This is a genomic window from Agarivorans sp. D1326 (genome assembly GCF_056958115.1).
Window position 1 is genome coordinate 1 of the sequence record NZ_JBTWEN010000013.1, and the last position, 57,671, is coordinate 57,671.

Annotated in this window: 51 protein-coding genes and 2 tRNA genes; 44 read left to right on the forward strand and 9 right to left on the reverse strand. The window is 44.0% G+C overall.

Annotated features, from left to right (window positions below):
- A partial coding sequence (locus tag ACYFDN_RS19260) for a transposase (protein WP_483512436.1) occupies positions 1-150 on the reverse strand: 150 nt, incomplete at its 3' end.
- Between the two features lie 369 nt (positions 151-519).
- On the opposite strand from ACYFDN_RS19260, the gene ACYFDN_RS19265 reads away from it, so the two are divergent.
- Entirely contained in the window at positions 520-957 is a 438-nt protein-coding gene (locus tag ACYFDN_RS19265; protein WP_483512381.1) for a hypothetical protein, read from the forward strand.
- Positions 958-1,320: 363 nt separating this feature from the next.
- Here the strand turns inward: ACYFDN_RS19265 and ACYFDN_RS19270 are convergent, their stop codons facing one another.
- The 3 genes from ACYFDN_RS19270 to ACYFDN_RS19280 all read right to left on the reverse strand — a co-directional run bounded on the left by ACYFDN_RS19270 (position 1,321) and on the right by ACYFDN_RS19280 (position 2,831).
- Entirely contained in the window at positions 1,321-1,701 is a 381-nt protein-coding gene (locus ACYFDN_RS19270; RefSeq protein ID WP_483512382.1) for an AAA family ATPase, read from the reverse strand.
- 207 nt (positions 1,702-1,908) lie between these two features.
- A complete protein-coding gene (locus tag ACYFDN_RS19275) occupies positions 1,909-2,064 on the reverse strand; it encodes a hypothetical protein (protein WP_483512383.1) in 156 nt (51 codons plus the stop codon).
- Positions 2,065-2,621: 557 nt separating this feature from the next.
- Positions 2,622-2,831, reverse strand: a complete 210-nt coding sequence (locus tag ACYFDN_RS19280; protein WP_483512384.1) for a hypothetical protein — start codon at positions 2,829-2,831, stop codon at positions 2,622-2,624.
- A gap of 374 nt (positions 2,832-3,205) precedes the next feature.
- On the opposite strand from ACYFDN_RS19280, the gene ACYFDN_RS19285 reads away from it, so the two are divergent.
- From ACYFDN_RS19285 to ACYFDN_RS19300, 4 genes are read left to right on the forward strand one after another with little or no spacing between them, the layout of a single operon-like run.
- Entirely contained in the window at positions 3,206-4,024 is an 819-nt protein-coding gene (locus tag ACYFDN_RS19285) for a TnsA endonuclease N-terminal domain-containing protein (protein WP_483512385.1), read from the forward strand.
- A complete protein-coding gene (locus tag ACYFDN_RS19290; RefSeq protein WP_483512386.1) occupies positions 4,021-6,030 on the forward strand; it encodes a transposase in 2,010 nt (669 codons plus the stop codon). The genes ACYFDN_RS19285 and ACYFDN_RS19290 overlap by 4 nt, the downstream gene beginning before the upstream one ends.
- 1 nt (position 6,031) lies before the next feature.
- Positions 6,032-7,021, forward strand: a complete 990-nt coding sequence (locus ACYFDN_RS19295) for a TniB family NTP-binding protein (protein WP_483512387.1) — start codon at positions 6,032-6,034, stop codon at positions 7,019-7,021.
- On the forward strand, positions 7,002-8,663 hold the full coding sequence (locus tag ACYFDN_RS19300) for a TniQ family protein (RefSeq protein WP_483512388.1): 1,662 nt from the start codon (positions 7,002-7,004) through the stop codon (positions 8,661-8,663). Before ACYFDN_RS19295 ends, ACYFDN_RS19300 begins: the two co-directional genes overlap by 20 nt.
- A 413-nt stretch (positions 8,664-9,076) precedes the next feature.
- On the opposite strand, the gene ACYFDN_RS19305 is transcribed toward ACYFDN_RS19300, so the two are convergent.
- Positions 9,077-10,303 carry a glycoside hydrolase family 53 protein gene (locus ACYFDN_RS19305; protein ID WP_483512389.1) on the reverse strand — a complete coding sequence of 409 codons (1,227 nt, stop codon included), beginning with the start codon at positions 10,301-10,303 and terminating at the stop codon, positions 9,077-9,079.
- Between the two features lie 392 nt (positions 10,304-10,695).
- Between ACYFDN_RS19305 and ACYFDN_RS19310 the strand changes: the two genes are divergently transcribed.
- The 7 genes from ACYFDN_RS19310 (at position 10,696) to ACYFDN_RS19340 (ending at position 18,125) form a co-directional block, all read left to right on the forward strand.
- Positions 10,696-11,766, forward strand: coding sequence for an extracellular solute-binding protein (locus tag ACYFDN_RS19310; protein WP_483512390.1), 1,071 nt, complete (start codon positions 10,696-10,698; stop codon positions 11,764-11,766).
- Between the two features lie 44 nt (positions 11,767-11,810).
- Positions 11,811-12,926: an ABC transporter ATP-binding protein gene (locus ACYFDN_RS19315; protein ID WP_483512391.1), complete on the forward strand. Its 1,116-nt coding sequence runs from the start codon at positions 11,811-11,813 to the stop codon at positions 12,924-12,926.
- Complete coding sequence (locus ACYFDN_RS19320) at positions 12,916-13,773, forward strand: ABC transporter permease (protein ID WP_483512392.1); 858 nt, start codon at positions 12,916-12,918, stop codon at positions 13,771-13,773. Before ACYFDN_RS19315 ends, ACYFDN_RS19320 begins: the two co-directional genes overlap by 11 nt.
- A 9-nt stretch (positions 13,774-13,782) precedes the next feature.
- Positions 13,783-14,637: an ABC transporter permease gene (locus ACYFDN_RS19325; RefSeq protein ID WP_483512393.1), complete on the forward strand. Its 855-nt coding sequence runs from the start codon at positions 13,783-13,785 to the stop codon at positions 14,635-14,637.
- Between the two features lie 155 nt (positions 14,638-14,792).
- Complete coding sequence (locus tag ACYFDN_RS19330; RefSeq protein ID WP_483512394.1) at positions 14,793-16,013, forward strand: multidrug effflux MFS transporter; 1,221 nt, start codon at positions 14,793-14,795, stop codon at positions 16,011-16,013.
- A 241-nt stretch (positions 16,014-16,254) separates the two neighbouring features.
- Complete coding sequence (locus ACYFDN_RS19335; protein WP_406609198.1) at positions 16,255-16,896, forward strand: 2OG-Fe dioxygenase family protein; 642 nt, start codon at positions 16,255-16,257, stop codon at positions 16,894-16,896.
- Positions 16,893-18,125, forward strand: a complete 1,233-nt coding sequence (locus tag ACYFDN_RS19340; RefSeq protein ID WP_483512395.1) for a cysteine desulfurase-like protein — start codon at positions 16,893-16,895, stop codon at positions 18,123-18,125. Before ACYFDN_RS19335 ends, ACYFDN_RS19340 begins: the two co-directional genes overlap by 4 nt.
- Before the next feature lie 8 nt (positions 18,126-18,133).
- On the opposite strand, the gene ACYFDN_RS19345 is transcribed toward ACYFDN_RS19340, so the two are convergent.
- Both ACYFDN_RS19345 and nadK read right to left on the reverse strand, forming a co-directional pair.
- Positions 18,134-18,838, reverse strand: a complete 705-nt coding sequence (locus tag ACYFDN_RS19345; RefSeq protein ID WP_016402405.1) for a flagellar brake domain-containing protein — start codon at positions 18,836-18,838, stop codon at positions 18,134-18,136.
- Between the two features lie 27 nt (positions 18,839-18,865).
- On the reverse strand, positions 18,866-19,747 hold the full coding sequence (nadK, locus tag ACYFDN_RS19350) for an NAD(+) kinase (RefSeq protein WP_483512437.1): 882 nt from the start codon (positions 19,745-19,747) through the stop codon (positions 18,866-18,868).
- Positions 19,748-19,900: 153 nt separating this feature from the next.
- Between nadK and grpE the strand changes: the two genes are divergently transcribed.
- From grpE to can, 3 genes are all read left to right on the forward strand, one after another.
- Positions 19,901-20,530, forward strand: a complete 630-nt coding sequence (gene grpE, locus ACYFDN_RS19355) for a nucleotide exchange factor GrpE (protein WP_338621906.1) — start codon at positions 19,901-19,903, stop codon at positions 20,528-20,530.
- A 171-nt stretch (positions 20,531-20,701) separates the two neighbouring features.
- Positions 20,702-20,959 (forward strand): DUF1289 domain-containing protein, encoded by a 258-nt coding sequence (locus ACYFDN_RS19360; protein ID WP_016402402.1) that lies wholly within the window; start codon positions 20,702-20,704, stop codon positions 20,957-20,959.
- An 86-nt stretch (positions 20,960-21,045) separates the two neighbouring features.
- Positions 21,046-21,648, forward strand: a complete 603-nt coding sequence (can, locus tag ACYFDN_RS19365) for a carbonate dehydratase (RefSeq protein ID WP_016402401.1) — start codon at positions 21,046-21,048, stop codon at positions 21,646-21,648.
- 63 nt (positions 21,649-21,711) lie between these two features.
- Here the strand turns inward: can and ACYFDN_RS19370 are convergent, their stop codons facing one another.
- Complete coding sequence (locus ACYFDN_RS19370; RefSeq protein WP_040307321.1) at positions 21,712-23,046, reverse strand: dicarboxylate/amino acid:cation symporter; 1,335 nt, start codon at positions 23,044-23,046, stop codon at positions 21,712-21,714.
- 294 nt (positions 23,047-23,340) lie between these two features.
- Between ACYFDN_RS19370 and dnaK the strand changes: the two genes are divergently transcribed.
- The 16 genes from dnaK (at position 23,341) to ACYFDN_RS19450 (ending at position 44,864) form a co-directional block, all read left to right on the forward strand.
- A complete protein-coding gene (gene dnaK, locus ACYFDN_RS19375; protein ID WP_016402399.1) occupies positions 23,341-25,257 on the forward strand; it encodes a molecular chaperone DnaK in 1,917 nt (638 codons plus the stop codon).
- Positions 25,258-25,372: 115 nt separating this feature from the next.
- The gene (dnaJ, locus tag ACYFDN_RS19380) at positions 25,373-26,515 is read left to right on the forward strand and encodes a molecular chaperone DnaJ (protein WP_016402398.1); all 1,143 of its coding nucleotides are present in this window, start codon (positions 25,373-25,375) and stop codon (positions 26,513-26,515) included.
- Between the two features lie 133 nt (positions 26,516-26,648).
- The gene (cobU, locus tag ACYFDN_RS19385; RefSeq protein ID WP_483512396.1) at positions 26,649-27,188 is read left to right on the forward strand and encodes a bifunctional adenosylcobinamide kinase/adenosylcobinamide-phosphate guanylyltransferase; all 540 of its coding nucleotides are present in this window, start codon (positions 26,649-26,651) and stop codon (positions 27,186-27,188) included.
- A gap of 36 nt (positions 27,189-27,224) precedes the next feature.
- Positions 27,225-28,091, forward strand: a complete 867-nt coding sequence (locus ACYFDN_RS19390; protein ID WP_483512397.1) for a M48 family metallopeptidase — start codon at positions 27,225-27,227, stop codon at positions 28,089-28,091.
- On the forward strand, positions 28,072-28,560 hold the full coding sequence (locus ACYFDN_RS19395) for a GNAT family N-acetyltransferase (protein WP_483512398.1): 489 nt from the start codon (positions 28,072-28,074) through the stop codon (positions 28,558-28,560). Before ACYFDN_RS19390 ends, ACYFDN_RS19395 begins: the two co-directional genes overlap by 20 nt.
- A gap of 53 nt (positions 28,561-28,613) precedes the next feature.
- Positions 28,614-29,234, forward strand: a complete 621-nt coding sequence (gene bamJ / locus ACYFDN_RS19400; protein WP_016402394.1) for a BamJ family beta-barrel-assembly machinery protein — start codon at positions 28,614-28,616, stop codon at positions 29,232-29,234.
- Positions 29,235-29,477: 243 nt separating this feature from the next.
- Complete coding sequence (locus tag ACYFDN_RS19405; protein WP_016402393.1) at positions 29,478-30,863, forward strand: CmpA/NrtA family ABC transporter substrate-binding protein; 1,386 nt, start codon at positions 29,478-29,480, stop codon at positions 30,861-30,863.
- Positions 30,864-30,932: 69 nt separating this feature from the next.
- Positions 30,933-31,955, forward strand: coding sequence for an ABC transporter permease (locus ACYFDN_RS19410; RefSeq protein ID WP_016402392.1), 1,023 nt, complete (start codon positions 30,933-30,935; stop codon positions 31,953-31,955).
- Between the two features lie 15 nt (positions 31,956-31,970).
- Positions 31,971-32,810, forward strand: coding sequence for an ABC transporter ATP-binding protein (locus ACYFDN_RS19415; protein WP_152779759.1), 840 nt, complete (start codon positions 31,971-31,973; stop codon positions 32,808-32,810).
- A gap of 220 nt (positions 32,811-33,030) precedes the next feature.
- Positions 33,031-33,843 (forward strand): 4-hydroxy-tetrahydrodipicolinate reductase, encoded by an 813-nt coding sequence (gene dapB / locus ACYFDN_RS19420; RefSeq protein ID WP_483512399.1) that lies wholly within the window; start codon positions 33,031-33,033, stop codon positions 33,841-33,843.
- 350 nt (positions 33,844-34,193) lie between these two features.
- The gene (gene pulA, locus ACYFDN_RS19425) at positions 34,194-38,207 is read left to right on the forward strand and encodes a pullulanase-type alpha-1,6-glucosidase (RefSeq protein WP_483512400.1); all 4,014 of its coding nucleotides are present in this window, start codon (positions 34,194-34,196) and stop codon (positions 38,205-38,207) included.
- 317 nt (positions 38,208-38,524) lie between these two features.
- Entirely contained in the window at positions 38,525-39,667 is a 1,143-nt protein-coding gene (gene carA, locus ACYFDN_RS19430) for a glutamine-hydrolyzing carbamoyl-phosphate synthase small subunit (RefSeq protein WP_483512401.1), read from the forward strand.
- 19 nt (positions 39,668-39,686) lie between these two features.
- The gene (carB, locus tag ACYFDN_RS19435; RefSeq protein ID WP_016402387.1) at positions 39,687-42,905 is read left to right on the forward strand and encodes a carbamoyl-phosphate synthase large subunit; all 3,219 of its coding nucleotides are present in this window, start codon (positions 39,687-39,689) and stop codon (positions 42,903-42,905) included.
- 147 nt (positions 42,906-43,052) lie between these two features.
- A complete protein-coding gene (greA, locus tag ACYFDN_RS19440; RefSeq protein WP_040307331.1) occupies positions 43,053-43,529 on the forward strand; it encodes a transcription elongation factor GreA in 477 nt (158 codons plus the stop codon).
- A 58-nt stretch (positions 43,530-43,587) separates the two neighbouring features.
- Positions 43,588-44,193, forward strand: a complete 606-nt coding sequence (locus ACYFDN_RS19445; RefSeq protein WP_483512402.1) for an HAD family hydrolase — start codon at positions 43,588-43,590, stop codon at positions 44,191-44,193.
- A gap of 158 nt (positions 44,194-44,351) precedes the next feature.
- Positions 44,352-44,864, forward strand: coding sequence for a hypothetical protein (locus ACYFDN_RS19450; protein ID WP_483512403.1), 513 nt, complete (start codon positions 44,352-44,354; stop codon positions 44,862-44,864).
- A gap of 30 nt (positions 44,865-44,894) precedes the next feature.
- On the opposite strand, the gene yhbY is transcribed toward ACYFDN_RS19450, so the two are convergent.
- Entirely contained in the window at positions 44,895-45,191 is a 297-nt protein-coding gene (gene yhbY / locus ACYFDN_RS19455; RefSeq protein ID WP_163132304.1) for a ribosome assembly RNA-binding protein YhbY, read from the reverse strand.
- A gap of 114 nt (positions 45,192-45,305) precedes the next feature.
- On the opposite strand from yhbY, the gene rlmE reads away from it, so the two are divergent.
- From rlmE to rpsO, 13 genes are all read left to right on the forward strand, one after another.
- A complete protein-coding gene (rlmE, locus tag ACYFDN_RS19460; RefSeq protein ID WP_016402382.1) occupies positions 45,306-45,935 on the forward strand; it encodes a 23S rRNA (uridine(2552)-2'-O)-methyltransferase RlmE in 630 nt (209 codons plus the stop codon).
- A gap of 49 nt (positions 45,936-45,984) precedes the next feature.
- Positions 45,985-47,928 carry an ATP-dependent zinc metalloprotease FtsH gene (gene ftsH / locus ACYFDN_RS19465; RefSeq protein ID WP_152779749.1) on the forward strand — a complete coding sequence of 648 codons (1,944 nt, stop codon included), beginning with the start codon at positions 45,985-45,987 and terminating at the stop codon, positions 47,926-47,928.
- 62 nt (positions 47,929-47,990) lie between these two features.
- On the forward strand, positions 47,991-48,821 hold the full coding sequence (gene folP, locus ACYFDN_RS19470; protein WP_483512404.1) for a dihydropteroate synthase: 831 nt from the start codon (positions 47,991-47,993) through the stop codon (positions 48,819-48,821).
- Complete coding sequence (gene glmM, locus ACYFDN_RS19475; protein ID WP_040307319.1) at positions 48,821-50,158, forward strand: phosphoglucosamine mutase; 1,338 nt, start codon at positions 48,821-48,823, stop codon at positions 50,156-50,158. Before folP ends, glmM begins: the two co-directional genes overlap by 1 nt.
- A 159-nt stretch (positions 50,159-50,317) precedes the next feature.
- Positions 50,318-50,662, forward strand: a complete 345-nt coding sequence (secG, locus tag ACYFDN_RS19480) for a preprotein translocase subunit SecG (RefSeq protein ID WP_016402378.1) — start codon at positions 50,318-50,320, stop codon at positions 50,660-50,662.
- 5 nt (positions 50,663-50,667) lie between these two features.
- Positions 50,668-50,753, forward strand: a tRNA-Leu gene (locus tag ACYFDN_RS19485).
- Between the two features lie 53 nt (positions 50,754-50,806).
- Positions 50,807-50,883 (forward strand) — tRNA-Met (locus ACYFDN_RS19490).
- Positions 50,884-51,027: 144 nt separating this feature from the next.
- Positions 51,028-51,486, forward strand: coding sequence for a ribosome maturation factor RimP (gene rimP / locus ACYFDN_RS19495; protein WP_016402377.1), 459 nt, complete (start codon positions 51,028-51,030; stop codon positions 51,484-51,486).
- Positions 51,487-51,498: 12 nt separating this feature from the next.
- Positions 51,499-52,995 (forward strand): transcription termination factor NusA, encoded by a 1,497-nt coding sequence (gene nusA / locus ACYFDN_RS19500; protein ID WP_406609183.1) that lies wholly within the window; start codon positions 51,499-51,501, stop codon positions 52,993-52,995.
- Positions 52,996-53,018: 23 nt separating this feature from the next.
- Complete coding sequence (gene infB, locus ACYFDN_RS19505) at positions 53,019-55,676, forward strand: translation initiation factor IF-2 (protein ID WP_016402375.1); 2,658 nt, start codon at positions 53,019-53,021, stop codon at positions 55,674-55,676.
- Between the two features lie 90 nt (positions 55,677-55,766).
- Positions 55,767-56,183, forward strand: a complete 417-nt coding sequence (gene rbfA / locus ACYFDN_RS19510) for a 30S ribosome-binding factor RbfA (protein WP_338621896.1) — start codon at positions 55,767-55,769, stop codon at positions 56,181-56,183.
- On the forward strand, positions 56,183-57,130 hold the full coding sequence (gene truB, locus ACYFDN_RS19515) for a tRNA pseudouridine(55) synthase TruB (RefSeq protein WP_483512405.1): 948 nt from the start codon (positions 56,183-56,185) through the stop codon (positions 57,128-57,130). Before rbfA ends, truB begins: the two co-directional genes overlap by 1 nt.
- A gap of 101 nt (positions 57,131-57,231) precedes the next feature.
- Positions 57,232-57,501 (forward strand): 30S ribosomal protein S15, encoded by a 270-nt coding sequence (gene rpsO, locus ACYFDN_RS19520; protein WP_016402372.1) that lies wholly within the window; start codon positions 57,232-57,234, stop codon positions 57,499-57,501.
- The last annotated feature ends 170 nt before the right edge of the window (positions 57,502-57,671 follow it).

The following is a 57,671-nucleotide window of genomic DNA, read 5'->3' on the forward strand; positions in this document are numbered from 1 at the left end:
CGGCTTTGCGTAGGTACGCATCCAGTTATACAAGGCTTTAGTGCTTATGCCTAAACGCTCAGCGACATCTGCAACGGGATAACCGTGAACAGTAATTTGATTAACAGCTTCTTGTTTGAACTCTGCTGAATAGCGTGTGCCTTTGGCCATGGTTTTACCTTTTATAGTGAAGTTACATTTTTACCATAAAAAGTGTCGGGTGTTCTCAGGCCTTACCAATCTGAAACCTTCCAAAAAGTATCAAAATATGTTGAACATCAAAATAGCGCCCCAAAGTGGATGTTTAAGGGCTCTCCTGAGCTTTTATCACATAAAGAAATTGAAGACTTAACTGAAAGTTTGGCCGCTTGTCAGTAAACTGTAGTGGCTGAGGGAGAAGGCTTAATGAGTATCAAGGCGCTTAAGGTGGACTGCAAACCTGTGGCGGTTTTGGTTCAAGTCGGTTAGTGTGATTGAGGTGGTTAATTTGGGTGTAGTGGTGTTTACAGCCACTTAGCTTATCGTTACAGGGCAATGACTTTGACACATCATATAATTACATTCGAAATTCAAACAGGGCCAGTTGAAGATGGAACTGAGAAGGATATTGCGATGTTTATCCTTAATGAATTTTCTGCGCTAGCTGAAAAGCATGGTTTTCGGGAAGGCTTCTCGATAGAGGCCTCATGGAAAAAAGGATGTGTTCTTGAGCATATTTCTCTCTTGGTTACAAATGCAGATGCAGTCGTAACTGGTGTAACCGCTGCGGGCACTTATGTAGCACTAAAAGACTATAAGTCTCTTAGACAAAGTATTCTTTTGCTGCTGAATGATGTAAGAACTATAACGTATAAAACTAAGAAATTAACTTTTAAAGTCATCCGTGCTGTAATTTCAGAGAAACGAAAACCTCCGCTTCATGAGCGAATTGAGCCAACAATCAAACGAGATGATAATCCAAACCTTAAAAGCCTTTAATAAGCCGCAGCAATCGCTCCTGTTGGTCGCAGGGACAACCCAAACGCTATTGGCTTGAATTGAATACAAAACCGTGGCCAATTTAACTTGACCACTACAATTCACTATGTCACTAAAATGGTAATCTTTAAAGCTAGGTGTATTTTGATACATTCCTAACATCTATCACTGTAGGAACTGATACTTACGAACTCTTGCAATCTCTGCACATGGTGAAAGCTTTTAAATATCAACATCGGACAAACTCGCTTAGCAATTCTATCAGCCCATACAATAACTCAGTTTTCTTATGGCATAGTCGATTTTGTCCTGCACCTAGTTTTTATTCGACACTCCTAGTTGGCTCAAGATAGTATTATTTTTTCACCCTTCGGTAATCGCACCGGCAAAACTTAATCGTCCGTACCATCCTGGCGAAAAGGTTATATGTTCGTCTAACCATGTGTTATCAGCACTAGCAAAAATCAGCGTGAATCCGGTAGCGTTTTTAAGCCACTGCTCCCACCAGGTCCATAATGCATCTGTAATGTCATCATGCTTACCCGCCAAAACTTCGATGTCGTCGATAAACAGTACGCAGTTTCCCTTTCGTACCAATTTGCAAGTTTCAGCGATAGCTTGCTCCCAATCGGTTAAATTCGGGGTAGGGATAGCAAACACCTCAGAGAGTTGGTTCGCTAAATCTAACAACTCATCAGCAAGCTTAAGGTTTCGTCCTCTACCCACAACTCTATATACCGGCACACCCAAATACTCAGAGATTGCCCGTATTAAGCAGTCCGAGTTGATACTTTGCTGCTTCCTTATAACGTTGACCTTTGGGCGCTCACCCGGCTTAGAGAGCTGTTTGTAAAGGCACTTAAGGCTGCTTGAATGTTGCAAAACAACTCCCGTTTAGGCCGTTACATTTGAACAAATAACCAATACTCGGAGTAGGTCGCGGGCAATTTCCTAACGACTTCTCCGCTTGAGCTTAAGCCCACGCCGTAAGAGTTTTTCTCTTAGGTTTTCTCGTGCTTGAGTCATCGATACGCCAGGGTTTACAAACTCATCACTGTCAAAAGGGTTGGGAATTACCCGACGCGCTACAAAGCGTCGCTTCTTCATACAGTTAGCGCCTATATCTGTGAAGTGACCACTGCTCCCGTCGAGGCTGTTCCTTCGTCTCCGTAACAAGTTACGCTTCACTCTCACTCAATTTCAGTCTCTAACAAAACGCGATGAGGCATGGGTAGAACGTCTCAGCTAAACACGTTATTGATTTTGATTCACTCACTGGTCACCTCCAAACTCTTTAGTTAATTCTAATTCACATCGATACAATTCGCATGCCATAAAAAACTGTTTTTTTTAATGTATTCAGTTAGTTTCGAAGTGATACTTACTATGTAGATGAATAGTATTTGATATACGATTTACTGTCTTAGGTTAAGTTATCAACTTAAAATATCTGTTTATTTTGGGGTATTGAAGACCCAAATTAAGCACGATAATCATCGGAGTGATGCTCCGCTAACTACGTCTTGATTTGCTTTTATCCTTGCAGTTCAGCGAGCCTAATCTAGCGGACTCTCTTTGGATCATTAACAAGGTCTTAGGCAATTGGCTATAGCAGGTCACTTCACTGGTATATTAGATCCGTAGTCAACCTATTATTGCTCGCTTTAGAATTCAGCACCCTCAGGCTCGTCATCTTCATCATTGAGCTTCTCATTCAAATCTATTTCAACACCGTCGATGAGCTTATCTACCGACTCTCGCATGTCTTGAGTAAGCGGTAATGAATATTTCAGTAAGTCTTGAAAGGCATCGTCATAGAGCGCTTCTGCGTCCTCGGGGGGCGGGTTTATCTTCCCCTTCGTATCTTTGGTCATCAGTTCTACTCCAATACCAGTTTTCAGAAAATTACAAAACACACACTATTCTGGGCAATTAGATGAAGGGGTGAGCAACCAACCTCTTGCCTATCGCTTCGCGGTGTTAGCTGTCCCTTTTCGCCGAACGAGTTTCGCTTTGAGGTTTTCTCTCGCTTGTGCGAATGAGACCCCAGGATTAACAAATCCAGGTTTTAGAAAAGGATTGGGGATAACCGCCGGGACATTTTCTTCTTCATATCGGTTCTGTAAATGCATGAATCTGAGAATATAGCGTAACGAGTCGTGCAATGAGTTTACGCCACGGACTAATCTTCGCTTATAGCAAAAAGTTCTAAAAAAACTTGATGCACTAGCTCTTCACTCCATGAAAAATGCCAAAAATCAAACTTCTTAATTTTCAGGTGTTTAGCAAAAAACACAAGCTCTGTACTGACATTTTATTAATTATTGCTAATAATAAGTTGTTGAAAAATAAAGAGTTATTAGCATTTGAATATGGTTATTTTGTAAGCTCTCGACTATCTTTCTTCGCTTACCCTCAACACTTAAGGAGAAAGAAGGTGAGCCTAAATAGAAAAATCGGAAAAGCGTCAATGATGAAAATCGCTCGCTTCGATTACAGCATAAAGACAGGAACCTTACAGTACATGGAGTCCATGCTCGAAAGCGATGTCTGCTTATTGCTGGACTTTGACGATGAGGTTGTCAGTTACACCACCCAACCTGACAGTTTCATGAACCACTCGAAGGAGGGAAACTGGCGTCAGTATACCCCTGACCTGCTGATTCAATACTCTCGGCATTTTGACCACGGAGAAGTTAAGCCCGAAGCGAAAACCTATTCGGATGAATTCCAGAAAAAGCATGCATTGCACGAAAGTATTGTGAAGGAACAAACTGGCACAGAGCTAAAGCTTTTCACTGAGCCAAAGGTTCACCCTGATCGCTTAGTCCAACTGCGTCAGCTCAAGGCTTTTCATCGCTATGAGGCGATACCGTCACTCAACAAACAAGTGGTGCAGTTCATTAAAGATAACGGTGGTCAGGTAGTGCTCTCTGAGATTGATCACATCTGTGTGGAGCACGAGGCTTGGGTTTCCTATCCCATGGTCATGCTTGCTCATCAAGTGATACGTAGCGTGTTTCCAGAGGTTATTAGACGTCACACTCTTGTGGAGGTGGCAGCATGAATCCGCAGACAGCTAAATCACCCTCTACCTATCAAGACCGCCCAACCCTGTTTGTCAAAGGCATGCTGTTAAGTTACGACAAGGAGGAGCACGTTGTTCGCACTGTTGAGCCGGATTATATGGTGCTGGAGAATACACTGACCCACGAGCCCAAGATGCTGAAGACGGATGTATGGTCTCTTGCTTATCACGAAGGCTTTCTGAAGGTTACCGAAAGAGAAAATACGGTTGCCATCCATCCTATTACTGATGCTGAAAAGTTAGCCGAAGCCGAGCGTTGGTTAGCCTACCTGAACGAGTTAGACATTTCTGGTTCACCGGGCTCGATGGAAACGAGGCTTAAGGTCATCGACAGTGTTTCTAGAAGAGTCCGTGACCCCAATCCGCCGCATGAGATGAAGCTCTATCGTATGCACAAAAAGTGGGGGCGAAAAGGTAAGAATATTTATGCCTTACTCAACACTAAGCTGACGCGCACTAAACCGGTCACCGAAGCTCAGTATGACTTTGCGATGGCCGTTATTGATGAACATTATCTGGTACCGCATGGCGGTAACCGTTCTGCACTATATCGCACATACAAAGAAGCTTTTTATCTGGATATTAACCAAGAAAAATATGAACTCTGCGGTAAACCCATGTCCAAAACCTCGTTGGACAACCTATTAGATGAGCTGGACCCCTTCCAGGTTTCGGTTGCCCAGAAAGGGCTCAAAGCTGCCCGCGCTCTATTCAGAGACAGCAACGAGAAAATCATCACCAAGCACCCAGGGCAACGCGTGGAAATCGATGCTGTTCACTTAAATTTAGGGGTGCTTTGTGATGAAACGGGAGAGTATTTGGGGCGTATTATTTTGTTCCTCGCTATCGATGTGCATACCAGGTACATCCTAGGATACTCGATTGTCTACGGCACTAAACCGGCAGAATCTGCCGAAGCCGCTATGAACTTATTGCGCCATGTGGTTTCGCCAAAATTAAAAGATGGCAACTTTAAAAACGACTGGCATACGATTGGAGTACCAGTAGCATTTCACTCTGATAATGGCGCAGGGTTTATATCAGAAACGGTGACTCACTTTTATGCTCTCCTTCATAGCAGTATCCATCGCGCCGAGTCCGGAAAATCACAGCGACGGCCATTTATCGAACGTTTCAATCGAACTATTCGTGAGCAATTGATGAAGCGAGTTCCGGGGTATTTAGGTAAGCGCGTTGATGCGAATAATTTCGATAAAACGGTAGAGGCAGCGGCAGTAATCACCTTGTCTGAGTTTATTCGATACTTGGAAGAATACATCGTCGATTACTACCACCAGAATTCACATAAAGGGTTAGATGGCCTCAGTCCTGCCCAAAAGCTGGCTCAGTGTAGGAACGATTGTTACCCAAGGCCCGCAGCGGATTTAGCGATGCTAGATAGCCTGGTTGGCGCGACTTATACGCGCACCATACAGGAAACGCAAGGAGTACAGATTGAAAACTTGTACTACAACTCGACTGAGTTGAAACACTTGCGGTTCAAGCTCATGCAGAAGCGCAATTCGACAAATAGCAAATCGAAAGACACCAAGTCGAGGAGTGACAAAGTAAAAGTCGAGGTCATATTTAACAAAAAGGACATTTCATCCGTCACTGTCATTGTGCCGGGCGAGATGGAGATGATGATTGTACCTCTGCGCGATAAAACAGTCGCTCCAGGAACCAGCCTTGAAGCCTATCGGGCGCAAAATCAAGCCGCCAAAAAAGGAGCGCAAAACGCTGAGACTAAGACTTATCCATCAAAACATGGTGAGCACGGTAAACCTAAGAAACGTAAGCCTTCGTCGTCTGCGCCGAAGTCTAAAGCGTTAGAGAGCGGCAGCTATTGCCCTCAAACAACGCTTGAGGAGGGGGTGAATCGCTTTGCGAGAGACAACTCTAAACTGACGTATGTGCAACCCAGCACTTCAGTGCTAGAGCCTCCTATCCCGGACTACTCCCGAGAATTGTCTGGAGGGCGATAGCATGGATGAGCATAACCATAACCAAGAGCTTGATGCCTTTTTGGCACGTACGATTTTTTACCCTAAGTTCAAGGTTGCTTACGACACGTTGACTCATATCTACAAATTTGGCGGTCGCGATGCTGAACTGGTGGTGTTGATAGGACCTGTCGGGGCGGGTAAGAGTCATATGATTGAGCAACTGATGCTCGATTACCCGATTAGGGACACCGATGAGCAAACGTTCAGACCTATCTTGTATGCTCGCATACCACCGGAGAACACTTACGCGGGCTTACTCGGAAATCTGCTTGAAGCAATGGGAGATCCTTTACCGTGGCGCGGCTTGGTTGTTGAGCGTCGTATGCGGCTTAAGCACTTAATCACTCAACAGCAAACTCGGATGATTACATTGGATGAGTCTCAGTCTGTCATTCCTCGTTCTGGAGCGGACGCTAAAACCGCAAACGTTAAACTGCTGCTTGAGCTGACGAATGATCTGAAAATCCCCATTTTGCTGGCTGGTAAGGAAGACTTATTGGCGCTGATGGCCGCAGACGATGCCATACGTTCTCGTACCCGCTGTAAGTTATCACTCAGTTATTTCTCGTGTATGACGAGAGCTGGAGCTTTCGACTTTGCCGACTATATCCAAGGCCTGATAGGGTTCTTTCCTCGTAAGGTGAAAGGGTTCAATTTTTTCAGTGTGCAAAATGATGGGAAACCAGTACTTAAGAAAGACATCAGTACTTTGATTCGGTTAATACTCGCCACTGATGGCTGCCCTCGTAGTATTAGGTTCTTGTTCAAAGCGGTTATTGAACGTACCACTTCGGATACAGTTGTAGAACTTAAGCACTTTGCGGACGCTTTCTACACAGCGAGCAACCTGGAAATACCGCTGAGCTTTAATCCGCTTCTTGATAGCGAGTCTAGCGAGTCTAGCGAGTCTATTGCTAAAGTTTCAGAAGAAGCAGAACGTCGGGGGTTGTATGACAGCGATGCCTTCTGAACTGCCGTTGCGCCCAAGACCAATGGCTAATGAGACACTGTTGGGCTATTTGTTGCGGGTCAGCCATACGAATGGCTACCGCCAGGTTCAAACAATGCGTGATTTGTTTGGCTTGGAAGGGATGCCACTCCCTAGTATCACCTGCGACAACCGGCATCTAGATAGAGTGGCGTCTAGCATGTCCAGACGTCTTCGTTTGTCCCCAGAAACGCTTGTAGTTCATTTTGAAAACGAGCTCGATGGGGCGTTCGACGATGGTCGAGTTATCAAAAGTATTGTGGTTAAGTCACCGAAGGTTTGCATAGCGTGCATTGCAGAAATCAAACCGATTCAAGCAAAGTGGCGTTTGACGCATGTGACTCATTGTGAGGAGCATTGCCAGCCGTTGGTGAGCTGCTGCCCCGAGTGCCAAACGCCATTAAAGTGGACTCCGCAAATATACTCCAAGTGTGAGAATTGCCAAGTGGAGTGGAGGGAGAACGAGTCTAAAGTGGATTCTCTGCCGCTGTATCAAGTGGCTGAGCAAGGGCTAAGTCTGGTCCAACAACAGCATTATCGTCGCCATCTTTATCGCATGGCAGGAATGGCAATGCGATTCTACGACTTTCAAGCAGCTGCATACGCAGTGTTTCCAGATGATGTTCAAAATGTTTCATCGCTATTCGAATTTAGCTACCGTTGCCTAGTCGATGAAAAGTTTCGTCTTAGACAGTTTCAAAGCCGTGTCGACTACTGGAAGAAAAAGGGTCTACTAGAGCATATCCCTCATAGCTTCTTTATTCATTTACATGCCAACTATATTGAGGAGCTGGGGTTTTTGCCTCGTCCTCTTATTTGGCCGGTGAAGCCTTTTCATGTGATGAGCTTTCAGTCTAAGCGGGTTTCAAATCCACATGCTCACCTTAATTTCCGTGATGTTGGCACTCATTTCCTTGTAGATCGCCGAACCTTAGCTGATTGTTTGAGTGTTGCAACTTCGGACGTGACTTCTATGGTGGAGGCTGGCCTGTTGAGCCCGAGCTATGACTCAACATCTTTGCGTTACTCTTGGTATGACGTGCGTGATATCGACCAGCTTCTTGCGCGTTTGATGGCATGTACGAAACCGATGAGTGCTTGCTATACCTCAGGGGAGCTAATAACTGTTTTCGAAGCGCAAATAGTCTTGCGCCGTTTTAACTGGTCAGTCGCAGATATTCTCGTATTGCTGATATCTAAGCAGTGCGATTCGTTCCTAAAGGCTAGCGAGTTAAATTTTTCGAATTTGGCGGTTAATCGTGAGCAGTTGTTCGATGCATTGAATAAAAGGCTGGGCAAACAAAATGACTACAATGAACATACACTGGCGAGAGACTTCTATGTTCCTCCTGAGGTACGAGAGCGTTTTTACGATTTTGTTCGGTCGGAAAAAGCGAAACTTCCAGAGGAGCAGAACAGTTTGCTGTTCTTCACCGATCACTATGTCGTGCTAAACCAATGGTGTCGACTTCGAAAACTATCTATTCCAAGCATTTTTCGCCATCTAATGAAGCAAGGTATCGTTACTGAGTTTTCAGAAATGGCTGGTCGAGGATTCTATGTTTTTAGAAAATCTGATCTGCTTGAGCGTTCTCTTTCTGAAGTAGTAAAAAACGACAGCTAACTGAAAAGCCCCATTCCTAACCTTCTCACGCAAGACTAATCTCGCTCTTGCGGGATGCCGAAATATCGGCATCATTTCCTTGCAAAAAAACTAGTCTTTTCTATGATTTACAGGACACCAGCTTCGCGGCTGGTTTTTGCTGTTTAGGGCTCGTTACACACGAATTGTGAAGGTGTGTTTTTCTGCTAGAAAAATGACACTCTAGCCTGGAAATCCTATTTCTAATGACAGGTTTAATTGGAAAATATGCCCAACCTTAATTGTATATTCACTCCCTAACTGACTGAAAAATAACAATTACATCTTTTCTGTAAATTTCACTTTTAGGTATGAACCTACACAAAGCTTAAATGTTGTACGGCATTACCTTGAAGAGGTACTGCGTATCATTTTCTTTGAACAGATTTGAACTCTTACTCTTGCTGTTTAAAAACCTCTAACGAGGGTAAGGCATTGCCTTCAAAATCAAACAAGGCTTGGTTTTCCCATGAGTTCCCTAGGCCCCATTGATCGCCGCTGTATTCCATGCCTGCGTTTGTCGACCAAGTGGCCCCTTGAATAGGTAGCCACGCGGGCTCCCAGTAGTAGATACCTAAGCCCATGTTATTTGGAAGCTCGTTAACTAACAACATTATGTCGACTAGAAATTGTGCCTGCCCATTTACGCTTATTTGATAGCCTTCTATTGGATTTGCACTCGAGTAACTATTGGCTAATGAGTCGCCATTTTCATGTGTGAAAGGGAAGGCTGTTTCAACAAGTAACACTGGCTTGTTATAACGAGCAATTAGATCTTCCATGTTGGTTCTTACGTGTTCTACCGGGCCATGCCACCACGGGTAGTAAGACATGCCTATAATGTCGAAGTCGACACCTTGCGCACTTATTTCATCAAACCACCACCGAAAGGTTTGGTTGTTACCTGCTTCTGCTAGGTGCAATATGATTTGAATTTCTTTGCCACTGTTGTTGTCATGTACCGCTTGAATTCCCGCTTGAATTCCCGCTTTAAGTAGTTGTGATAAGCGCTCAAACTCTTTGCCATCTTGTCCCCAGCTTTTTCCATCTGGCCAAAGCATTCCCCCATTTAGTTCGTTACCAATTTGCACCATGTCTGGCACTACACCTGCGGCTTGGTGAGCTTGCATTATCTCGGCAGTATAGTCGTATACTTTCTGTTTTAGGTTATCAAAGGTAAGGGTTTCCCAGCCTTGGGGTTTACTTTGTTTTTTAGGATCTGCCCAAAAATCGCTGTAGTGGATATCTAGCAGGAATGACATATCGTTTTGATGAGCACGTACGCCAAGCTCTATGGAGCGCGCAAGGTCATTGTTGCCACCCCCAAATGGTTCACCGTTACTAGAGCTAGGGTCAACCCATAATCTTGCCCGAATAGAATTTACGCCATGGTTTTTTAGGATGCTCACTAGATCTTGCTCGATACTGTTTTGGTAGTACTTTCCACCCAGCGCTTCAATCTCAGGCAGCATCGAGATATCCATTCCACGAATGAAATTATCTCTAAGCTCAGGAGCGGTGATGCTGGCATTGTTATCACTGCTTTTAGGTGGGTTCGCAGACTGGCAGCCGGCAACAATAAACACCATAAACAATAGCGCTGTCTTTATTCTAGAGTTCATTGTTTGCCTCGTTTTATGGCCAATTGTTTGGCGATTACCGTGGGTATTTGTGCTCTGTTTTGCAGCTAAATAAGTAAAACACAGAGGTTTGTTTGTGAAAGATGCATTGGAGCGGTTTAACATCAATATAGCTACTGTTTTTAAGTGAGATTGCGAGCTGGAAAAAACTTTTCACAAAAACTATTTGTTACCTCCAGGGCGCTATTTAATTTACCTTAATTTGCTGTGGTTAATTTTTTCTTTCAAGTTCTTTGCTGTTTAAAAATTTAGCGACTACGCTTTTGCTTGTCACATTAGTGTCATTAAATTGGTGCATGTTTATCAAATACTTGTTGTAAATAAGCCGCTTTTGTCGGTAAACCATTTAACCGTAGAACTACATGGAAGAGATTATGTTGAATAAACGTTTATCATTAAGTGCCTTGGCACTTAGCATGGGCGCAATGATAAGTGCGCAGGCCAATGCTGAAACTTTACGTTTGCTTACTTGGGGCGGCTATGCACCACAAGAAGTTATCGAAATGTTTGAGAAAGAAACCGGCATTGAAGTAAAAGTGACTAAATCAAACAACGAAGACATGATCTCTAAACTTCGCGCTACTGGCGGCTCTGGGTTTGATTTAGCTCAACCTAGCCAAGACCGAATCACCGGTGTTCAGCAGCAGTTTGGCATTTACCAGCCTATTGATTTAGCCCGTATTGAGCAGGCCCAAATTATTACCTCAATGTTAGATGCTACTAAAAAGAATACTGCTGTAGGTGAGCAAGTGTTTGGTGTTCCTCATGTGTGGGGAACCAGCGGCTTGGTAGTAAATGGTGAAATGGCAAAAGATGTGGCCGATTACACCGACCTATGTCAGCAGCAGTACCAGGGTAAAATTTCTTATCGCTTAAAGCGCCCAACCTTAATCGGTTTTGCTTTTGCATTGGGTGAAGATCCATTTGCTGCTTACGCTGATCCTGTTAAGTACCAAGAAATATTGAACAAAGTTGAAAAGACTCTGGTGGAATGTAAGCCTTTGGTTAAAACTTACTGGTCTGGCGGCGACGAGTTAATGAACTTAATGCGCTCTAATGAAGTAGTTGCCGCTATGGCTTGGGATGCTGGCGGTTGGAAGCTAAATCGCGATCAACAGAATATCCAGTTTGTAGCACCTAAATCTGGAGCTTTGGGTTGGATTGATACTTTTGCCATTCCTAAAAAATCTAAAGCAGTAGATGCTGCGTACAAGTGGATTAACTTTGTTATGCGCCCTGAAGTAGCAGCTAAAATTACCGAAGCTGCAGGTAACTTCACCGCCTCTAAAGGTTCAGATGCTTACGTAAACGAACTGGCGAAGTCGCAGTTTAATGCCAGCTTTAGTAGCGACGACATCGACAACATTAAGTGGTACCCCGCTGTTCCTGCTGGTTTAGAAGCAATGGAAGGCAAAGTACTGGATCGCGTACAAGCGGCCAACTAGTTTTATTGGGGCGCTCGCGCCCCTCTGCTTTATTTGGAAGTACTATGGCGGCAAACGCTAAATATGATCTTGAATGTAAACACCTCTCGAAGCATTTCTCAGAATTTACAGCAGTAGATAAGCTTAATTTCTCGGTTGAGGCTGGCTCGTTTTTCTCTATTTTAGGCCCTTCTGGCTGCGGTAAAACCACCTTATTAAGAATGTTGGCAGGCTTTGAATCACCCAGTGAAGGTGAGATTCAGATCCATCAAAAGCGGGTTAACGAGCTAGCGCCAAATAAGCGCCCAGTGAATATGGTGTTTCAGCACTTGGCTCTTTTTCCGAACATGAATGTGTCGGAGAACATTGCTTACGGCTTAAAGCGCCGTGGTATTAAAGCCAACGAGCGACAGCATAAGATTAAAGATGTGTTAGAGCGAGTGGGCTTAGATGGCAGTCAAAACAAGCAAATTACTCAGTTATCGGGTGGGCAAAAACAACGCATTGCGATTGCCCGCAGTTTAGTGCTGGAACCCCGATTATTGCTGCTTGATGAGCCCTTAGGCGCACTAGATTTAAAACTGCGTGAAAAAATGAAAGTTGAGCTAAAGCACTTGCAGCGCGAATTTGGCACAACCTTTATCTACATAACTCACGATCAATCTGAAGCCTTGGTGATGTCAGATAAGGTGGCGGTAATGAACAATGGCCGCTTTGAACAGGTAGCCAGTCCGCAGCAGCTGTATTATCAACCGAATACGGCGTTTGTGGCCAAATTCGTTGGCCAAACCAATGCGCATTCAGCAGTGGTGTGTGAACAACGACAAGGTGTTGCTTTACTTAAAACCGCTCGAGGTCGCCATCTGATTGTAGCGACTAGTATTGATCAAGCCGAAAAGTCGGTGGTGGATGTATTTGTACGGCCTGAAGCCATTGGAGTTTGTGAAGCGGGAAGGGAGGTTCAAGCCGATAACCAGTTTGATGTAGAAGTTGAAGAGTGCTTGTTTGATGGCGCAAGTTCCACCTTAGTGGTTAAAGATACTCACCATCAAGACAGTTACCGAGTGGCTCCAGGCGCCAGTTTTTCTTTGCAGCACATAGTTCCGGGCAGTAAGTTACGAATTTTTTGGGATGCTAAACAAGCAATTTGTATTAGCCAAGAGGTGAAGGGTGAAAGCTAAAGGGCTTGGGTTTTACTTATTACTGCTTCCTTTTGTGCTGTGGTTTGTTCTGCTGATTGTATTGCCACATTTGCAGATGCTAGAGCTGTCATTCATCAAACGGGATTATGTGGCAGGGGACAGCGTAGGTTGGTACCAATACCAACAGTTTTTGGGCGAACCGCTCTATTGGCGAACCTTATTACGTACAGTTTGGATGTCTTTGTTAGCCACGTTTATAACCTTGTTAGTTAGCTTTCCAGTGGCATTTTTCATTGCAAAAGTGGCTCAAGGTAAAGTTAAACGCTTGTTGTTGTTAAGTTGCTTGTTACCTTTCTGGGTAAGTGAGTTAGTGCGCACTTACGGTTGGATGATATTGCTACGTGAGTCTGGTGTGATTAGCCAAGGTTTAATAGCTCTGGGGTTAACCGAGCAACCGATAGAATTTTTGTACAACGATGTGAGCATGTTAGTGGGGTTGGTGTATACCTCAATGTTGTTCATGGTGGTGCCATTGGTCAGTACTTTAGAAGGCTTAGATCAAAGCTTAATAGAAGCGGGCTACGATTTGGGCGGCAATGGTTGGAACGTTACCACTTCTATTATTGTTCCTTATGCAATGCCTGGCATTGTATCGGGTTGCATCATGGTATTTATGTTGTGCTTGGGAAATTACCTTACACCGCGTTTATTGGGCGGAAAAGACAGCCTATGGTTTACCGAACAGATTTTCACTCAATTTATTACTCGTTTTAATTGGGAATTAGGCGCTGCCTTTGGGGTGATTTTATTGCTGGTTTCGTCTTTGGTTGTGGCGCTGGGTTTAAAGCTAAGTGGCCAATCATTCAGCCGTACTTTGGGACGCTAGGGGAGCCTTATGTTGCATCAATTACGTGGCCCTGCTAAATCCCTTTATCAGTTCTATATGGTGGGGTTCTTAGTCTTTTTGGCATTGCCATTAAGCATTGTAGCGGTGTTTGCATTTAATGATAGCTTGTTTGCGGCACTACCTTGGCAAGGCTTCACCTTGGATTGGTTTATTGGTCAAACCGAACCTAAGCTGGGCATTCTTTATGATGATGGTTTGTTATCTAGCATTGCGGTGAGTGCTTCGATAGCGTGTTTTGTTACCTTGTTTTCCTTACTGCTTGCCACTGCGAATGCGTGGCTGTTCATTCGTTTTGATTTCCCAGGGAAAAACTGGTTATACATTGGCTTATTGTTGCCTTTAGTGATACCGGGAGTGATTTTAGGGGTGGCGATTTTAGTCGCCAGTAGCAGCTTGGCGAACAGCATTGAGAACAGCTTTGCTTGGGAGTTAGAGTGGTTAAGACCGGGGTTTGTGTTGGTGGTGATTGGCCAAGTAGCGTTTATTACCACTATTGCTACCTTGGTGGTGTTAGCTCGCTTACGTAAGTTCGATTTTAGCTTGGAAGAGGCAGCGCTAAACCTAGGGGCTAATTCTTGGGTCGCTTTTGTTACCGTGGTATTGCCGTTTCTTAGCCCCGCTTTAATCGGAGCTGCTGTGGTTAGCTTTTTAATGTCTTTCGAAAACTTTAACACTACCTTAATGCTGGTGGGGTCCGACGCGCCGCTGACTATCGCTATGTATGACCGTTTACGCGAAGGGTCAACACCAGTGCTCAATGCTGTGTCATTGTTATTGATGCTTGGCTCTGCTTTTATTGCTTTGGTATCGATGTTATTTGATAGCAAAAGTAAACAGGATTAAGTTCTTAGTGTTTAATAAATAACAACGTTTTGTTGTAGCTTATGCACTTAAGTTGACGATAAAAGTTAAAAATTAGCTGCGCTGTTATTGTTTATCGCTATTGCGATTTGAGCGTGATATAACCAACAGCTCACTGTTGTACTAGGGAGTAGTTGGTGAAACACAGCAGTACCCACTCTAAAGCCTTTATTATCTTACTTGCAGGTATGATGTCGTTGGTAGCATTGTCGGTGGATGCAATGCTACCGGCCCTGGTAGCCATTGCCGAAGATTTCGAACTGGCTAATCCCGCGCATGCCCAATGGACCATAACATCACTGTTTATAGGCCTTTCGATTGGCCAACTTGTTTATGGGCCATGGTCAGATGCGGTTGGCCGAAAACCTCCTATCTATGTTGGTTACCTATTGTTTATTGTGGGTAGCATTATCTGTGTATTGTCTAGCTCGTTTGCTTGGCTTATCGCCGGGCGAGTACTGCAAGGTATGGGCGCAGCTGCGCCAAGAATTATTACCATGGCCTTAGTGCGTGACAAGTTAAAAGGCGCTGAAATGGCGCGCATTATGTCTGTGGTGTTTTCGGTATTCATTGTAGTGCCGATTTTGGCCCCCGCGGTGGGCCAAGTTATTTTAGGTTTGGCCCACTGGCGTTGGATCTTCGGCATGCTATTGCTAATGGCTATTGCTACTGGTCTTGGGTTTTGGCGAGGACAAGAAGAAACCTTAACCTTGGATAAACGTCGCCCTCTAACATTACAAAGCTTTGTAGAAGGGCTTAAGTATTTACTGCAAAAGCGCAGTGCGCTGGTTTACACCATTGTATCTGGTTTTATTTTTGGCGCTTTTATGGGTTACTTAAATAGCGCGCCATTATTGTTTATTCAACTCTACAATCAAGCCGACAACTTTGCGCTGCTGTTTGCTTTAGCGGCGATTGCAGTAGGTGTTGCATCGTTAGTGAATGGTCGTTTTGTACTTAAGTTAGGTATGCACTTAATGATTAAGGCTGCGTTGTGGGGCTTACTTGCCCTTACGAGCGTATTTTGTTTATTACTAATAGCTAGTAGCGGAGCGCCTCCTCTTTGGTGGTTAATGGCTTACTTGATCCCAGCATTTTTCTGCATTGGTATTTTGTTTGGTAATTTAAATTCTTTAGCCATGGAGCCTTTAGGAGCAATTGCAGGAATGGGCTCGGCGTTTGTCGCGAGTATTTCTACACTGGTGGCGATTCCCATTGGTAGCCTTATCGGCCTTAGCTTTAACCAAACCTGTTATCCAGTAGTTATTGGATTTGGATTAGTGGCAGCGAGTAGCTTATTGCTAATCAAGTGCTTCGATAATCCAGATATTGAAGACAAGCAATTATCGGCTTCTTAAAGCATAAAATATCGTTTTAAATCTACATTAAATCAGCGATTTAAGGAAAAACTGGAGAGTTTTTCTTTAATTCGCTGATTAGTTGTTACGGTTTGGTGTTTTAGCTAAGTGTTGGGAAGATGTATTGGTTTTAAATGTTGAATTTGTAGTTATTTGTGATTCTTAATACTGTTTGGTGTGGTGCTGGCAGCTGTTTATTATTAGTCTTGATGTTATCACTTTGTTAACCAGAGATTGGACCATGAACACTCACGCAGATTGTTTACTACAGCTAAACCATTTAAGCGGTGCCGCAGTGCACGATTTATCCTCTTCATTTGATAATCTTCCTCATACTAAGCATGCCGATGGGCAATACCGTTTACGTCGCTATTCTGTTGTTCGTATTAATGATGGAAAAGTGCAAGCTCTGCCAGGACGGAGCTTTGTGCAAAGTGAACAGGTGAATCACTTTCAAGGCGATGTTATTCGTCAGTTTGAGGATATTGAGCAGAGCATTATTGCTTCTAAAGGCATGTATGAAATGTGTGCCCTTTTCTTGGAAGCAAATAGCTTAAGTGAACAGCAAGAGATTGAAATTCATCAAATTAGAATTGCCGCACAGGCTTCCGATACACCAGTTGCCCCTGAAGGAGTGCATCAAGATGGATTTAGCCATATCGCCGTAGTGGGCATTCGTCGTCATAATATTGATGGTGGAGACTTCATGGTGTTTAAAGATAAACACCAAGCACCGATTATGACCTTGGCACTAGACAGCGGTGAGGTGGCCTTACTTGATGACAGTAAACTTTGGCACTATGCAAGGCCCATTCGTGCTCACCGCCCAAGTGAACCGGGCTTTATGGATGTATTTGTATTAACAGCAAAGGATGAAGCATGAGTTTTTCTGTTGAGGCTGCACGCAAGCTGTTTCCTGCCTTAAATGCTAGGGGCGACGATGAGCCCTTAATTTATCTGGATGGGCCAGGGGGGGCGCAACTGCCCGCTTCGGTGCTGCAAGCCATGAACGATTATTTTATAAAAGGTAATTCCAATCTTGGCGGCGCTTTTGCTAGTAGCAAGCATACTGAACAGGTTGTAGAAAAAGGAAGGCAGCAGGCTAAAACCTTATTGAATGCCGCTAGCGCTAATAACATTGTGTTTGATGCCAATATGACATCCTTAACCTTTAAGTTGAGTAGGGCCATAAGCCGAGACTGGCAAGCTAATGATGAAATACTGGTGACCGCACTTGATCACTATTCCAATGTGTCGAGCTGGCAACAGGCAGCTGCCGACAAAGGGGCTAAGGTGTATCAAGTGAGAATTGACCCGGCTAACTGTAATTTGGATTATGCGCACCTAGAGTCACTGATAAATACTAATACCCGCCTTATTGCGCTTACTTATGCCTCTAATACCAGCGGTAGCATTGTTGATTTACAAAGAGTTATCCATAAAGCGAAAAGCGTAGGTGCAATGGTTTATGTGGATGCGGTGCATTATGTGCCGCACCGTTTAGTGGATGTGCAACAACTGGGCTGCGACTTCTTGCTCTGTTCGGCTTATAAGTTTTTTGGCCCCCACCTGGGTATTGCTTATGTGGCCGACCCTTGGCTGGAACTGCTCAAACCTTATAAAGTTGAGCCTGCTACCAATATCGGCCCTGGTCGTTTTGAAACAGGAACCCAAAGCTTTGCGGCAATTGCAGGCATGAGTGCTGCAGTTGACTACTTGGCTGATTGGAACCCACAGCAAAATAAGCGAGCAGCGTTAACCGCCAGTTTTGAGCAGTTTGCCGCGCATGAAAAAGCTTTAAGCGAGCATTTTTTGAAGCGCTTGGCAGCCCACCCGCAAGCCACGCTTTATGGTGAGAGTAGCTTGCAGCGCAGCCATATGCGCACTGCAACGTTCTCGTTGCGCTGGCCAAATATTCAGCCGCAACAAATTGCCGCTATGTTGGGCGAGCATAATATTGCTACGTGGCATGGACATTTTTATGCGCAAGGCATGATGGAGCAATTAGGGTTAATGGATAAAGGCGGGGTGCTACGCGTAGGTTGTATGCATTACAATACTCATCAAGAAGTCGACCGCTTGTGGGACCTTTTAGATAGTTACTGTGCCTAGTAACCTTTTTATACGTCCAACGCTAGGTGAGCAAATAGCTCATCTAGGTCGGTAGCACCTTCAAACTTTATACCCACTGCAATATGGTTATGACCATCTCGGCTTTGGCTTTTAATATTGCCTTCGATTACTGTGTCATTCTCTGGTTTGCCAGGAATTCGAATGTACACAAACACACTATCCAGTAATAGTTTGCCATTGCTTTCTGGCCACGCCATTTTGAAGCGGCAACCACCGGCTGATAAATCGAGAATAATGCCGTCAAAGCTTAAATCGTTTTCAATTTGCTGGTCACTTACAGAGGAGCGGTGAGTAACGGTTGCTGGAATGCGCGTACTCGCGCGTTGCTGTTTGCGTAGGCTAAAACGCTCTACTTCAGATGGGTATTTAACAAACAATAAGTGCTTAGGGGATTTGATAATGTCGGTAATGATGCTGCGAAATGCAATACATTGACCGGCTTCTCCTTCAATGATTGAACGGATCACGCAAGCCATGCCTTCCACTAATACATCACCATGGCCTTGTTGAGCATATTTAGGCACAGCAAAGATAAGAAAGTTAGCGTCATCTAAACCAATAAGCTTACACTTAATCCGTACATTACCTACTTTTACGAACTGCACATCTAAAACGTCGCCAAAGCGCAGTTGTCGCATTATTTCTACAACTTCTTGGCGTTGGTTAACGCGAGGGCTTGGTGTAGCTGGCAAAATAAAACTTCCTTATTACATGTTTGCTTAAAACAGGCGGCTTCCCCAGCCAAGCTTAGTCCGTAATATCTTAAAGTAATCATAGCTTTTAGGATGAACTAGGCGCAACGGGTGATTTTGCTTACGAATAATAACCTCGTCCCCAGGCATTACCGGTAGTGATACATGACTATCACAGCTAATGTTCATATGGTCGCTATTGTCGTGAGACAGCTTGAGCTTAATTTCACTATCGCTGTCTACAACTATTGGCCGTGAACTAAGGGTGTGTGGAAACATCGGTACCAGTGCGATGGCATCCAAATTAGGGGTAAGAATTGGCCCGCCAGCAGATAAAGAGTAAGCAGTAGAGCCTGTTGGCGTGGTAACAATTAGGCCGTCGGCGCGCTGGCTAAGCATGAAATGGTCATCAATATACACTTCAAACTCTAACATTGTGGCTACTTTGTCGAGGTGAAGTACCACTTCGTTCACAGCACTATTGCGGCTTTTTACTGCATTATGGCGCAGCACTTTGGCTTCTAATAAGCAGCGTCTTTCGGTAATAAACTCACCTTGCAACACTTCCTTTAAAGGGTGTTCAAAGTTAAAAGGGTCTAGATCGGTTAAAAACCCAAGGTTGCCGCGGTTAACACCTAGCACTGCTATGTCGTAGCGCGACAATACTCGCGCGGCCCCCAACATATTGCCATCACCACCAACCACAATCGCTAAATCAGCTTGTTCGCCTACTTGGTTAATGCTAACCAGATTGAGCCCATCAATGCTGAGTTGTTGGCCGGTCTGCTCTTCTACCAATACGCTGTATGATTGTTCAATCAACCAATGGTAGAGCGCTGTTAAGGTATTATTGGCTCCCTCGTGGTGGGGTTTGCCAATTAAACCAATAGTGTTGAAGGTTTGAGTCATAACTTGTTGATTTAACATTGTGTTGCTAGTGATTATAACGTGTGGTTTTACTACTCAGCCAGTTTTATCGTGACTATCACTTGAAAGCGGCGGTTTGATCCCCATAATATGCAACAGATTTAAGTTATTTGTGAAGAATTACGGAGACCCTGCATGAGCAGTGAGCAAAACAAACCACAAGCCGAAGAAGTGGTAGCGGAAAACGAAGTAGAGCAACAGGTTGAAGCGATAGACGCTGAGCTTGAAAGTGAAGTGGAAGAAGAAGCTGCAGAGTCTGCTGGTGAAGAAATTAGCGTAGCTGAGCTACTTGAGCGTTTAGCAACTGCGGAACAAACCGTGGCTGACCAAAAAGACGGTGTTATTCGCGCAAAAGCAGAAGTAGACAACATTCGCCGCCGCTCTGCTCAAGAAGTAGAGAAAGCACGTAAGTTTGCTTTAGAAAAGTTTGCTAATGAACTGCTACCGGTTATCGACAACATGGAAATGGCTTTGCAACACGCTAACCGTGAAGACGAAGCCTTAACTTCGATGATTGAAGGTGTTGAGTTAACCCTTAAAACCTTGATTGATGCCGTGAAGAAATTTGGTATCGAAGTTGTTTCACCGCAGGATGAAACCTTTGATCCTGAGAAGCACCAAGCGATGGGCATGCAAGAAGTTGAAGGTGTAGCGCCAAACACTGTTGTTGCAGTACTACAGAAAGGCTACGAATTAAATGGCCGCTTATTGCGTCCAGCAATGGTTATGATTTCTAAAGCTGCCTCGGTAGACACTAGCGCATAGTCATTATTGTATAGAGAAAAAGGGCCTTTTGGCCCTTTTTTTATGGCTGAATTTCAGCGTGTTTTTGGATCGCGATTTGGCGAATTCTTTGACCTAAGTTGCTTGGCTATGCCATTGTAGAGGTATGAATAAAAATTATTCGTATTGCTCAAAAGGTAAGCGTTGCAGCAAATGGAACAGTTAGAGATTTTCGACATCCCCAATCCTTGTCGTGGCATTTGTCAAACAAATAGCCGCGGTTTGTGTATGGGCTGTTTCCGAAATCGCGATGAACGTTTTGCTTGGCAAACCTTAGAGCCTGCGCAGCAGCAGAACATATTACGGCTAACCAAGCAGCGCAGGATGCGTTTTATTCGTATGCAGCGTAAGAAGTTAGCCGAACAACAGCAGCAAAACTCGGTGCAAGATGAACTGCCATTTGGTGAGTAAATGCTGCGCTAAATAGTGGTAGTTATCTATCACATCGGGCAATATATGCCTCTAGTAGTAGGGAAGTGTTGTTAACTAGAGGTCGTATGAGTGATTTAAATCAGCTGATAAGTAATAATCGTAGCTGGGCTAAAAATATAAAAGAACAGAATCCAACCTTCTTCTGTGATTTGTCTGAACAGCAAAACCCTGAATTCTTGTGGATTGGTTGCAGTGACAGCCGAGTACCTGCCAACCAGATTGCTGGATTACCCCCAGGTGAAGTATTTGTTCATCGCAATATTGCTAATGTGGTAGTGCATACCGATTTAAACTGCTTGTCGGTTATTCAATATGCTGTAGATGTTCTCAAAGTTAAGCACATTATTGTTACCGGCCATTACGGTTGCGGCGGCGTGTTAGCGTCGATGGAAAACGAACAGTTTGGTTTGATTGATAACTGGCTACGCCATCTTAAAGATGTTTACCGTTACCATGAAGCGGAGCTGGATGCTATTGAAGACAAGAAGCAGCGTGCCGACCGTTTATGTGAGTTAAATGTGGTGGAGCAGGTTAAAAACGTATCGCAAACTTCTATCGTGCAAAATGCTTGGAGTAAAGGCCAAGACTTATCGGTACATGGTTGTATCTACTCTATTCAGAATGGCATTTTAAACAATCTAGATATCTCGATATCTGGCAACAGTTAGACTGTATTATTAATGATAAAAAACGCGGCCATGGCCGCGTTTTTTGTTGGTGTGTTTGTAAGCCTAGGCTTTTTCGGCAGAAGCCAAGCTGGTATCTGATTCACCGTGAGGAAGATGTACTTCTTCTTCAGATAAACCTGCTTGAGGATTATTGTAAGTCTCTACGTTTAAATCGCCTTCTGATTTAGCTACCGCAACAGTCACCATGCTATCACCAGTAATGTTTACTGCTGTGCGTACCATATCTAACAAGCGGTCTACACCAATAATCAGCGCAATGCCTTCTACCGGTAAACCAACCTGTTGCAATACCATTGCTAAGGTAATTAAACCAACACCGGGAACACCAGCAGTACCTACTGACGCAAGCGTTGCAGTAACAATAACCATTAAGAAATTGCCTGCGGTTAGGTCAATGCCGTACACCGTTGCAATAAAGATAGTGGCTACACCCTGCATAATTGAGGTGCCATCCATGTTGATGGTAGCGCCTAAAGGTACGGTGAACGAAGCAGTTGAGTTACGTACGCCTAGCTTATGAGTAGCTGTTTCCATAGTGACTGGAATAGTTGCATTTGAAGAGGCAGTACTAAAAGCAAATACAATAGCTTCACGCATTTTCTTAATGAAAATAAGCGGGTTTAAGCCAGTAAGTACTTTTAATAGTGAAGGGTAAACCAACAAGGCATGCAGCAGTAATACAACCAATACCACCATGAAGTAACTGAGTAAGCTAGCAATCGCGTCAAAACCAATTTCAAAGAACAACTTCGCTAATAACGCAAATACGCCGTAAGGGGCTAGGTTCATTAAAATAGTTACTAACTTCATGATTACTACATTGAAGTCTTCAAAGTGTTTACCAATGCGCTTGCCTGGCTCACCAGAAATGGCAATTGCGATACCAAATAACAATGCAAACACGATGATTTGCAACATGTTGCCTTGGGCCATCGAGGCAATAGGGTTATCGGGGAACATATCAATGATAACTTGGCTAATGCTTGGCGCTTCTTTCGCTACAAAGGCTGCTTCGGTAGTTAACTCTATGCCAGTACCTGGGCGAATAAGCAGTGCAACTGCCATGGCCAGTGAAATGGCTATCGCAGTAGTGGCCAAATAGAGTAGTACTGTTTTTCCGCCAAGGCGGCCTAAGCGAGCAGTGTCTTTCATTGAAGAAACACCACACACTAAAGAAACAAATACCAATGGAACCACTAACATCTTCAAGCTTGATACGAAAATCGAGCCAGTGATATTGAGGATGCCGTCAACGATGTAATCTTTGACTAAGATAGACTCAGCAAAAAAGGTTTGTAAGAACACCCCTAAGCCAATACCGGTAATCATACCTATTAGTATTTTATGAGTAAGACTCAGTTTTGAATCGTTTTTCATTTCCCTTCTCTCTGTATTTTATGCAGGATTTAACTCTGCATATAACCTAAAGTTGCGCGCATAGTATCACAGGTTATAAAAATAGCCATTTTTAGCACTGCTACGGGTAATTCTGTTGGTTTTATGAGCTAAATGTGTGATCGCTTGCTCAATACCTAAGCACTCTTGGATAATTTGCGAGAATAGGTTTTTAGTGAGTTTTTTTTATTTTTTCCCTTGAAAAGCAATTTGCCGCCCCCACTTAGTTCTCAACAACGAAATATTAGTTACAACCAGAATTTGGAGAACACCATCATGGGTAGAATTATTGGTATCGATTTAGGAACCACTAACTCTTGTGTTGCAGTACTAGACGGCGACACCCCTAAAGTAATTGAAAACGCAGAAGGCGATCGCACAACGCCTTCAATTATTGCGTTTACCGACGACGGCGAAACATTAGTAGGCCAACCTGCTAAGCGCCAAGCGGTTACTAACCCAAAGAACACTGTATTCGCTATTAAGCGTTTAATCGGCCGTCGTTTTACCGATGACGAAGTTCAACGCGATATCGAAATCATGCCTTTCAACATTGTTAATGCTGACAACGGTGATGCCTGGGTAGAAGCAAAAGGCGACAAAAAAGCGCCACCACAAATCTCTGCAGAAGTTTTGAAAAAAATGAAGAAAACTGCAGAAGACTACCTAGGTGAAGCGGTAACTGAAGCAGTTATTACTGTTCCTGCTTACTTCAACGATTCACAACGTCAAGCAACTAAAGACGCTGGTCGTATTGCTGGTCTAGATGTTAAACGTATTATCAATGAGCCTACTGCTGCAGCATTTGCTTACGGCGTAAACAACGCTAAAGGCGACAACGTAGTTGCTGTTTACGACTTAGGTGGTGGTACATTCGATATCTCAATCATTGAGATTGACGAAGTTGATGGCGAGAAAACCTTCGAAGTATTAGCAACCAATGGTGATACTCACTTAGGTGGTGAAGACTTTGATAACCGCTTAATCAACTACTTAGTAGAAGAATTTAAGAAAGACCAAGGTTTCGACCTTAAGCAAGATCCACTGGCTATGCAGCGCTTAAAAGAAGCGGCAGAAAAAGCTAAGTGTGAGCTATCTTCAGCGCAACAAACAGATGTAAACCTACCTTACATCACAGCTGATGCTTCAGGTCCTAAGCACTTAAACATCAAAGTAACTCGCGCTAAGCTTGAGTCTTTGGTTGAAGAATTAGTTCAACGTTCACTAGAGCCATTACGTATTGCACTGCAAGACGCTGACCTTTCAGTTAGCGACATCAACGATGTAATTCTTGTTGGTGGTCAAACTCGTATGCCACTAGTACAAAGCGCTGTAACCGAGTTCTTTGGTAAAGAGCCACGTAAAGACGTTAACCCTGATGAAGCAGTTGCTATGGGGGCTGCTATTCAAGGTGCGGTATTGTCTGGCGACAAAACTGACGTACTACTACTAGACGTTACCCCACTATCTCTAGGTATTGAGACTATGGGCGGCGTAATGACGCGCGTTGTAGAAAAGAACACCACCATCCCAACTAAGGGTTCACAGGTATTCTCAACTGCCGACGATAACCAAAGTGCGGTAACCGTTCACGTAATTCAAGGTGAGCGTAAGCGTGCTGCAGACAACAAATCTTTAGGTCAATTCAACCTAGAAGGTATTCGTCCTGCACAGCGTGGCGTGCCACAAATTGAAGTAACCTTCGATTTGGATGCTGACGGTATTTTACATGTGTCTGCTAAAGACAAGGATACCGGTAAAGAGCAGAAAATTACCATTCAAGCTTCATCTGGTTTGTCGGATGACGAAATCAACAAGATGGTAAACGAAGCTGAAGCAAACGCTGAAGAAGATAAGAAGTTTGAAGAATTAGTTCAGGCTCGTAACCAAGCTGATGCACTTGTACACGGTACTCGTAAGCAAATTGAAGAAGCTGGTGAAGCACTTCCTGCTGAAGATAAAGAGAAAATCGAAGCTGCAGTTAGCGAGTTAGAAACCGCTAGCAAAGGCGAAGATAAAGCAGAAATTGAAGCGAAAACTCAAGCTTTAATCGAAGCGTCTCAAAAACTAATGGAAGTAGCACAGCAACAAGCTCAAGCGAATGCCGGTGAAGCTGATGCAGAGCAAGCTGCTCCTGCCCAAGACGACGTTGTTGATGCTGAGTTTGAAGAAGTGAAAGACGACAAAAAATAATTTGTCTAAACACTTTTAGTAAGTAAATAACGGGCGTTGTGTGAACAACGCCCGTGTGTCTATCAAAAGCCATTACTTTCAACTGGTTTAGTTGCGAGAAAGTAGAACACCCATTATGTCAAAACGCGATTATTACGAAGTTCTTGGTCTAGGCAAAGATGCCGGCGAGCGAGAAATTAAAAAAGCCTACAAACGTCTGGCGATGAAGTTTCACCCTGACCGTACTAAAGGCGATAAAGCTTCTGAGGAGAAATTCAAAGAAGTTAAAGAAGCCTACGAAGTACTGAGTGATGCTCAAAAGAAAGAAGCTTACGATCACTATGGTCACGCTGGGGTTGATCCAAACCGTGGCGCTGGTGGTTTTGGTGGCGGACATGGCGACTTTGGCGATGCGTTTGGCGACATCTTTGGTGATATTTTTGGTGGTGGACGCGGTGGCGGCGGTGGCCGTCGTCAGCCTCAACGTGGCTCGGATCTTCGCTACAACTTAGAGTTGAGCTTAGAGCAAGCGGTTAAAGGCGTTAAAAAAGAAATCCGCGTACCTACTTTAGTACACTGTGAGCAGTGTAATGGTAGTGGCGCTAAAAAAGGCTCAACACCAAAAACTTGTGGCACCTGTCATGGCCAAGGCCAAGTGCAGATGCGTCAAGGCTTCTTTGCTGTTCAGCAAGCCTGTCCTACCTGTAAAGGTAAAGGTTCAATTATTTCGGATCCTTGCCATAAGTGTCATGGCGAAGGTCGTTACGAGCGCTCTAAAACACTATCAGTTAGCATCCCTGCTGGCGTTGATACTGGTGACCGCGTTCGTTTATCGGGTGAAGGTGAAGCAGGCGAGAGCGGTGCTCCAGCCGGTGATTTATATGTACAAGTACATGTTAAAGAACACCCAATCTTCCAACGTGAAGAAAACAACCTTTACTGCGAAGTGCCAATTAGCTTTACCTTAGCCGCTTTAGGTGGCGAGATTGAAGTACCAACCTTAGATGGTCGAGTTAATCTAAAAGTACCTAACGAAACGCAAACTGGTCGTATGTTCAGAATGCGTGGTAAAGGGGTTAAATCGGTACGTGGTGGCCCAATTGGCGACCTAATCTGCAAAGTAATTGTCGAAACGCCGGTTAAGCTAAACGAAACGCAAAAACAGCTACTTAAAGACTTTGAAGAAAGTTGTGGTGGCTCTGCGAGCAGCAAGCACAAACCTAAAGCTGAAGGCTTTTTCGACGGTGTTAAGAAGTTCTTTGATGACTTAACCAGTTAATCAAAAAACTTAAAGAAAAGCGGCTATTAGCCGCTTTTTTTATGCTTATTGCTCACTCATATTGTCTCATTACCAACGTTCCAAGCAGCCCTTTGACTATGTTATTCTTTGTTAAAAATCATTAGGTAGCATGATGATAAGTCTTGTTTTAGGTGGTATTAGAAGCGGTAAAAGCGCTTGGGCTGAACAGCAGTTTAAAGGTAACAGTGAGCTTAAGCCTGTTTATATTGCTACTGCGAAGGCGAGTGATGAAGAAATGAGCCAACGGATTGCTCATCACCGCTCTTTGCGTAAAGCTTCTTTTAAGACTCATGAATTGGATTATTCTAAAGAAGTGTTAAGCCTAGTAGTGCTCAGATACGCCGCTAAAAAGCAGCCAATATTGGTAGAATGCATGTCTACTTGGTTAGGGTGGTGGCTATGCACCAATAAATCTGTAGACCAGCAGTTACTCGATATTCAACAGCAGTCTGCCGCATTACTGGCAAGCTTGGATGAACTGGATAGTGATGTCGTTATCGTGAGTAACGAAGTAGGTTTGGGCTTGGTATCAGACAACGCCTTGGGGCGTAGGTTTGCTGATGAACTTGGGCGACTAAACCAAGCCTTAGCGGCAAAAGCCGATAAAGTTGTATTTGTTAGTGCTGGCTTACCGCTAGTATTAAAGGAGTGATTGCCGATATAGGCAGTAATGAAATGGAATGCATGAATGAATAAGATCTTAAAAAACGCCATTATTGTTAGCTCAATTGCAGCTTTGCTTAGCTGCTCTGCTTCTCCTACTGGGCGCAAACGGGTGTTACTTTATGATGACTCAAAAATGAGTGCCTTAGGCGCTCAGTCTTTTGAAGAAATCAAAAAACAAGAAAAGATTTATACCGACAAAGCCACTAATGATTATGTTGCTTGTGTTTCAAACGCGGTTACTGCAGAAATCCCTGGTCACTACGGTGATGAAGACTGGGAAGTAGTAGTATTTGATTCTGACCAAGTCAACGCGTTTGCCTTACCCGGTGCACATGTGGGCGTATATACCGGTCTAATCAAGGTGGCCGAAACTCCAGATCAGTTGGCAACGGTTATAGGCCATGAGATAGCACACGTATTGGCTGAGCATAGCAACGAGCGCTTATCACAAAATCAAATTGCTGGAATAGGCACCGCAGTAGCGGCAGTGGCGATTGGCGTAAGTGATGATGTAAAGCATAAGGGCGCCGCTATGGCTGCACTTGGTTTAGGAGTTCAATACGGTGTGTTATTGCCCTATGGTCGTACCCAAGAAAGCGAAGCAGATTTAATGGGCTTAGACTTAATGGCCAGTGCCGGTTTTGATCCTCGTGCAAGTGTTGCTCTTTGGCAAAATATGGCTAAAGCGGGTGGTGGTTCAGTACCAGAGTTTTTGTCAACTCACCCTTCAAATCAAACGCGTATCTCTGATTTAGAAGAGCGGATGCCACGTGCCATTCAACTAGAAAAGCAAGCCATTGCACAGGGTAAATCACCGCAGTGTATTCGCCCCGCGAGTTTTGATGCTAAAGAGACCTCTAAAGAGTCCGATGTCGATAAAACTAGCTAGCCTTAGTGATGCCGAAGACATCTGCCGGGTTCAGCGACGAAGCTGGCAGCATGTCTACTCTCAGCAACTCATTTCCGATATGTTCCAAGCCCTACCATTTGAACTGCATCAGCAACTGTGGTTGCAACGTCTTAGCAGTGAAGAAAACCAAATTTGGGTATTAAAAACGACTGGCATACAGGGCTTTTTAATGCTGGAAAAGCAAACGCCAGAGATTGAATTAGCGGCACTGTATTTACAGCCAGATATCATTGGCCAAGGCTGGGGCAGAGCTCTATTGGAACAAGCTTGTCAGAGCACTGCGCAGAAGGATGTGTACTGCTGGGTGATGCAAGATAACCCACGTGCAGAGGGCTTTTATCGCCATATGGGCTTTAAATTTACTGGTGAGCAACGCCAAGTAGAATTTGCCAGCAGTTACTTTGTTCAAAAAAAGGCGCATTTAGCCGCAGACCAACGGTTTTTCTAGTGACTTTGTGGTAACCTTTTGGCTCTTTTTAACGATCAGAATTAAGAGTTCAAATGAGCGATAAATATCAAGGCGCAGCAGCGCAAGCAAGTTACGGCTACGGCCTTCAAATTGGTGAGCAAATTGAGCGTGCAGCATTCGACGGCTTAGAAGTGAATGCAATGCTTGACGGTATTCGTGACGTAATGCAAGGCGCGCAACCACAGCTTGATGAAGCAGTTATTAGTGCGGCTTTCCAAGAAATTACTAAAGAAATTGAAGCAAAAAAAGCTGAGCAACATAAAGAAGCTATGGCTGAAGGCGAAAACTTCTTAGCTGATAACGGCAAACGCCCAGAAATCAATAAAACCGAATCTGGTCTTCAATACGAAGTATTAGTTGAAGGTGAAGGCGAATCGCCAAGTGCTAGCAGCAAAGTACAAGTTCACTATGAAGGTACCTTAATTTCTGGTGAAGTATTCGATAGCTCTGTACAGCGTGGTCAACCTGCAGAATTCCCAGTAAATGGCGTAATTAAAGGCTGGACTGAAGCGCTACAACGCATGAAAGTGGGCGACAAGTGGAAGCTATATATTCCTCAAGAGCTTGCTTATGGCTCTCAAGGTGCGGGTGCAGCAATTCCACCTTTTGCTGCCCTAGTATTTGAAGTTGAGTTACTAGCTATTCTTGGTTAATAGAAAACTCAATTAAAAGAAGCCGGCTTTAAGCCGGTTTTTTTATGCGCCAATATTGTGCGTGCCTGTTCTAAGTTAGTGAATTTTATGAAAAAACACGAATACTCCTTTAGGGGTAATAGTGTTTGTAAGTTAATGATTTTTGGTGTTAAAAAAATGTGATCTAGATCTTGGCACATCCTTAGCTACTCCCTAAGTGTTATCACAAATTAGTTACTTCCAAATGGGTATTAGGAGCAGGGAATGCAGAAATCAGCACCATTAAGCTTACAAAAAATCATTAAGACGACCATCGCCGCTGCAGTGGTATCAGCCAGTTTTATTGGCTTTAGTCACGCAGAAGTGGGAGAGCCAGAGAAGGAAGATCTTAAGTTTGGTTTTATTAAACTTACCGACATGGCTCCACTTGCAGTGGCGTATGAAAAAGGCTACTTCGAAGACGAAGGATTGTATGTTCAGTTAGAAGCACAAGCTAACTGGAAAGTATTATTGGACCGCGTTATTACCGGTGAGCTAGATGGCGCTCACATGTTGGCTGGCCAACCTCTAGGGGCAACCATTGGCTTTGGTACTAAGGCCGACATTATCACGGCGTTTAGCATGGACTTAAACGGTAACGCTATTACCGTATCAAACGACATCTGGGCACAGATGAAACCGCACGTGCCACATAAAGATGGCAAGCCTGTTCACCCAATTAAAGCCGATGCGCTTAAGCCGGTAGTTGATAGTTACATCGATCAAGGTAAGCCATTTAACATGGGTATGGTATTCCCAGTGTCTACGCATAACTACGAGTTACGTTACTGGTTAGCTGCTGGCGGTATTCACCCTGGTTACTACGCGCCGCACAAAGGCGATACTTCAGGCAAAATTGATGCTGATGCGCTGTTGTCTGTAACGCCACCTCCGCAAATGCCATCAACCATGGAAGCAGGTACTATCTACGGTTACTGTGTGGGTGAACCTTGGAACCAACAAGCAGTATTTAAAGGCATTGGTGTTCCAGTTGTTACCGACTATGAGATTTGGAAAAACAACCCAGAGAAAGTATTTGGTGTAAGTAAAGGTTGGGCTGATGAATATCCAAATACTCACATTCGCGTAGTGAAAGCGATGATTCGTGCAGCCAAGTGGTTGGATGAAGAGAACAACAAAAACCGCCCAGAAGCCGTTAAGATTCTTTCTAAAAGCCAATATGTTGGTGCCGATTACGACGTAATTGCCAACAGTATGACGGGTACCTTTGAATACGAAAAAGGCGATAAGCGCGAAGTGCCAGACTTTAACGTGTTCTTCCGTTACAACGCGACTTACCCTTATTACAGTGATGCAATTTGGTACCTAACGCAGATGCGTCGCTGGGGACAAATTTCTGACAACAAACCAGACTCTTGGTACATGGATATCGCTAAGAAAGTATATCGCCCAGACATTTACGCAATTGCCGCTAAAGAGTTAATTGCTGATGGTGTGATTGATGCTAGCGAGTTTCCTGATTTTGCTACCGAGAGTGGCTTTAAACCGCCACAAAAACACTTCATTGATAACATTGTTTACGATGGTTCAAAACCCAATGCGTATCTTGATAAGTTTTCGATTGGCCTGAAAAAAGACGACAAGATCTAAGCCGAATCGTTATTGAGAGCAGCCGGGCTTAAGGGCCCGGCATCGAGATTTGCAAAAGGAGTTGTAGAGATGAAAGACAAGTTAATTCACTCTTTAGAAACTGTAGGATTAAGCCCTATGGTACCAGTGGTTCGCTTGGCCAGCGGTGAAAACCCAAAACAGCAATGCACCGAAATATTTGAACGAATAGGGCTGCCGATTTTGGCCATTGCTTTGTTCTTGTTGTTGTGGAGTGTATCGGCGGCAAAAGTACAAACTAGCCTTGGTACCTTGCCTGGCCCAGCCCAAGTTTGGGAGCAATATCAAGGCTTAGTGGTTGAGCATAAAGAGGAGCGTGCCAAAGAAGAGGCCTTCTATGAACGCCAAGAGGCTCGCAATGCGAAGAAATTGGCTAAAAATCCTGATGCAAAAGTAAAAATACGACCTTACACCGGCAAAGAAACCTTCTTTGACCAGATACTAACCAGTTTATATACGGTGTTTACCGGCTTTATACTTGCCAGTTTAATTGCTATCCCAATTGGGGTTGCCTGTGGCTTGAATAAAAAACTCTATGGCGCGGTTAGTCCGATTATCCAGATTCTCAAACCGGTTTCGCCATTAGCGTGGTTACCAATAGTTACCATGGTAGTGAGTGCGGTTTATGTAAGCAGTGACCCAATGTTTTCTAAGTCATTCGTGACTTCGGCCATTACAGTAACCTTATGTTCGCTATGGCCAACACTAATTAACACCGCGACTGGCGTTGCATCTATTGATAAAGACTGGTTAAACGTTGGACGAGTGATTCAGCTACATTGGTCTAAGCAAGTGACCAAAATCGCCATTCCAGCTTCTCTGCCGATGATATTCACTGGCTTGCGTATTTCACTCGGTATCGGCTGGATGGTACTTATTGCAGCAGAAATGCTCGCGCAAAACCCTGGTCTAGGTAAGTTTGTGTGGGATGAATTCCAAAACGGTAGCTCTAACTCACTAGGCCGTATCATGGTGGCAGTAGTAGTGATTGGTTTAATTGGTTATGTACTTGACTGGTTAATGGTAAGCCTACAAAAAATCATTTCTCATTCAAGCCCAGAAAGCGCTCGATAGGATAAGGAAAACATTATGTCTCAGTATTTAGAAATCGATCACGTTAGCATTGATTTTCCAACTAAAAATGGTCCTTTCCGAGCGTTAAATGGGGTGGATCTTAAAATTGCAAAGGGTGAGTTTGTATCCTTAATTGGCCACTCCGGTTGTGGTAAATCTACGGTGTTAAACATTGTTGCGGGTTTATATAACGCAACAGAAGGTGGTGTTGTATTAGAAGGAAAAGAGGTATTTCAGCCTGGTCCAGACCGTGCAGTAGTATTTCAGAACCACTCATTACTGCCTTGGCTTACTGCTTACCAAAATGTTGAGTTAGCCGTAAAAGAAGTGTTTAAAGGACAAAAATCTAAGGCTGAAATGAAAGACTGGATTGAGCACAATCTAGAGCTTGTTCATATGAGCCACGCCTTGCATAAACGCCCTGATGAGATTTCGGGTGGTATGAAGCAGCGTGTAGGTATTGCTCGCGCATTAGCCATGCAACCAAAAGTACTGTTAATGGATGAACCGTTTGGCGCGCTAGATGCGCTAACTCGTGCTCATTTGCAGGATTCTTTAATGGAAATCCAACAAGAGTTAAACAACACGGTAATCATGATTACTCACGATGTAGATGAAGCGGTATTGTTGTCGGATAAAATTGTGATGATGACTAACGGGCCAGCGGCAACCATTGGTGAAGTGCTTGATGTTAAACTTGAGCGACCGCGTGATCGAGTTGCTCTCGCTGATGACCAAGAGTACAACCATTATCGCTCGCAAGTGCTTAAGTTTCTTTATGAGCGTCAACGTAACCCGGCACAAGCTACAGAGAAAGCTAAACCGAAATTGGTTAAATCAGGTGAAGCCGCGTAATTATTACTGTTTAAACCGCTGTTACTCAGTTTTTTCCTAACAACAAAGGCCACTACTTAAAGTTAGTGGCCTTTTTAGTGCGCGTGCTTCTCAATAGAACAAATAGGTTTTTAAGCACTTTAGGTTCATATTTAGGCTAAACCTCGTTTTATATAGCTTGCTTTGTTATAGTCGAGCCACAAATTAAGACGGGTGTGGCCGGTTTCAAAGGAGAATAAACATGTCGCAAGTTAGAGTGGCAATTGTTGGTTGTAACGGAAGAATGGGTAAGAATTTACTCGAAGCAGTAAATCAAAGTTCGGCCACAACCTTAGGTGCGGCAACAGAACGCCCTGGTTCAAGCTTAATCGGAGTTGATGCTGGTGAGCTAGCTGGTTTAGGCAAATTAGATATCGCCATTGTAGATAACATTGAGCAAGCAAAGGATGATATCGATGTAATCATTGATTTTACTGCACCTGTTGTTACTTTGGCTCATGTTGAGTGGGCACGTGCCAACAACAAGAAGATGGTTATTGGTACTACCGGCTTCAGTGATGAGCAAAAGAAGCAATTGAAAGATGCAGCTGAAGATATAGCTATTATGTTTGCGCCTAACATGAGTGTTGGCGTTAACCTAGTATTTAAGCTTTTGGAAGTCGCCGCTAAAGTGATGGGCGATTACACTGATATCGAGATTATTGAAGGCCACCATCGCCATAAAGTAGATGCTCCTTCAGGAACGGCCCTGGGTATGGGAGAAGCGATTGCCGATACACTGGGGCGTGATCTTAAAAAAGTAGCTGTATATGGCCGCGAAGGCATTACTGGCGAGCGTGATCGAGACACTATTGGCTTTGCTACTATTCGCGCCGGTGACTTAGTAGGTGAGCATACCGCTATGTTTGCTGATATTGGTGAACGCGTAGAGATCACGCATAAAGCCTCGAGCAGAATGACCTTTGCTAATGGCGCAGTACGTGCCGCATCTTGGTTACAAGATAAGCCTAATGGTTTATTCAACATGCGAGATGTACTCGATTTGAATGATTAAGAAATAAGCTTTATTTGTCTTCAATAGTGAACGTCGCTAAGCGGCGTTTTTTTATTCCCTAAATTTAATGGCAGTACTTTATCCTGAAAAAGATCTTGAAAACGTTATCAAGGTTTTCTTTGAAATCGTTTTCAAGAATTATGTTCTTTGAGCAGTCTCACAAAGCCTATAAAAAACACACTAATGTAATATTGTGTTACTCAAAGTAACGTTGCCGTCACAGTCCTTTTTGTCGCGAAATCCTACCTTATGTGCATCTCGTCCAACGGAAGGCGAGAGTAATTAAAACCCAAACATAAAAACAGTAATTTACTGAATATCGGTTCAGTAAAAGGAAAGGAAAGGCTGACATGGATATAAAAATTAATAAGCTAGCCAAGCTTACCATGCCCATTCTAGCGACAGCTTTGCTGGCTGCTTGTGGTAGCGACGACGACAATGGTAACGGTGGCGGCGGTGGTAACGTCATTGATGGACTGTACACTGCAGGCGAAAATGAAGTTGTAATTTATTATAAGCGAGATGAAGCTCATGAGCGTGTAGATGAGTCTGCCTATGAAGGCTGGGGCTTACACCTCTGGAATGGCGAAGGTTGTACTAGTACCGACCTAGAAGCTATGGGTATTGCCGATGGCGGTACTGATTGGGGATCACCTCATCCTGCAACTGGTATTAGTGAAACTTACGGCGCTTATTACGTATTAACCGTTGACCCTGATGCTTCTGACCCACATGAATGTATGAACTTCATTTTGCACAATGGTGACGATAAAGCCTTTGGTAGTGCAAACTCAAAAGTTGAATTAACTAAACTTGAAGATGATAAAGGTATTTTTGGTTTCCACGGTAGCAGCGAGCTATTTTACGCACCAATTGCTGAGCGCCCAGTCGCCATTGATGGCGCAAAAGCGCATTGGGTTGATGCCAACACCATTGCTTGGGAAGCTGCGGGCAATGCTACTCAGCTAGAACTTCGTTACGATCCTGAAAATGGCATTGCCATGGACCCAGAGACTAAAGAAGTTACCGGTGGTACTGCGGTTGCACTTTCTACTGGCAGCTTAACTGATGAAGCTAAAGCGCGTTTCCCACACTTATCTGGTTTGAGTGCAGCAGAAATTGAAGTTGATGATGCAACTTTAAAAGCAATTCTTAAAAGCCAAATTGTTGTAGTTGCCATGGACGCTGAAGGCGTTGCAACTGCAGCCACTCAAGTTCAAAAACCTGGTGTAATTGATAAAGTATTCGTAGAAGGTGAAGGTGGTGCACTAGCAGAAGAGCTAGGTGCTATTGTTAGCGGTGATGACGTAAGCTTTAAAGTTTGGGCTCCTACAGCGCAAAGCGTTAAATTGTACTTGTACAATGATGGCGAAGAAGGTTTAACTTCTGCCGGCTCATTTGATATGGAAGAAGCGGCAAACGGCGTTTGGTCTTCTGAGCAAACTGGTGCAGTGGGTAAATACTACCGCTACGAAGTGACTGTTTACCACCCAACCACAGAAACTGTTGAAACCCGTATGGTTACTGACCCATACTCTCTAGCGCTTTCAACTAACTCTCTTTACTCTTTAGTTGTTGACTTAGATGCCGATGAGCTTAAGCCTGCTGATTGGGATAGTTACGCACGCCCTGAAATGGCTGAAGATGTAGACCACGTTTTATACGAATCACATCTACGTGATTTCAGTGTTAGTGATACTCAAGGTACTGCAGCAAACAGTGGTAAATACCTTGCGTTAACAGAGCCAGAGCGTGAGTCGGTTACTCATCTGCAAGAGTTAAAAGATGCTGGTTTAACCACATTACACATTCTTCCTGCTTTTGATATAGCAACAGTAGATGAAGAAGGTGCTATTGATATTGACGCACCGCTATCTGACCTATGTGACAAAATTCAGAAAACTGATGATTACTGTGCAGATGCTTCAGGTACTATTGAAGCTAAATTAGCAAGCTTCGACCCGACTACAGGTGATGCTCAATCACTTATGAATGATCTGCGCGGTTTAGATAGCTTTAACTGGGGTTACGACCCATTCCATTACACTGTGCCAGAAGGCAGCTATGCCACTGACGCTGAAGGTACTACACGTATCTTAGAATTCCGTGAAATGGTTAAAGCTACACATGACATGGGTCTTAAGATTGTTATGGATGTTGTATACAACCATACCAATGCTTCAGGTGTGAATGATAAGTCGGTTCTAGACAAAATTGTCCCTGGATATTACCACCGCCGTGATGCAAATACCGGTGGGGTAGAAACCTCAACTTGTTGTGATAATACCGCAACAGAAAACCTTATGATGGGTAAACTAATGACTGATTCATTGGTTACTTGGGCGAAGGAATACAAAGTTGATGGTTTCCGTTTTGACTTAATGGGTCACCAACCAAAAGATTTAATGGTAGATTCATTGGCCGCTGTTCGTGAAATTGATGAAGATACCTTGTTCTACGGTGAAGGTTGGGACTTTGGTGAAGTAGCCAACAACGCGCGTTTTGAACAAGCCACGCAGTGGAACATGGCTGGTACAGAGATTGGTACCTTCTCAGACCGTTTACGTGACGCAGTTCGTGGTGGTAGCCCATTCGATAGTGGAGAAGGCATTCGTAAAACTCAAGGTTTTGGTAATGCTGATACACTAAATGAGTTAAACACTGATGCAGAGAAATACCGCACTGAAGCCCTTCATAACCAAGATTTGATTCGTGTTGGTATGGCGGGTAACTTGCAGAAGTTTGTATTACTTGATTCTCAAGGAAATACCAAACGCGGCCAAGATGTTAACTACAATGGTGCTAAAGCAGGCTATACCTTAAATCCATCAGAGAACATCTCTTATGTGTCCAAGCACGATAACCAAACTTTATGGGATAACAATGCCTATAAAGCTACTACGGGTACCACTGCTGCAGATCGCTCACGTATGCAAGTAGTGAGTTTGTCTACTGTTATGCTAGGCCAAGGTATTCCGTTCATTCACATGGGTTCAGAGTTACTTCGCTCAAAATCGATGCAACGTGATAGTTACGATTCTGGCGATTGGTTCAACCGTGTAAGATTTGATGGTTCAGACAATAACTGGAACGTTGGTCTACCACGTGAAGATAAAGATGGCGGTAACTGGGATTTAATCAAGACCATTATTGCTGACGAAACGGCTAAACCTACCCAAGCTGATATTAAGCTTGCTAAAGATCAGTTCTTAGAGTTGCTAACCATCCGCTCTAGCAGTGACTTGTTCCGTTTAACTACCGCTGAAGAAGTACAAGCACGTGTTGACTTCCGCAACGTTGGTGAAGACCAAGTACAGGGCTTAATTGTAATGTCTATCGACAACGGCACTGGTGCCGGGGCTGATTTAGACGAAAACAATGACGCGATTGTAGTTGTACTAAATGCGACTGATGCAGAACAAGAGTTTGAAGTAACTGGTGCAACTGGTTTTGAATTGCATGAAGTTCAACAAAACTCTGCGGACTCAGTTGTAATGGGCGCAACCTTTGCTGATGCAACCTTTACAGTTCCAGCACGTACAACAGCCGTATTTGTTCAGCCACGAGATGGTGCTCGCGGAACGGGTCTTCCTGTAGACACCTCTAACAAAGACTTAAGTGCTATCCCACCTCTAGGTGATACCCAAGTATTTGTTCGTGGCTTAGGCGGTGAATGGGGAGCTGTTTATGAGTTGGAATTCACTAAAGATGGCTTGTACGAGTATACAACTACGCTAGAAGCGGGTAGTTACGGCTTCAAAGTAGCGGATGCTGACTGGGGAGATGTTAACTACGGTGCTACTGAGGGTGAACTTACTTTAGGTACAGCAAAAGCCCTTGAGTACAATGCTGGTGATTTAAGCTTCGCGATTGACGCAAAATCAGTTGTGAAATTTGTCACGGATTTCTCCACTGTTGATGCTCCTACAGTTGTGGTAACTGCTGAAGAAGTAGCAAGTTGTGGTCTGCTAGAAGACAGTGCAGACGCAGGGCCTTTGGCCACTCAATTAGCGGTTCGCGGTAGTCACTCTGGTTGGGGTTGGGACGAAATGTACGCACTATCATACAAGGGTGAAAATACCTATCAGGTATCACTTGCCGCTGGTGCATACGAGTTCAAGCTGGCTTCCGATGCAGATAACTGGGATCCTCAAATGATTGCCTACTCAGATGGAGCTCGCGTAGAGAACCTTGTTATGAATGTTGACTACCAAGCGTGGGCACGTGTTGGCGATAGCGCCATTGGCGACCCTGGCAACAATAAGATTACTTTAGCTAGTGATAGTATTCTTACTCTTACTGTGAACGGTGAATTAACTGACAACGTAGACAACGGCACAATTAGTATTTGTGAAGTTGAATAATTAACAACTAAACCGTAATGTAAAAGCCAAGGCGTGTTGCCTTGGCTTTTTTATTTGGTCAAATTGCTTGATAGCAGCTAGGGTTGATACTCAAAAATGCTAGCTAATGCAACTTAGACAAAACATTCTATTTTGAGTCCTTTCTGCTTCAAAAAGACTATAAAGCTTATTTTTATAAGTTTGTATAAAAATTGATAGACCTTTCTCAATATCTCTTCTATAATCCGCGGAATTTGCCAAAATTTTATCGTATTGGGCTAAAGTTTACCCTTTAGTTCAACTTTGTCGTGTCGACAGTTCTTTGTTAGGAGGTTGCCTTGAGCAAATCAGCGCTGCTGGTATTAGAAGACGGTACCGTGTTCCGTGGAACCGCAATCGGAGCCAATGGTTCTGCCGTTGGAGAAGTTGTTTTTAATACTTCGATGACCGGATACCAAGAAATTTTAACTGACCCCTCATATGCTCGCCAAATTGTCACCCTCACTTACCCCCATATCGGAAACTACGGAACTACCCCAGAAGATGAAGAATCGAATGCTATCCACGCTTGTGGTCTAGTTATTCGTGATTTGCCTTTGGTGGCGAGTAACTTTCGAAGCCAACATAGCTTAAGTGAATATTTGGAAGCAAGAAACGTAGTAGGTATTGCGGACATAGACACCCGTAAGCTAACGCGTATTCTTCGTGAAAAAGGTGCGCAAGCGGGTTGTATTGTAGCGGGTGAAGATTTAGATGAAGCACAAGCTTTAGCTGAAGCGAAAGCCTTCCCCGGCCTAAAAGGGATGGATCTCGCCAAAGAAGTTACCACGGCTGATACTTACACTTGGGCACAGGGCTCTTGGGATCTTAAAGCTGGGCTTCCCGCCGATAGTGAAGATAGTAAATTTCACGTAGTTGCTTATGATTTTGGTGTTAAACGCAATATTTTGCGTATGTTAGTGGACCGTGGTTGTAAACTAACCGTAGTTCCGGCTAAAACATCAGCTGAAGAGGTACTTGCCTTAAACCCTGATGGCATCTTCTTATCTAATGGCCCTGGTGACCCAGAGCCATGTGATTATGCAATCGCAGCTACCAAAACCTTCCTTGAAACAGATATCCCAGTATTTGGTATTTGTTTAGGTCACCAAATTCTCGCTTTAGCCAGTGGTGCTAAAACAGTGAAAATGAAATTTGGCCATCACGGCGGTAACCATCCGGTTAAAGATATCAAACATGACCGCGTAATGATTACTGCGCAAAACCATGGTTTTGCAGTAGATGAAAAAACCTTGCCAGAAAATCTAACAATGACTCACTTCTCATTGTTCGATCAAAGCTTGCAAGGCATTCATCGCACAGATAAGCCAGCGTTTAGCTTCCAAGGTCACCCAGAAGCCAGCCCTGGTCCGCATGATGCAGCGCCATTGTTTGACCACTTCATTGAATTAATTGAGCAGCGCCTTAACGGCCAAGCGTAGGTAGAGAGCAGCAGAACTTATGCCAAAACGTAGTGATATAAAAAGTATTCTAATATTGGGTGCAGGCCCAATTGTTATCGGCCAGGCTTGTGAATTTGACTATTCTGGCGCTCAGGCTTGTAAAGCCTTGCGTGAAGAAGGTTACCGAGTCATCTTGGTTAACTCTAACCCCGCTACTATTATGACTGACCCTGAGATGGCTGATGCAACTTACATCGAGCCAATTCACTGGGAAGTGGTAGAGCGAATTATTGAAAAAGAACGCCCAGACGCAGTATTGCCAACCATGGGTGGCCAAACCGCATTGAACTGTGCGCTAGAGCTTGAAAGCAAAGGCGTGCTAGAGAAATACAATGTTGAAATGATTGGTGCGACTGCTGATGCGATTGATAAAGCAGAAGATCGTAATCGTTTCGACCAAGCGATGAAAAGCATTGGCTTAGCGTGTCCCAATGCGGGCATTGCTCACTCAATGGAAGAAGCCTACGGCGTATTAGAAGAAGTTGGTTTCCCATGTATTATCCGACCTTCTTTCACTATGGGCGGCACCGGTGGCGGTATTGCATATAACAAAGAAGAGTTTGATGAGATTTGTGCCCGCGGCCTAGATCTTTCGCCAACCAGTGAGCTGTTGATTGATGAAAGCTTAATCGGTTGGAAAGAGTACGAGATGGAAGTGGTACGTGATAAAAACGATAACTGTATTATCGTTTGTGCCATCGAAAACTTCGACCCAATGGGTGTGCACACTGGCGACTCAATCACTGTAGCACCAGCGCAAACTTTGTCAGATAAAGAATACCAATTGATGCGTAATGCATCGCTTGCAGTTCTGCGTGAGATTGGTGTTGAAACGGGTGGTTCTAACGTACAGTTTGGTATTTGTCCAAATACTGGCCGTATGGTTATCATCGAGATGAACCCTCGAGTATCTCGTTCTTCTGCGCTAGCGTCTAAAGCAACTGGTTTCCCAATTGCTAAAATTGCAGCTAAATTGGCTGTAGGTTTTACGCTTGATGAATTGCAAAATGACATTACTGGCGGCCAAACACCTGCTTCGTTTGAGCCTTCAATCGACTATGTTGTAACAAAAATCCCTCGCTTTAACTTCGAGAAATTTGCTGGTGCTAACGATCGCCTAACCACTCAAATGAAGTCGGTGGGTGAAGTTATGGCGATTGGTCGTAACCAACAAGAATCGCTACAAAAAGCCTTGCGTGGCTTAGAAGTTGGCGTTGATGGTTTTGACCCAATTGTTGACTTAAATGCATCTGACGCAATGGAAACCATTCGTCACGAACTACAAAATGTCGGTGCTGACCGTATTTGGTATATCGCTGATGCTTTCCGCGCTGGCATGTCTGTCGAAGATGTATTCTCTCTTACTAACATCGATCGTTGGTTCTTGGTTCAAATCGAAGACATTGTATTACTAGAAAATCAAGTAGCTAAAGAAGGTGTAGCCAGTTTAGATGAAGCAACACTGCGTAAGCTAAAGCGTAAAGGTTTCGCCGATGCTCGTTTAGCTAAATTAACCGGTGTATCGGATAAAGAGATCCGTAAGTTACGCCATCGCTTAGAAGTGCTGCCAGTTTACAAACGAGTGGATACTTGTGCTGCTGAATTTGCTACCGACACGGCTTACATGTATTCAACTTATGATGAAGAGTGTGAAGCTCAACCATCTGATAAGAAGAAAATCATGGTGTTGGGCGGCGGACCTAACCGTATTGGTCAAGGTATCGAGTTTGACTACTGTTGTGTACATGCTGCGCTAGCGATGCGTGAAGACGGTTACGAAACCATTATGGTTAACTGTAACCCAGAAACGGTTTCAACAGACTACGACACCTCAGACCGTTTGTACTTTGAACCAGTAACGCTTGAAGATGTACTAGAGATTGTGCGTGTAGAGCAGCCAACCGGTGTTATTGTTCAATATGGTGGCCAAACGCCACTTAAATTGGCGCGTGAATTAGAAGCGGCTGGTGTGCCAATTATTGGTACGTCTCCAGATGCGATTGACCGCGCTGAAGACCGCGAACGTTTCCAAGTTGCAGTTGATCGCTTGAAGCTCAAGCAACCAGAAAACGATACGGTTTCAACTACTGAAGAAGCTGTTATCTCTGCAGAGCGTATCGGTTATCCATTGGTTGTTCGTCCATCTTATGTGCTAGGTGGCCGAGCAATGGAAATTGTTTACGATGAGCAAGATTTACGTCGCTACTTTAAAGAGGCTGTAAGTGTGTCTAACGACTCACCTGTTCTTTTAGATAGCTTCCTAAATGATGCGGTTGAAATTGACATCGATGCAATCTGTGATGGCAAAGATGTGGTTATCGGCGGCATTATGGAGCACATCGAGCAAGCGGGCGTTCACTCTGGTGATTCGGCCTGTTCATTGCCTGCTTATACGCTAAGCCCACAAATTCAAGACCGTATGCGTGAGCAAGTTCGTGCGCTAGCATTAGAATTAGGTGTAATTGGTTTAATGAACACCCAGTTTGCGGTTAAAGATGACGAGATTTACTTAATTGAAGTAAATCCACGTGCTGCGCGTACTGTACCGTTTGTATCTAAGGCAACTGGCGTACCTATTGCTAAAGTAGCAGCACGTGTAATGGCTGGTATTTCTTTAGCCGAGCAGGGAATAACTAAAGAGATTATTCCACCGTTCTACTCAGTTAAAGAGGTGGTATTGCCGTTTAACAAATTCCATGGCGTAGACCCAATCTTAGGCCCAGAAATGCGCTCTACTGGTGAAGTGATGGGAGTAGGTGCTACGTTTGCAGAAGCCTACGCTAAGGCTGAATTAGGTATTGGTAACGATGGCCCTAAAGGTGGTCGAGTATTGCTTTCGGTTCGTAACTCAGACAAAAAACGAGTTGCAGAGCTGGCTGCTAAACTGCTTGAACTTGGCTACGAACTAGATGCTACTCACGGTACTGCAGTTGCTTTAGGTGAAGCTGGTATTAACCCTCGCTTGGTGAACAAGGTTCATGAAGGTCGCCCGCATATTCTTGACCGTTTGAAAAACGGTGAATACAGCTACGTGATTAACACTACCGAAGGTCGTCAATCTATTGAAGATTCTCGTCAATTACGTAGAGCTGCGTTAGCGCAAAAAGTTAATTACACGACTACGCTTAACGGTGCCTTTGCGACTTGCCAGGCTCATAATGCTGATGATCGCGGCACTGTGACTTCTGTTCAAGATTTGCATAAACGTATCAGCTAATTGGCGAATATCGTTATAAGCAGAGCGGTGAAGATCTTCACCGCAGCGTAAAATAGCGTTACACTGCAATTATTAGTACAAGTAAATTTGGCTGTCATCGACAGCCAAATTTTTTTCTGTTTTTCTAGTTTTGTTGAGTTATTAAGTATGAAACCAGTTCCTATGACGGTGCGTGGCGAAACGCAATTACGTGAAGAGTTAGAGCATTTAAAAACAGTGGTTCGTCCAAAAATTATTGACGATATCGCGGTAGCTCGTGAGCATGGCGATCTTAAAGAAAACGCTGAATACCACGCAGCACGAGAGCAGCAAGGTTTTTGTGAAGGGCGTATTCAAGATATTGAAGGCAAGTTAAGTAACGTTCAAGTTATTGATGTGACCAAAATGACCAACAACGGTAAGGTGATTTTCGGTTGTACAGTTACCTTGTTAAACCTTGATACAGATAAAGAGGTTACCTACGGCATTGTTGGTGATGATGAAGCTGATATTAAGCAGAATCGTATTTCGGTTAATTCGCCTATTGCCCGTGGACTTATTGGCAAAAATGTAGAAGACGAAGTCACCGTGGTTACACCAGGTGGTGAAGTTGAGTACGAAATTGTAGCGGTTGAATATATTTAGATTCAGAATTTGTTAAAAAACGCAGCGTTATGCTGCGTTTTTTTATTGGAGAAGCACCTTGTTAGCAATAGATTACGCGAAGTATGAAGCCTTCATTTTTGATATGGATGGCACCTTGGTTGACTCAATGCCAGCGCACCTAGCAGCTTGGGAAGACGCTTTAAACAAGCAAGGTTTACCTGTTCACATTAATTTTGTAGCTGAGCGCGGTGGTATGCCAACACTCAAAATAGCAGAGCAATATCAGCAACACTATCAAGTAAATATCGATGGCCCAAAGCTATTAAACGACAAACGCGCGGGGTTTGACGCTTTGTGGCATAAGGTTGAGAGGATACCTGCAAGCTGTGAAGTACTGGTTGAATTCGCAACCAGCAAAAAGCTGGGCTTAGGCACTGGCGCTGAGCGCGTTAACATGGACCGTATTACCAATAACCTTAAGCTTACTGACTATTTTCAGGCTATGGTGTGTGCTGAAGACGTGGCGGCGCACAAACCGGAACCGGACACTTTCCTGCAAGTAGCGCAGCGTTTAAACGTTGAGCCAAAGCGCTGTTTAGTGTTTGAGGACACTCCTTTTGGTATTCAAGCAGCGCACAATGCGGGAATGGATTGTGTAGTTGTTAAAAATTTCCAATTGGCTGAGTTTTTACCTTTGGCTTAACCTTGGTTTAAACGTCTGCTAAAAAGTTATTTAGTTTAGTTATTCTGTTGGCTTATTTTAGATATGCAGATGATTAATTGTGTGCGAAGTTGATGTTTGTTATAGTATAAAAGTTCACCATGGATTGGTTGTTTATTAACTGATTTAGAGGTGGCTTAATGTCTATGCAAGTAAACTCCAATTCGATGTATGCTTATTCTCCCGCTGCTACATCGACCTCAACTGCTATATCTAGTACCTCAAATAAGCCAAGTTATGGCGATATTGTTGATAAAATCTCCGATGAATATGATCAATTATCCCCAGAAGAGCAACGTAATGCGCGGCTATATGTTGGTGGAGAAGTTGAGAGCTATCAGCAAAAGCAACAAGCCGAAATAGATGCTAAACGTAACACTGTTGTTGGTGTTTCAGCCGTTAATCATCAGCAAAACTTATTAGATATTTACTATACCAGCTCTACGGGTAACGAAACCAAAAGCAGTGAAAGCAATCCAGTAAGCTATAAAGCGTTAGAGAGCATTAACAGTAATTTAGAGCAGCAAAAGCAAGTTAATCAGCAATTAGCGATTGCTGAGTTTTATGCCAAGTATGGTGGTAGTTCTGGTTCAGACCCTCAGCCGGAGCCTTATCAGCCGGAGCCTTATCAGCCAGTCTCAATTGCAGTTTAGTTATAAAAAAAGCGGCTAAAGCCGCTTTTTTTATTTGCGTGGTAATTCAATCTTTTTATCTTCACTAGGGCGATAGATAATCAATATATGGCCAATCACCTGAACCTTCACCGCTGAAACTTTATCTGCAATGGTATCGGCAATAAGCTGCTTCATTTCACGATCGTCGGTAGCAATTTTTACCTTAATCAATTCATGATGAGCAATGGCGACTTCTATCTCTGCCAAAATTCCTTCGGTCAATCCATTTGAGCCAAGCATTACCACTGGCTTTAAGTTATGAGCCAAGGATTTCAGGTGCTGTTTTTGTTTGTTGGTTAGTTGCATGAAACTTTCTGCTTACTCGGGGTTGAAAAAAGCACATTCTAGCGCCATCTAATCACTAATACTATTTTATAATCATGATACCGTGCGGTTTTGTAACTATAGTGGAAACTATTTGTGACCAATAAAAAACATACTGCCAGCTCTAAACGCTGGTTAACTGAACATTTTGATGACCACTATGTGCAAAAAGCCCAAAAGCTTGGCTTGCGTTCAAGAGCGGTATTTAAAATTGAAGAGATTCAAAATAAAGATAAGTTACTAAAACCGGGCATGACCGTAGTTGACCTTGGTGCTGCGCCCGGTGGTTGGTCTCAATACTGCGTCGAGCAAGTCGGTTTAGACGGCCATGTAATAGCTTGTGACATTTTACCTATGGACCCAATCGCTGGCGTGGATTTTCTTTGTGGTGATTTTCGCGAAGAAGAAGTGCTAAACGCTTTGCTCGAACGAGTGGGTGAGAAGAAAGTGGATGTTGTGTTGTCAGACATGGCGCCCAACATGAGTGGCAACAATAATGTTGACCAATCACGTGCAATGTATTTAGTTGAACTAGCATTAGATATGTGTCGTGAAGTGCTTGCGCCAAAAGGCAGCTTCGCAGTAAAGGTATTCCAAGGCGAAGGCTTTGATCAATATCTTCAGCAAGTACGTTCTATGTTTACCAGTGTGAAAACTCGTAAGCCAGATTCCTCAAGGGCTCGCTCTCGAGAAGTCTATATAGTGGCTAGTGGCTTTAAACTATAGTACGCTAGATAATAATTCTTATTTAAAAATAACCGGTGAGGTTTTCGTCTTGAGTGACATGGCAAAAAATCTGATTCTGTGGCTGGTAATAGCTGTGGTTTTGATGTCTGTATTCCAAAGCTTTAGCCCTGATTCAAGCAGTGGTCGGCAAATGGACTATTCCACCTTTGTAAAGGAAGTGAATCAAGAACAGATCCGCGAAGTGCGTATTAGTGGGCAAGATGTTAAAGGCATCAAGCGTACTGGTGAGCAATTTAGCACTATTATTCCCTTGCACGATAAAGACCTACTTAATGATCTTATCAACCACAATGTAAAGGTATTGGGTGAGCAACCAGAAGAGCAGGGGCTATTAACCTCTATCTTCATTTCTTGGTTCCCGATGCTATTGCTAATCGGTGTATGGATATTCTTCATGCGTCAAATGCAAGGCGGTGGCGGTAAAGGCGCTATGTCTTTTGGTAAGAGTAAAGCGCGCTTAATGAGCGAAGACCAAATTAAAACCACTTTTGCTGACGTAGCAGGTTGTGATGAAGCCAAAGAAGAAGTGGGTGAGCTAGTCGATTACTTACGTGATCCAACTAAGTTCCAAAAGCTTGGTGGTAAAATTCCTACTGGCGTATTAATGGTAGGTCCTCCAGGTACCGGTAAAACCTTACTTGCTAAAGCTATCGCTGGTGAAGCAAAAGTACCTTTCTTTACCATTTCTGGCTCAGACTTCGTAGAAATGTTCGTCGGTGTTGGTGCTTCACGTGTTCGTGACATGTTTGAGCAAGCTAAAAAGTCTGCTCCGTGTATCATTTTTATCGATGAAATTGATGCAGTAGGTCGCCAACGGGGTGCCGGTTTAGGTGGTGGGCACGATGAGCGTGAACAAACACTAAACCAAATGCTAGTTGAAATGGATGGTTTTGAAGGCAATGAAGGTATTATTGTTATTGCTGCAACTAACCGCCCAGACGTATTGGACCCTGCGTTATTGCGCCCTGGTCGTTTCGACCGCCAAGTAACGGTTGGCTTGCCAGATATTCGAGGCCGTGAGCAGATTCTAAAAGTGCACATGCGTAAAGTGCCTTTAGGAGATGGTGTAGATGCCGCGGTAATTGCTCGTGGTACACCTGGCTTCTCTGGTGCAGATTTAGCAAACCTCGTTAACGAAGCTGCATTGTTTGCCGCTCGCGGTAGCAAGCGTACTGTTTCGATGGAAGAATTTGAAAAAGCTAAAGACAAGATCATGATGGGTGCTGAGCGTAAATCGATGGTTATGACTGAAGCCGAAAAAGAGATGACTGCTTATCACGAAGCAGGCCATGCAATTGTTGGTCGCTTAGTACCAGAGCATGATCCTGTATATAAAGTGAGTATTATTCCGCGTGGTCGAGCTTTAGGTGTAACAATGTACTTGCCTGAGCAAGACAGAGTGAGCCATAGCAAACAGCATTTAGAAAGCATGATCTCTAGCTTATACGGTGGGCGCTTAGCTGAGCGTATTATCTACGGTGATGAGAAAGTATCGACCGGTGCTAGCAATGATATTGAACGAGCAACTGAAATTGCCCGTAAGATGGTTACTCAATGGGGTCTTTCAGAGTCTATGGGACCGCTGCTTTATGCTGATGAAGAAGGTGAAGTATTCTTAGGACGAAGTGCTGCTAAAACCAAGCATATGTCTGATGATACCGCAAAGGCCATCGACTTAGAGATTCGCTCAGTCATCGATCGCAACTATCAACGCGCTGAATCTTTGTTGACCGAAAACATGGATATTCTTCATACCATGAAAGATGCGTTGATGAAGTATGAAACCATTGATGCTCGACAGATAGACGATTTAATGGAGCGAAAAACTCCTCGTCCACCGGCTGATTGGGATGACTCAGACAAGCCAACACCACCTGAATCTAATGACAAAGGTGATGAAGCTAAAGCTGACGACGCAAAAACTGATGCACCTGAACCACCTAAAACCATAGGTGAAGATCCTGCTCAGTAAGGCTTAAATTAAGTTGTTAGCCCTGTAAGTCGCTTACAGGGCTTTTTTGTAAGTAAAGAAAAATGACTATTGCATTCAATATTGGTCCTCATCAATTCAAACGCCCGGTGATTATGGGCATTCTCAATGTTACGCCTGATTCCTTTTCCGATGGCGGCTCTTATATTTCTCAAGAGCAGGCACTAGCACGTGTAGAGCAAATGCTTAAAGAAGGTGCTGATATAATTGATGTGGGCGGAGAGTCTACGCGACCAGGCGCTGCGGATGTTTCGTTAACCGAGGAATTAAAACGAACCGTTGGTGTGATTAAGGCTATTAAGCAGCGTTTTGATTGCTTGGTTTCGATAGATACCAATAAAGCTATAGTTATGCAGCAAGCCGTTGAAGCGGGCGCTGATATCATTAACGATGTTTGCGCCTTAACTAATCCAGGGGCGCTAGAAGTTGCGGCTGATTCAGGGGTGCCGGTGTGCATTATGCATATGCAAGGAAAACCTAGAAGTATGCAAGTTAACCCTCAATACGATAATGTCGTGAGCGAAGTAATTACTTACTTAAAGCAACGAGTTGAGAGCTGTGTAGCGGCAGGCATTGTTGAATCGAATATAATAGTTGACCCAGGTTTCGGTTTTGGTAAAACTCTTGACCACAATTTTCAGCTGCTTGCTCAATTAAATGAGTTTAAGCAGCTCGGCTTGCCGATTTTGGCAGGCGTCTCCCGCAAGAGCATGTTCGGTAAGCTGCTGGGTAAATCTCCAGATAGCTTAATGGCAGCAAGTGTAGCTGGTGCTGTATTAGCTGCTCAACAGGGAGCACACATATTTCGTGTACATGACGTTCAAGAAACGGCTGATGCACTAAACGTTTATTCAAAAGTACAGATGAGTAAGTAATGACAAGACGATATTTTGGCACGGATGGTGTTCGCGGTAAGGTGGGTGAGTACCCAATTACCCCTGAATTCGCTTTAAAACTAGGATGGGCAGCCGGTAAGGTCTTGTCGAGCACGGGAACACGTAAGGTACTAATCGGTAAAGATACACGAATCTCTGGCTATATGCTGGAATCAGCCCTAGAAGCAGGCCTTTCCGCCGCGGGTGTTCAAGCAAGCTTTGTAGGCCCTATGCCTACACCAGCAGTTGCCTACCTAACTCGTACTTTTAGGGCAGAAGCGGGCATTGTGATTAGTGCTTCTCATAACCCATACTACGACAATGGCATTAAGTTTTTCTCAGCTAATGGCACTAAGTTACCCGATGAAGTGGAATTAGCGATTGAAGCTGAGTTGGATAATCCAATGACCTGTGTAGATTCGGCTGCGTTAGGTAAAGCTCGCCGTATTGAAGATGCAGCGGGCCGCTATATTGAGTTCTGTAAAAGTACTTTTCCGAATAAATACAACTTATCGGGCCTTAAGATTGTAGTGGATTGTGCACACGGTGCCACTTACCACATTGCACCAAAAGTATTTAGCGAGTTAGGTGCAGAAGTAGTTGCTATTGGTAACCAGCCTGACGGTCTAAATATCAATGAGAAATGTGGTGCTACCGATACCGGCTTATTAGCTGAAAAAGTTTTAGAGCACAAAGCAGATCTTGGTATCGCGCTCGATGGTGATGGTGATCGTGTCATGATGATCGATCAACATGGTGTACAAGTTGATGGTGACGAGATTCTCTATATTTTGGCCAAAGACGCTAAGTTAAGTAATCACTTAAGTGGTGGTGTTGTTGGCACATTAATGAGTAATTTGGCTCTAGAGCAAGCCTTTGCCGAAATGGATATTCCATTTAGCCGAGCTAAAGTTGGTGACCGCTACGTTATGGAGCAATTATCTGAGCGCGGCTGGACTTATGGCGGCGAAAACTCTGGTCACATTATTTGCTTGGGTCATACCACAACAGGTGATGGTATCGTTGCAGCACTGCAGGTTCTAGCTGCTATGTTGGCACAAAAACAGAGTTTGCGAGGTTTACTAAGTGACTTAACGCTTTATCCTCAATTACTGGTCAATGTGCGCTTTAAAGGTGATAGCGATCCATTAAGCAGTGACTTAGTGAAAAAAGCTCAAGCTAAAGCCGAGAATCAACTAGGTGACTCTGGCCGCGTATTGCTACGTAAATCAGGTACAGAGCCATTACTGCGCGTAATGGTTGAAGGGGCAGATTCTGCTCTAGTAGAACAATGCGCTAACGATATCGCTGATGCTGTAAGAGCTGCTTGCAACTAAAGCGAACAATAATTAAACGGTTGAACACAGAGTAGAAGTTTTTTGAGCTTGGCGCTTGTATTAGTAGCAGAGGTTCGCTAATATTCGCCCGCTTTGGTGACTTGTGTTTCACTAAATGACGGTCGGAATGAAGACCGACCCACACTTAGGTGAAAGAGAATGTACGAAATTTTATTAGTAGTTTATTTAGTTGTTGCACTGGCTTTGATTGGTCTAGTGTTAATTCAGCAAGGCAAGGGTGCTGATATGGGCGCATCTTTTGGCTCTGGCGCATCTAACACAGTATTTGGTTCTTCTGGTTCAAGTAACTTCTTAACTAGAGCAACCGCTATTTGTGCAACGTTGTTTATTGTAATCAGCTTGGTGTTAGGTAACCTTTCAGCCAAACAAACCCAACAAGTTGATGAATGGAGCGATTTGTCTCAGCCTGCTGCTGAACAAGTGCTTCAAGATGCTGATGTACCAGCATCACCAGCAAACCCTGGTAGCGACGTACCAAACTAATTTTAGCCGAGGTGGTGGAATTGGTAGACACGCTATCTTGAGGGGGTAGTGTCCTATGGACGTGCGGGTTCAAGTCCCGCTCTCGGCACCAATAGTTATTTTTGCATCCTGTCAGAGTGATTGATATAATCCTCGGCAATCGGACGCGGGATGGAGCAGTCTGGTAGCTCGTCGGGCTCATAACCCGAAGGTCGTCGGTTCAAATCCGGCTCCCGCAACCAACTATCAAATACTTAGGTAGTGATAGTGTTAAAGGCTCAGAAATTTTAAAGCCCCGCTTCATCGGGGCTTTTTGTTATTTTCTCGCCGCACCTTAGGTGCTAGAACTGGGCTTTACGCCCTTTTTTTGTTTCTGGAGGGGAACCTTGGCAACTGTAGAACAACGATTAACTGACATGCTTACTCCAGCGGTTGAAGCGCTGGGTTTTGAGCTTTTAGGTATCGAATATGTTAGTGCTGGCAAGCACTCTATCGTGCGTTTGTTTATTGACCACGAAAACGGCATTAATGTCGACAATTGCGCCGACGTAAGTCGACAAGCTAGCGCTATTTTGGATGTTGAAGATCCAATTAGCACTGAATACAACCTTGAGGTGTCATCTCCTGGTTTAGAACGCCCTCTTTTTAAAGCGGAACACTATCAACGTTTTATTGGTGAGATTGCTTTTCTACAGGTACGTATGCCTGTAAACAATCGCCGTAAATGGCAGGGTGAAATTATTGCTGTTGAAGACGACACTGTCGTTTTAGCAGTAGACAAAGAACAACATCGGATCGCGCTAGGTAATGTACAAAAAGCGCATCTGGTTCCCCAGTTTGACTAAAGAGGGTCAGGAATGAACAAAGAAGTCTTGTTGGTTGTTGATGCGGTATCGAACGAAAAAGCTCTACCGCGTGAAAAAATCTTTGAAGCTATGGAAATTGCTTTAGCAACGGCAACCAAGAAAAAGTATGAAGGCGATATTGAAGTTCGCGTTGATATCGATCGTAAAGACGGTAGTTTTGATACCTTCCGTCGCTGGATGGTTGTCGAAAATCAAGAAGCGATTGAAAATCCATACCGTGAAATTACTTTAGAAGCAGCCCAATACGAAGAGCCAGAAATTGAACTTGGTGATTATGTTGAAGAGCAAATTGAATCTGTAGTGTTTGACCGCATTACTACGCAAACTGCTAAGCAAGTTATCGTACAGAAAGTACGTGAAGCAGAGCGCGCTCAAGTTGTTGAACAATATTTTGACCAAGTGAATGAATTGGTAACAGGTGTTGTTAAAAAGGTAAGCCGTGAAAATATCATCGTTGACCTAGGTAACAATGCTGAAGCAGTTATTCACCGCGAAGAATCTCTTCCTCGTGAAGCTTTCCGCCCGGGTGACCGTGTTCGTGGTTTGCTGTACGAAGTGAAACCAGAAGCTCGTGGTGCTCAATTGTTTATGAGCCGTACTCGCCCAGAAATGCTGATCGAGTTGTTCCGAATCGAAGTGCCAGAAATTGCTGAAGAGATGATTGATCTTAAAGCTGCTGCTCGCGATCCAGGTTCACGTGCGAAAATTGCTGTGAAAAGTAATGACCGCCGCATCGATCCGGTTGGTGCTTGTGTTGGTATGCGCGGCGCGCGTGTTCAAGCCGTTTCAGGTGAACTTGATAACGAGCGTGTAGATATTGTGTTGTGGGACGATAACCCAGCTCAATTCGCGATTAACGCCATGGCTCCAGCTGAAGTTGCTTCAATCATCGTAGACGAAGATAGCCACTCAATGGATATCGCTGTTGAAGCTGACAACCTTGCCCAAGCTATTGGTCGTAATGGTCAAAACGTACGTCTAGCGTCTCAACTTACTGGTTGGGAACTAAATGTAATGACTGTTGAAGATGCAAACAATAAACACCAAGCTGAAGCTCAAAAAGCTATCGATACGTTTGTTCAATACCTAGATATTGATGAAGAGTTCTCAACCGTTCTTGCTGAAGAAGGTTTCACTTCTTTAGAAGAAATTGCTTACGTACCAGTAAGCGAACTACTCAGCATTGACGGCCTAGATGAAGATATCGTTAACGAGTTGCGTGAGCGTGCTAAAGCGGCACTAGTCACCGAAGCTCTAGCTAAAGAAGAGTCTTTAGATAACGCCGAGCCAAGTGAAGAGCTACTTGCTCTTGAAGGTATGGAACGTCACCTAGCGTTCGTACTGGCAAGTAAAGGCGTGATTAGCTTAGAAGATCTTGCAGAGCAAGGTATAGACGAGCTAGAAGATATTGAAGAGTTGTCGGAAGAGAAAGCCGGCGAACTGATTATGGCCGCCAGACAGATTTGCTGGTTTGGCGACGAAGAATAAGGTCGACGGAGGACAATAGCCCGATGACAGAAGTTTCAATTAAACAACTCGCGACCGACGTGGGAACAAACGAAGATAAATTAATTCAGCAATTTGCAGATGCTGGTATTAAAAAGTCTTTAACCGACAATGTTACTCAAGAAGAGAAAACTAAGCTTCTTGAGCATCTAAAATTACAGCATGGTGAAGAAAGCTCGCCAAGCCGCATGACTTTAAAGCGTACAACCAAGAGCACCCTAAGTGTGTCTGGTACTGGCGGTAAGTCTCGCGCAGTTCAAGTAGAAGTGCGTAAAAAGAAAACTTATGTTAAACGCAGCGCTGTAGAAGAACAAGCGAAGCAAGAAGCTGAAGAAAAAGCACGCCTAGAAGCAGAAGAAGCTGCACGTGTTGAAGCTGAAGCCGCTGCGAAGAAAGCCGCTGAAGATAAAGCTAAGCGTGAAGCAGAAGAGAAAGTTAAGCGCGAAGAAAAAGCGGCAGCTGCTGCAGCCGCTGCGGCTAAAGCTAAAGAAGCTGAAAAACAGTCTGACGCAGAGAAATCTCCTGAGCAATTAGCTGCAGAGAAAGAAGCTGCCGATATCTTGCGTAAGCAAGAAGAAGCTGCAATTGCTAAAGCTGAGGCCGAAGCTGAGAAAAAAGCAGAAGAAGCTAAGAAGCTAGCAGAAGAAAATGCCGCGCGTTGGGCCGAAGAAGAAAAAGCCCGTAAAAAGCGTGAAGAATCTGCCGATTACCACACAACTACATCTACTTATGCTCGTGCTGCAGAAGATGAGCAAGAGCAAAAAGCTGAAGCTCCTCGCCGCAAGAAGCGTAAAGCTAAGCAAAACGACGATAACAATAACAATCGTCGTGGTGGCCGCAAAGGTAATAAGCGTCAAGTTGCTACTCCAACTACTATGCAGCATGGCTTCAACAAGCCTGCGCAACCGGTTGAACGTGAAGTACGCATTGGCGAAACCATTTCAGTTGGTGAATTAGCTAGCAAAATGGCAATCAAAGCCACTGAAGTGATTAAAGCCATGATGAAGATGGGCGCAATGGCGACCATTAACCAAGTTATCGACCAAGAAACTGCAACGTTGGTTGCTGAAGAGCTTGGCCATAAGGTGGTTCTAGTTAAAGAAAACGCGCTTGAAGAACAAGTAATGCAAGAAGCGGAATCAACCGGTGAGCAAACAACTCGTGCACCAGTTGTAACTATTATGGGTCACGTTGACCATGGTAAAACCTCGCTACTAGATTACATTCGTCGCGCTAAAGTTGCTGATGGTGAAGCTGGCGGTATTACCCAGCACATTGGTGCTTACCATGTTGAAACTAACGACAACATGATCACTTTCTTAGATACTCCAGGACACGCTGCGTTTACCTCTATGCGTGCTCGTGGTGCTAAAGCAACCGATATTGTTGTATTGGTAGTGGCTGCTGATGATGGTGTAATGCCACAAACTATTGAAGCGATTCAGCACGCCCGTGCTGCTGAAGTGCCATTAGTTGTAGCGGTAAACAAAATCGATAAAGAAGCCGCCGACCCAGATCGCGTTAAAACTGAACTATCGCAACACGATGTTATTCCAGAAGACTGGGGCGGCGACGTGCAATTTGTTCACGTATCAGCGAAAAGCGGTGAAGGTATTGATGACTTATTAGAAGCGATTGTGCTTCAGTCTGATGTACTAGAGCTTACTGCTAGCCATGTTGGCGCAGCATCGGGTGTGGTAATTGAATCTCGTCTTGATAAAGGTCGCGGTCCAATTGCATCTATCTTGGTACAACACGGTCAGTTAGAAAAAGGCGACATCATTCTTTGTGGTCTTGAATACGGTCGTATTCGTGCCATGAAGGACGAAAACGGTAAAGACATCGAAACTGCCGGTCCTTCAATCCCTGTTGAGATTCTAGGTCTATCAGGTGTGCCACAAGCTGGTGACGAAGCTACTGTTGTTCGTGATGAGAAGAAAGCTCGTGAAGTTGCACTTTACCGTCAGGGTAAATTCCGTGATGTTAAATTAGCGCGTCAGCAAAAATCTAAACTTGAAAACATGTTTGCCAACATGGAAGAAGGTGAAGTTCAAGAGCTTAACATTGTACTTAAATCTGATGTACAAGGTTCACTTGAAGCGATTGCTGATTCTCTGTCTAAGCTTTCAACTGACGAAGTTAAAGTTAACATTATCGGCCGTGGTGTTGGTGGTATTACCGAAACTGATGCAACACTAGCTGCTGCGTCTAACGCTATCGTACTTGGCTTTAACGTTCGTGCCGACGCCACTGCGCGCCGTATCATCGAAACCGAAAGCGTAGACTTACACTACTACAGCGTAATCTATGACTTAATCGATGAAGTTAAGAGTGCAATGACCGGCTTGCTTGCTCCAGAATTTAAACAACAAATTATGGGCTTAGCTGAAGTTCGTGACGTATTTAAGTCACCTAAGCTTGGTGCTATTGCAGGTTGTATGGTACTTGAAGGTCAGGTTAAGCGTTCTAACCCAATTCGTGTTTTACGTGAAAACGTGGTTATTTATGAAGGTGAGCTAGAGTCACTTCGCCGCTTTAAAGATGACGTAAACGAAGTACGTAACGGTATGGAATGTGGTATCGGCGTTAAGAACTATAATGACGTTCGTGCTGGTGACCAAATCGAAGTATTTGAGATTGTTGAAGTTAAGCGTAGCTTGTAAGCTCGCCACTTAATTAATCTCTAAGATGGGGGCTTGCGCCCCCATTTGTGTTTTCAATACTCCCTTGGGAGTGGTATCAGGAGAAATGTGATGCCTAGAGAGTTTAGCCGCCCAGATCGGGTAGCCCAACAAATTCAAAAAGAAGTTGCGATGATTTTGCAACGAGAAGTACGAGACTCACGTTTGAGCTTAGTGACAGTATCTGCTGTTGAAGTAACCCGTGACCTTGCTTACGCTAAAGTGTTTGTGACCTTTTTAGACGATAGTGAAGAAGCGGTGAAAGCTAGCTTAGAAGCCCTAGAAGAGCACGTAGGTTATGTTCGTCACTTGTTAGCTAAAGCAATGCGCTTGCGTGCTGTACCAGAATTACGCTTTCAGTATGATGGCTCACTACGTGAAGGTTTGCGTATGACTGAACTGGCGACTAAAGCAGTTAAAGATGACCAACAAAAAGCTGAAGCATCAGGTCGTAGCTTGGGCAATGGTGAAGAGCAAGAGGGTGAGTAATGGGACAAGGACGCAGAAAAAAGGGTAGAGCTATTGACGGTATCCTTCTGCTGAATAAACCTACTGGTGTTTCTTCAAACGGAATTTTGCAACGAGTTAAGCGAATTTATTTTGCTCAAAAAGCCGGACATACCGGGGCTCTAGATCCGCTTGCCACTGGTATGCTGCCAATTTGCTTAGGGGAAGCCACTAAGTTTTCACAGTTTTTGCTAGATTCCGATAAACGTTATCAGGTTACTGCTCAACTCGGTGTTCGAACTAATACCTCTGATTCCGATGGGGAAGTGGTTGAACAGCGTGATGTGAATGTTAATCAAGCCGAGATTGAAGCTGCATTAGCATCATTTCGTGGTGCGATAAATCAAGTACCTTCTATGTTCTCCGCGCTAAAGCATAACGGCAAGCCTTTGTATTCTTACGCCCGTGAAGGCATTACGATTGAACGTGAAGCGCGGCCAATTACCGTTTACGAGAATAACTTTATTTCACTTGATGGCGATATGCTGACCTTAGATGTTCATTGCAGCAAAGGTACTTATATTCGCACCATTATTGATGATCTAGGTGAAATGCTAGGTTGTGGAGCGCATGTAGTTAAATTGCATCGCTCGCAGGTAGCGACTTACCCAAGCGAACGAATGGTGACACCAGAACAATTAGAGGCGTTATTAGAACAAGCTAACGAGCAAGATATTGCTCCTAAAGAGTTGCTTGACCCTTTATTGTTGCCAATGGATTCAGCTGTCGCTCATTTGGCAGAAGTGAATATTCCAGAGGCATTAGGTGGATATTTAATGCAAGGCCAAGCGATGCAAGTCGCTGGCGCACCGTTAAATGATGTGTTCAGATTAACCATTGGTGAGCAGCATCGTTTTGTTGGCATTGGTCAATTAAACGATGATGGTTTAGTGGCACCTAAACGCTTGATTCAAAATAGCGATAGTTAGGCGAGTTGCTTGCAACTCATTAGGGCGCACTATATAATGCGCGTCCTTCTTCGCTGAGTTAGTGATTGGCGGAGAGTAAATTTACATTTTTAGGAGTTAGTATGTCACTAAGTAGCACTGAAAAAGCAGCAATCGTTGCAGAATACGCACGTGAAGCAGGAGACACTGGTTCTTCTGAAGTTCAAGTTGCTTTGTTAACTGCACAGATCAACCACTTGCAAGGTCACTTCAAGAAGCACATCCACGATCACCACAGCCGTCGTGGTCTACTACGCATGGTTAGCCAGCGTCGTAAATTGCTTGACTACTTGAAGCGTAAAAACCAAGCGAGCTACGCTGAATTGATCGCTAAATTGGGCCTACGTCGTTAATTTTAACGTCGCCAAGAAAGAATACCGAAAGGGAGCCGAATGGCTCCCTTTTTTGTTGCTTAAATAAAAGTCACAAAGTGGTGTGATAACAGTGGTTTTAGTAAGGATAAAGTTATCTTTTGACAAGCCATTGCTTTATACTTTAGCGCGAATTGAAAAGAGAACATAAA

Bases quoted from the DNA above. Each gene is read 5' to 3' on its own strand.
- ACYFDN_RS19275 (WP_483512383.1), bottom strand. From the start codon at position 2,064: ATGAAGAAGCGACGCTTTGTAGCGCGTCGGGTAATTCCCAACCCTTTT.
- dnaK (WP_016402399.1), top strand. From the start codon at position 23,341: ATGGGTAGAATTATTGGTATCGATTTAGGAACCACTAACTCTTGTGTT.
- ACYFDN_RS19390 (WP_483512397.1), top strand. From the start codon at position 27,225: ATGAATAAGATCTTAAAAAACGCCATTATTGTTAGCTCAATTGCAGCT.
- ACYFDN_RS19290 (WP_483512386.1), top strand. From the start codon at position 4,021: ATGAATCCGCAGACAGCTAAATCACCCTCTACCTATCAAGACCGCCCA.
- ACYFDN_RS19360 (WP_016402402.1), top strand. From the start codon at position 20,702: ATGGAACAGTTAGAGATTTTCGACATCCCCAATCCTTGTCGTGGCATT.
- bamJ (WP_016402394.1), top strand. From the start codon at position 28,614: ATGAGCGATAAATATCAAGGCGCAGCAGCGCAAGCAAGTTACGGCTAC.
- folP (WP_483512404.1), top strand. From the start codon at position 47,991: ATGACTATTGCATTCAATATTGGTCCTCATCAATTCAAACGCCCGGTG.
- ACYFDN_RS19395 (WP_483512398.1), top strand. From the start codon at position 28,072: ATGTCGATAAAACTAGCTAGCCTTAGTGATGCCGAAGACATCTGCCGG.
- ACYFDN_RS19335 (WP_406609198.1), top strand. From the start codon at position 16,255: ATGAACACTCACGCAGATTGTTTACTACAGCTAAACCATTTAAGCGGT.
- glmM (WP_040307319.1), top strand. From the start codon at position 48,821: ATGACAAGACGATATTTTGGCACGGATGGTGTTCGCGGTAAGGTGGGT.
- grpE (WP_338621906.1), top strand. From the start codon at position 19,901: ATGAGCAGTGAGCAAAACAAACCACAAGCCGAAGAAGTGGTAGCGGAA.
- ACYFDN_RS19295 (WP_483512387.1), top strand. From the start codon at position 6,032: ATGGATGAGCATAACCATAACCAAGAGCTTGATGCCTTTTTGGCACGT.
- truB (WP_483512405.1), top strand. From the start codon at position 56,183: ATGGGACAAGGACGCAGAAAAAAGGGTAGAGCTATTGACGGTATCCTT.
- pulA (WP_483512400.1), top strand. From the start codon at position 34,194: ATGGATATAAAAATTAATAAGCTAGCCAAGCTTACCATGCCCATTCTA.
- ACYFDN_RS19370 (WP_040307321.1), bottom strand. From the start codon at position 23,046: ATGAAAAACGATTCAAAACTGAGTCTTACTCATAAAATACTAATAGGT.
- ACYFDN_RS19285 (WP_483512385.1), top strand. From the start codon at position 3,206: ATGCCAAAAATCAAACTTCTTAATTTTCAGGTGTTTAGCAAAAAACAC.
- dapB (WP_483512399.1), top strand. From the start codon at position 33,031: ATGTCGCAAGTTAGAGTGGCAATTGTTGGTTGTAACGGAAGAATGGGT.
- ACYFDN_RS19280 (WP_483512384.1), bottom strand. From the start codon at position 2,831: ATGACCAAAGATACGAAGGGGAAGATAAACCCGCCCCCCGAGGACGCA.
- ACYFDN_RS19325 (WP_483512393.1), top strand. From the start codon at position 13,783: ATGTTGCATCAATTACGTGGCCCTGCTAAATCCCTTTATCAGTTCTAT.
- ACYFDN_RS19310 (WP_483512390.1), top strand. From the start codon at position 10,696: ATGTTGAATAAACGTTTATCATTAAGTGCCTTGGCACTTAGCATGGGC.
- ACYFDN_RS19405 (WP_016402393.1), top strand. From the start codon at position 29,478: ATGCAGAAATCAGCACCATTAAGCTTACAAAAAATCATTAAGACGACC.
- secG (WP_016402378.1), top strand. From the start codon at position 50,318: ATGTACGAAATTTTATTAGTAGTTTATTTAGTTGTTGCACTGGCTTTG.
- ACYFDN_RS19340 (WP_483512395.1), top strand. From the start codon at position 16,893: ATGAGTTTTTCTGTTGAGGCTGCACGCAAGCTGTTTCCTGCCTTAAAT.
- carB (WP_016402387.1), top strand. From the start codon at position 39,687: ATGCCAAAACGTAGTGATATAAAAAGTATTCTAATATTGGGTGCAGGC.
- ACYFDN_RS19415 (WP_152779759.1), top strand. From the start codon at position 31,971: ATGTCTCAGTATTTAGAAATCGATCACGTTAGCATTGATTTTCCAACT.
- nadK (WP_483512437.1), bottom strand. From the start codon at position 19,747: ATGACTCAAACCTTCAACACTATTGGTTTAATTGGCAAACCCCACCAC.
- infB (WP_016402375.1), top strand. From the start codon at position 53,019: ATGACAGAAGTTTCAATTAAACAACTCGCGACCGACGTGGGAACAAAC.
- greA (WP_040307331.1), top strand. From the start codon at position 43,053: ATGAAACCAGTTCCTATGACGGTGCGTGGCGAAACGCAATTACGTGAA.
- ACYFDN_RS19300 (WP_483512388.1), top strand. From the start codon at position 7,002: ATGACAGCGATGCCTTCTGAACTGCCGTTGCGCCCAAGACCAATGGCT.
- ACYFDN_RS19305 (WP_483512389.1), bottom strand. From the start codon at position 10,303: ATGAACTCTAGAATAAAGACAGCGCTATTGTTTATGGTGTTTATTGTT.
- nusA (WP_406609183.1), top strand. From the start codon at position 51,499: ATGAACAAAGAAGTCTTGTTGGTTGTTGATGCGGTATCGAACGAAAAA.
- yhbY (WP_163132304.1), bottom strand. From the start codon at position 45,191: ATGCAACTAACCAACAAACAAAAACAGCACCTGAAATCCTTGGCTCAT.
- ACYFDN_RS19315 (WP_483512391.1), top strand. From the start codon at position 11,811: ATGGCGGCAAACGCTAAATATGATCTTGAATGTAAACACCTCTCGAAG.
- rbfA (WP_338621896.1), top strand. From the start codon at position 55,767: ATGCCTAGAGAGTTTAGCCGCCCAGATCGGGTAGCCCAACAAATTCAA.
- rpsO (WP_016402372.1), top strand. From the start codon at position 57,232: ATGTCACTAAGTAGCACTGAAAAAGCAGCAATCGTTGCAGAATACGCA.
- dnaJ (WP_016402398.1), top strand. From the start codon at position 25,373: ATGTCAAAACGCGATTATTACGAAGTTCTTGGTCTAGGCAAAGATGCC.
- can (WP_016402401.1), top strand. From the start codon at position 21,046: ATGAGTGATTTAAATCAGCTGATAAGTAATAATCGTAGCTGGGCTAAA.
- ACYFDN_RS19450 (WP_483512403.1), top strand. From the start codon at position 44,352: ATGTCTATGCAAGTAAACTCCAATTCGATGTATGCTTATTCTCCCGCT.
- cobU (WP_483512396.1), top strand. From the start codon at position 26,649: ATGATAAGTCTTGTTTTAGGTGGTATTAGAAGCGGTAAAAGCGCTTGG.
- ACYFDN_RS19410 (WP_016402392.1), top strand. From the start codon at position 30,933: ATGAAAGACAAGTTAATTCACTCTTTAGAAACTGTAGGATTAAGCCCT.